This is a genomic window from Roseimicrobium gellanilyticum (assembly GCF_003315205.1).
Classification (GTDB): Bacteria; Verrucomicrobiota; Verrucomicrobiia; order Verrucomicrobiales; family Verrucomicrobiaceae; genus Roseimicrobium; species Roseimicrobium gellanilyticum.
The window spans coordinates 1-57,671 of record NZ_QNRR01000003.1 but is presented as its reverse complement, the minus strand read 5'-3'; the positions used below and the strand labels follow the sequence as shown (position 1 = coordinate 57,671).

The following is a 57,671-nucleotide window of genomic DNA, read 5'->3' as shown; positions in this document are numbered from 1 at the left end:
GATTGCCGCGGGACGTCTGGACCTGACGGGGGTTATCTCCGGCGCTGGCGGACTCACCAAGACCGGCAACGGCAGTCTCTTTGTTTCAGGCGCCAATACTTACACGGGGAATACGACGCTGAGTGCCGGCACGATTTTGTTGGGTTCCAGCACCGTGGGCGGCCTGGCCGGTTCCACCATCACTTCTGGCCCCCTTGGGAGGGGCACGGTCACCATCAATTCGGTGGGACCTGTGGTGCTCCAGTCGGATTCCGCGGCGACCCGTACCCTGAGCAACGCCATCACAGTCGGTGGAAACTTCACCCTCGGGGCGTCGGGAACCGGCTCCGTCATGCTGGGTGGCACGGTGAACCTGGGTGGAGCGAACAGGACCATCACTGCGGTGGGGAACCAGTTCATCACCGGTGTGGTCTCCAATGGTGGCCTCGTGCTGTCCAGCCCCGGCACACTGCACCTTCGCGGGGCGAATACCTATGCGGGGGGCACCAATCTCAGCGGTGGCATCACGGTCGTCGCGGGAGCCAATGCTGCGCTGGGCACAAGCACCGTGACCGTGGGTGCTGGCGGTGTCACCCTGGCGTCAGACACGGCGCGTACCTTGAGCAATGGTTTCACGCTTAATGGAAATCTGACAATCGGTGGCAATGCCCTGACTGGGAGCTACGACGGTCTGACTACCATCAGCGGCACGTTCAACCTGGGAGGCGGCGCCCGCACCATCACGGTGAACAACAGCATGCCGACCACGCTGATCAACGCCAATGCCGACGCCATTACCGGCGTCATCTCCAACGGCTCTTTCATCAAAGAAGGCAATGGCCGTCTTTCCATCGGCTCCGGAACCACGGCGAATACCACCGTCACCGGCTGGACAATCAATAACGGCGTCCTTCAGTTCAACATGACGGCAGCCACGAATGAGAACGTGTTTGGCACGGCACCCGTAGCGTTCAATGCGAGCTTCCTCACGCTGTCGGGCGGCACCTTGGCCATCAATGCGACGGTCCAGACCCCGTTGGCTGCGAATCGTGGTGTCACTCTCACAGCAGGGACCACGTCTACCCTCGACATCATGCAGAATCAGATCTTCCAGATCGGTGCTGGAACGACTCTCGCACAGAGCGCACTTTCGGGTTCTGGCGACTTGATTAAAGTGGGCATTGGATCGGTATTTATTCAGGGCAATCACACCTCCACTTGGAGTGGCAACCTCTCGATCGTGCAGGGCCTGTTCGCGGCCGGTACCGCTGCATCCGCTGGCAATGGCGAGGTGCTGGCTGCGGTGAGTTCCATCACCATTCATAGTGGAGCGTCATTCAGGATCGCCAATGGTGATGCCACCGCGAACAGCTCCACCAGGGTGAATGATGCTGCGACCATCACCATGAATGGAGCCATCCTCGATTTCGACAACGGCGCCACTGCAGACCTGGTCTATGCGGAAGCATTGGGAACCGTAAGCCTCAACCGCGGTGCCAACACCATCCTCACCGACGTGGCTGTAGGCATCGGCACTTCGACCCTTACCATCGACAACTTGACGCGGTCCGCCGGCGCCACGGTCAACTTCACCGGTACAAACGTGGGCAATGACGCCCTGAACCGCCTGGTGTTGACCAATGTCAACGGCGCGGCCCCGACCACGCTCCCGGCGGTCTCTCTCAACGGCGCGCCCATTGCCAATCGCTACTTCATCGGCGGATGGGCCATCGCTGGCAATGAATTCGCCATTTATGACACCGGCGCCACGGCAGGCTCCGTGCGCGCCATGCAGGCGGCGGATTATGAGACGAGCACCTCAGACATCAACTGGAGTTCGGATGAAAACCTCAAGTTGACCACAGGCACGGCGAACATGTCCGTCAGCCGCACGGTAAACTCCGTCAATATTCAGCAGAACGCCGCCCCGGCGACACTGAACATTGGAACAGGGAATACCCTTCGCGTGGGAAGCGGCGGCATCCTCGTGAGCGGAAGTCAAAGTGGCAGCATTACGGGAGGCACGTTGGTGGCGGGCGCCGCAGCTGATTCGCCAGCCGAGTTGATTGTCACCATCAACTCCCCGGCAGCAAATCCGCTGACCATTAGTTCGAACATCACCAACAACGGCACCGGAGCCCTCTCCCTGGTGAAATCCGGCATTGGTGTGCTCAATCTCACTGGAACCAACAGTTTCACTGGCGGCGTTTACCTCAACCAGGGCACCATCCGCCTCACTCCCGGCCTGAACGGCACCTCGCTGAGCCTGCCTTCGTCCAACAACATCTCCGTCGTGAATGGCACGCTCGCCAGCACGGGCGCCACTGCCCTGGTCATCCAGAACAACATCACCATCTACGACACCCTGACCCTCGGTGACGCCACCGGCACCGGGCGCCATATCCTGACGGGAAACATCACTCTCAATGCACCCACGGGGGGCATTGCTTCCATCGTTGCCGCCAGCACGGTCAGCACGGGCGCGACGGCTCAAATCATGGGGAATATTTCGGGTGGCAGCCTTCGTATCGCGCACGCCAGTTCTGCCGGCACGGGTCGTGTGGCGCTCATGGGCAACAATACCTTTGCCGCGACGGATCGCATTCAGGTGGACTCTGGGTTCCTCACCGTGGGCAGTGCTGGAGCATTGGGCAGCGCCAAGATTGTGATGAACGGCGGCGGCCTGGAAACTGGCTTTGGATTTCGTGGCGCGATTTCCAATGATGTTCTGCTGACGGCCAACTCCACCATCGGCGGCGCGGTGCACGGCCATCCGCTGATTCTCTCTGGTACCATCGATTTGGGCGGCACCACGCGCACCGTCACCAGTGACGGCAATGGAGTATTCACGGAGTTCGCCGGAGTCATCACCAATGGTGGATACACCAAAGCCGGCAATGGCATTGCGATCTTTACCAATGCCAACAACAACTACATGGGTGGCACGGTCATCAATGACGGCTACATCCACCTGAAGGGCAATGGTGTGGCGGGCGCCAACGTCGTTGGCAACGATATCTCGTTCAGTTCTACAGTAACCGCCGACAGCGGAATCAAGCTGGATGGACCTTCGAATCTCGGGTCAAACCAGGTCCTCAATTTCAACCTTCCCGTTCACACTACAGGAACGCAGTCACTGTCTTTGGGCACCGGCTTTAGTGGCAACAGCAACAGCAACCGCATGCTGGGCTTCAGCACCACGGGGACAGGCATCATGAACATCCGCCTCGCCAACACCGCGGGAGGCAAGTTCCTCATTTCGCTGGATGGCCTGACGCTGAATCAGGATCTCATCGGAGGGGTGGGCGGTACGAATGCCGCCGCTGGTAACGTGCGCGTATGGATTGGTGCATCGGCCGCTGGCGGCACGATTGCGGGACCAATTAGCGCAGGGTTTGGTGGAAACTACCGCCTCGGCGGTGGTCTCGACGCCGGCGCAGCTGCCAACAACTTGGCAGGCACGCTCAGGGTGAATGAAAACGTGCTTTCCGGTTCCGGTATTTTGTACATCGGCGCGGAGGACAACGCTGCTCTCTCCAATATCGGAAACAACTCCGTGGTCTGGATGACGGGCGACCAGGACGGTTTCTCAGGCACGGTGAGCATCGGTGCGGGTGGCATCCTCAACGTCGCAGAGGGTTCGTACCTGGGCACCGGAACGAACATCACCTTCCGTGGAGGCACACTCCGCATCCTGAATGAAAGCGGTCTGGCCGGATTTGATGACGAACACATCAACGACAGCTTTGCCACCAAGAACATCAATGTCGGCGTGGGTGGCGGCACGCTGCGGCATGACAGCGGCACGGGTAACTTCAGCAACCAGTTCGTGCAATTTGGCGCGCTGAGCATGGATGCCACCGCAGGAGCCGTTACCCTGGCCATTGCCGATGGTGGGGTGAACAACGGCGGCATGCTGTTCTCCAGTCTCACCACGACTGGTGCCAACCAGGCGATCATCAATGTGAGCGGGAATTTCGCGCGCATCACGGGCGCAGTAAGCGTTGCTGCTGGCCTGCAGAAGGCAGGAGCGGGCACTCTGATCTTTGACACTCCCGACAGCACCACACTTGGGGGAACGTTGGAACTGAACGGTGGCTCCCTTGTGCTGACCAATCCATCCAATTTCACCGCACCTGCCACCACTGTCACGACCGCAACGACGGTGATGGCGCGCTCGAATGCCAACGCCTACTCACTCAATCTCGGCCCCGTGGCCCTGAGCGGGGGCAACTTGACGCTGGTGTTCGGAAATCTGAATAACAGTGGAGCCGCTTCTTCCACGGTTACCTTTGGCAGCGCCATCAATCCCACGGTCGCATCTCGCGTCCTCTCTGTGCGCGCCTTTGACAACACCACGGTGAATGGCACGGGAGCTGTCACTCTGGCGAACGGATTCAATCTCAGCTACGATATTCAGGCCGGATACTACAATCAAAGCGGCGTCATCGGTGGCGGGAACACCAGTTCTGCCATCATCAAGACCGGTCGTGGCGTGCTGGAACTCTCGGGAGCCAACACCTTCCAGGGTGGCTTGCAGGCACAAATCGGGACTTTGCTGCTTACGAATAACAGCGCAGCCGGTACGGGAGGCATCTCCTTCACCGGTGGTTCCGGATCGCTCCTCTTGGGCTCAGGCATCACGGTGAGCAATGCGCTGTCCATCACGACAGGTGCGGTCAATACCAACGTCATCGGCGGTCTCAGCGGAAACTCCACGTTCAGTGGCAACTTCAATCTCGCTGCAGTCGGAGGACTTACGGTGACCCCATTCCTTGCTAACTTCGACGCTGCGGGTACCACCACCTTCTCCGGGATCATCAGCCAGGGTAATGCGGGTGTGAATAGCATCCAGAAAATAGGCAGTGGCAGAGTGGTGTTCAACAACGTCAATACCTACGGCTCGGCCGCGGCAGTAACCAATACCGTGCAACGCGGTATTTTTGAGGGTGTGGCGCAAGCTTCAGGCTCTCCCTTTGGCCACGCCCAGAACAATTTTGTGATTGGTGGTGGAACTCTCAAGCTTACCGGCCTCGCCTCCGCCACGGCCACAACGCATACGGGATCGCTGGTGGTTGGAGGCAATAACTACGGGGGACGCTTGGTTATTGATGCCACGGCGGGGGGCGCCACGGAGTTCACGGTTGGCTCGCTGGGCGCACGCTCGGGACGCGGCACGTTGGTGGTTGTCCCACAAGTCGGCGATTTCGGCGGGGGGGAGGTCCTTAGAATTACCAACGCACCGTCCGGGGCCAACTTTGGCAATGGTATCATAGCACCTTACATCATCCTGCAAAGCAGCGGCACCGACACCGCGGGCAACTTTATGTCCGTGATCGCCGGCAACATAGTGGGGGCGACCTACGCCGCCGGTATTACCCAGGGCGATTTCGCTACCCTTTCTACCATCTCAACCACGGTGTTTGCCAACAACCCGAATACCACGCTCACGGGCTCGAAGGATGTTTACTCCCTGCTCACGTTCGGCGACATCGACCTAGGTGGCTTTAGGGTGAACATCGGTGACCAGGCTGTCACTACCAATCTGGTCAGCGGCCTGATCTTGAACAGTGGCGCGGACATCACTGGCACTGGCAACAGCGAACTGCACATGGGCAGCTCGGAAATGAATGTCTTCGTCGGCGGTGGGAACACCTCCACGATCTCCGCACGCATCGCCAGCATCGACAGCACCAACTCCGCTGCGACACTCACCAACACCGGCCTGACGAAGTCGGGTGACGGTACATTGATTCTGAGCGGGGCCAATCGTTACACCGGCCTTACCACGGTGGCGGGCGGCACCCTCCAGGCAGGGGCGGCCAACATCCTTGGCCAGTTCTCCATCAACCTGAAAAACCAGGCAAGCGGCCTGCAGATTGCCGCAGGCGCCACCTTCGACATGAGCACCGCAGGCTACGACCAGATCATTGGTTCACTGGCCGGCCAAGGCACGATCGACATCGGTGCCAACAGGCTCATTGTTGGAAACGACAACAGCAGCACCGTATTCTCCGGACAGTTGGTCGCCGACGCAAATTCCACGTTGTTGAAAACCGGTACTGGAGTTCTTGAACTGACCAACCTGCTGACGGGCTCCTTGGGGAACGACACCCCCACGAACATCTTTGTGGATCAGGGCACCCTGAGGGTTCATGCGTCTGATGGTGCGGCAATGGTCTTGCCCAGTGGCGATACCTTCGCCGTGCAGACCCAGAGCGCCCTGGCAAGTGGCACTACCTTCAACATCCGGGGCGGTACCCTGGACTTGCGCTACAACACTGGAGATGTGTCGAGCAATGCTCACACCCTTCGCACCGGTTATAACATCAACAATGTGCTTTCAGGCACCATCAACACCGATGGCGGTCTCCTGGGGGGGACCAACTACACCAACAAGACGGTCAGCGTCAACAATGTGTCGGTCAACCGCTTCACCCTGACCACCGGCAGCGGCAACACCATCGTGCTCCAGGTCGACGGCGTGCTCACGATGACAGAGAATGCCAACCTGAACATTGGCAGCGACCTGGCCATCGGTACAGGTGCCAATATCTCGGACGGCGGGAACTACAACACCCTCAATAAGCAGGGCGGTGCCGGCCTCAATGTCAATGCAAACACCACGTTCGCGGGTGGCACGGTGGCCTCCTTGGGCAGCATCCGGTTTGGACAGCGCGGCCAGTGGTCAAACAGCTACGAGGAAACCCCTTCTGCCGCTACATTCACCTACAACAGCACGGCGAAGCTGGGCACGGGTGATATCTGGATGAACTCGTTCAACAACGCCAACGCCATCAACACCATTCGCCTTGCTGAGACCAACCTGAATGCAGGCCAGCTCCTCTTCGTGCGGTCTGCCGGCATGGGAGGCCACCAGACCCAGGTGGAGGTCATGCATGACGCAGCGCTTTCCAGCTATAATCTTCGCTCGACCACCGGGGGCTCACTGGCGTTCCTCCTTGGTCCTACGACCAACAATACCAACGTCGGTCGTTGGACGAATGAGATCAATCTCCAGCAGCTCGGTAGTGGTACGTGGGGTCTCTCCGCCGTGACTGACGCCGTCTATGACAACCCGGTGCTCGGTGCTGGTATTGGTGAGATGTACCGATTCTACGGAACCAATGCCGGTTCTTTGATCTTCAACCGCACCAATACCCTCACTGGCGACAATCGCCTCCAGATTGGCCAGAGCGGTGCACAGTTCGGAGCCACCAACAGCATCAACAGCAATGCCATCGTGCTTCTCGATGCTGACCAAAACTATACCGGAGCCACCACGATTTTCCGTGGAGCTCCGCAAAACTCCAACTATCGCCAGACGCCAGCCAATATCCTGCGGGTCTATGGCGACCTCGCTACCAGCGGCATTGAGAACTACGGCCGCCTGGAGTTCATTGGAGCCGGTCGGGCTACCGACGACGCTGGCGTTAATGTGGTGCCGATCACGCTCCGCATTGGTTCCTACCTGAGCTTTGACTACATCTCCGGCTTCACCAGCCAGGTGAATACCGCCGGCAACTATCTTGCCGACACCTCCACTGGCACTGGCATCAACCCGGCCAATCTCACTAATAAGTTCCAGGATAATGCGATGCTCATCCTTCCCGGGTCCACGCTTGACTTGAGGAGCTTCAACCAACGCGATACCCACGAAGTGATCGGTGGCCTTACGATTCTGGGTCTGTCGGACATCGTCCTCACTCCAAACACCAATGCTGCCGTTATCCTGGAAATTGGCTCCTCCGGCATTGTCTTCAACAGCGCCAGCGACACGCTGCGCATCACCGGCGCTGCTTTGGGAACGGCGCAACCTACCGGCGGCTCCGGCACTGCTCACACCCGGTTTGTCTTCACCAATCTGGCCAATGCACCGGCTAGCGTGGGAACCCTGACAAATGGAGTTTCCATGGTGTCGCCTCGCTACTTCTACAGCAACAGCAACACATTCCTCACCTACACGCACGGGCTGGGCTTCATTCCGGTTGCCCCGAATGTCACCAGCACCACGGCCTCATGGACCACGGGTACCTCCACAGATTTCGTGGACCTCACGACAAATGCGGTGACCTCGGTGGGTGTTTCGAATGTGTTTGCCCTGCGCGCGGGAGTAGGCATGTCTTCTGGAGGCGCCTATACCCTCAACATTGGCAGCGGAGGTGTGATCTTCAACAACGGTGCGAACGCCACCTTCACTGGATTCCAGAGTACCACCCAGGGTAGTGCTGCCGCTGGAACGTTTGCCTTCACTGGAGATGCCTACATCTGGGCGGTTGGCGGGTTCCAGCAGTGGATCCGCAACAACATCACGACCGGTGGCGTGCTTTCGATCAATGGTGTGTCAGGCTCGCAGGTCGTTTTGTCCGGCAACAATACCATCAACGGTGACATCGTCCTCAACGGCGGCACCTTGAACATCTATAACTCCGCTGGTGATGGTACCAATTTCTGGAACTCGGGTGCGGTCAATCCCACGGGCGGATCGGGCACGAACATCGTGTTGCTCGGCACGAACAACAACAATGCGGCCAACGTTCTGCCACGACTGGAACTCCGTACGGTAGGCACCGCTACGGTCACTTCACGCAACATTGTCATCGGAACTTCCACCCAGGCGGTTCCGTACGTGGAAATCAGCACGGACCGCGCAAACGGAACCAGCTCTGCCTCGATGGTGACCATTGGCGGTGGGCTGACCGTGCAGGGAGCTGGAAGTGAGGGGACCATCATCCAGTTCACCCATGGCAATGACTACGATCTCACCATCTCTGGTCCGATTGCGCTGAACACAAAGACCACCAACTTCAATGTCAACAATGGCACCAATATTGTTCATGACGTCATCCTCGCAGGGGTAGTCTCGGGCAGCTCAAGTCTGGTGAAGACCGGTGGTGGCCCGCTTTGGCTGAGTAATGCCGGCAACACCTATTCCGGTGGCACCTATCTCAATGCGGGCACGCTTCGACTGAATGGCACCGGTAGCGCTACAGCCACCTTCCTGGGCAGTGGCTCACTGGAGGTGAACGGCGGCACGCTGCTCATCAATGGCGCCAACACAGATACGCTGAACTACGCCTCCGGCACTGGCAACCACATCGTCGTCCGTGGCAACTCGACTTTCAGTGTGCAAGGGGCCACGCGGTTGATGCGACTGGGTGCGGTGAGCACGATCTTCCAGACGCAGAACAGCGCCGTCATCACCTTCAACAGCCCGGCAAACAGCGCGAACATGCAGTGGATGGGTGGCCTTGCCATCTATGACAATGCCAACTTCTTCGTGAACAATGATCAGGGCACCACGATTCGCGGTGGTTTGGTCATCGGCAGCGCCAATGCAGCCAACGTGTTTACGGGAAGCGGCAACCTCCACAAGACCGGCTTCGGCAACCTCACCTTCAACCGCGGCACTGCTGCCAACACGTTCACTGGTGATATCAACGTCTATCAGGGCGGCCTTCGTGCGGAGACGGCCACGGACACCTACTCAAATGGGGGTGAAATCCGCGTCATGCCCGGTGCCTGGATTGTGGCCCGCGCCAATGGAAACGCGACGTACAACCCGAACCAGTTGGTGTACTTCATGTCCAACAGCACGGCACAGGCAGGCATTGTGCTGCGAGGCACCTCCGGCACGGATGCCTTCAGCAATCACCTGAATGCGGCGAGCATCTTCACGGGCAATGCCGATGGCAGCGCCGTGGGTGGGGCAGGCACTGGAACGAATGGAGGCAACCTTGGACTGGAAGGCACGTACGGTGGCGCCCTCATCAACATGGCCAACGTGTTTGGTGGCTACTGGTACTTGGGCGGTGGTCAGATCAGTGGCACTTACAATCTGGCTTCACTCGGTGCGGGTGCTGCGGACACGACTCTCTATGGTGCTTCCAACACCGGTGTTTATCGCCTCGGCGGTGGGGACGGTACTCTCACGCTGAGCACCGCAAACTTGCTGACGGGCGTTAATGCCGCCGTGCAAGTCGGCAAGCCATGGACCGTCAACGGCCGTGGTGCCGTGGAAATTGCCGCGAGCAACAACTACGGCGGCGGTACCGTGGTGGCCATTGGACGTGACCGCGCTGGCGCTCCCACGCTGAATGGCCTGCAGACCACGGTTGGTGGTGGCGCCTCGGCTGGCACGATTACTCCCTTCGGCACGGGACAAGTGGACGTCTATGGTCGCGTTCAGTTCCGTGGAAGCTTGGGTTCGGCTGTTGGATCGTCGGTGGACACAAATGACAACGTCTATGTATTCCATCCCGGTTCCCGATTGGTATTCGACTTCAACAATGGAAACACGCTGACTCAAGCTCAGGGCGGCAAGTGGGGTGACACGACGGCCATCAACATGAATGGCTCCACGGTCGAAGTCTCGGGCTTGGACAACAGCAACAGCTTGAATAACATGGAGCTGGTAGGCGCCATCAATTTTGACCGCATGAATGAAATCCGTGTGGTGCGCAACAACACCAACGGCAATGCACTTCTCGAAGCAGCAAGCCTGAACCGCATTGCGACCAACTATGGAATGGTGCGCTTCACCCACAACGCCAACAACCTTGGTGCTGCGGCTCAAACTCGTGTTTCGAACGTTGCGGGGGCTGAAACCTTCATCGTCACGGCCGGAGTCGGCACCGCAGGAAATGGCAACTGGGGGGCGCCAAGTGGCACGGGTCACTACTCCCTGACAAATGATGCGGTGATGCTCAACCCCTACCTGGTGAGCGCCAGTGACAACCAGTGGATGCGCTACAGCTCGACCAATGGAATGCAGACGTTGTTCACCAATGGAACCACGTTTGGAACCACCTATCAGCGCCTCACGTCGGGAAGCACGATTGGTGCGGGTGCGACGAACACCGCCAGTGGCATCACAGTCATTACGGGTGGCGCAGTGACTTTTGGCACGAACTCTCCCTTCCTGAACAATGGGACGGAGATTCTCGACATCAGCCAGAACGCCGTGATGACTCTCACGAGCAACCTGGACATTCTCGCATTGCGATTCGGTGGTGCGGGTACCACGACTGCCTTGGTGCAAGATGCTACAAACACCTTCACCACTATTCAAATCCGCTCTGGAGGTCTCATCCTCAATACCAGCAACAACGAAAACGCCATTCGCGCCAATTTGGTGTTCGGAACCGCGAACACACCGGGTGTGGCTTATGTGTATTCCGTGCAGAGCGTCACGAACCTGGATGGCCAGATCACTGCGACGGACTTCGTGAAGTCTGGCGGTGGCTCAGTGCGCATCGCCCAGGACCAGCGCTCCTTCGCGGGCAAGTGGATCGTCAATCAGGGCACCTTGGAATTCGATACGGTGTATGGCGCGGGCATCAATGGAACCAACCAGATCATTCTCAATGGTGGATTCCAGGGGGCTTCGGATACGCTGGGTCTTCCGACAGTTTCCTTTGCCACCCAGAACGGCAGTCAAAACCTCTCCGGGGACACCACGCTCTCGACCTTCAGTCATGGGACCATTACCGTGGTGGATGCCGGTCACCTGCGCTTCTTCGCCCCGAGCGACCGCCAGATCCAGATTGGCAATGTGCTGCTTACCACCACGGGGACTACCAAGCGTCTCCAGCCGGGTTTCCTGCAGGTTACCAATGAGAACAGCCGCACCATCAGCAACATTGGCAACGTCACCCTTGATGATGACTTCATCTTCAAGATTGAGGCCAACAACTTCGGCAGCACCACCACTCTCGGCATGGGCTCGACCGTGGGTGCCCGCTTCAACAACCTGAACAACCAGGGTCTCTACAGCATCACCAAAATCGGTGATGGTGTGATGTACCTGGGTGACATTTCAAGTTCGTTCACGGGTGCCCGTACCTTCACGGTGAACGAGGGTGCCGTTCGCGCTGAGCACGCCACAGGTTCTCTCGGGGCCTCGACGGTGAACTTCATCGTCGACAATGGAGGTGCCCTGGATATCGCCGTTGCGGGTTTCAATCCGCTGGCCAATCTGATCCAGCGCAATGGTTCCATCGAACGCTGGTCGGTGAATGGCGCGCGCGGTGGTGCGAGCTACACGCTTGGAGCGGGAGTTCACCTCCAGATCAACCAGAGCCAAATTGGTACCCAGACCATCAATCTCAACGGTGGCTCCCTCATGGGGTATCTCGCCGCTGACCTGGATGCCCTGGCCGTCATCCGTACTCTGGATACCGGCATCACGGTCAATCTTCAGGCAGACAGCTATCTCGGCCAGATCTATCCCTTCAGCGGCACGCTGGCCTACGACATGGGCAAGCAGAATGGCTATGTGGCAGATCCCTTTAACCCGCGCCTCCTGGGAGCCCTGCTGGATATCAAGGGCCAAATCACAGGTGCCTTCAACCTCACCAAGGTGGGCACGGACGTGATTCAGCTCAGCAACGCCAACAACACCTACAACAACACCATCATCGAGGGTGGGGTGCTCATGATGGGCGTGAACAACGCGCTGCCGACGACCAAGAATGTCACGATGAAGGCAAACGGGGTGCTGGACCTGAATGGCTTCACCACCACCACGGGTAGCATCACTGGCACCACGGGCACCATCACCAGCGGCGCCACCACTGCCACCAACTTCAATGTGGGAGCGGACAACACGGACTTCAGCTACACTGGTGTGGTCGCACAAGGCGTGCGCATCGTGAAGCAGGGTACGGGTGAGTTCACACTTGGCTCCGGAGGACAGGCTGCGACCATTACGGCAGGCAGCAAGTCGGTGACGGTCGCCAGCACGGCTGGCTGGTACGTCGGCATGTCGGTCTCCGGCCCGGGCATTCCTTCAGGTACCACCATCGCTGCGATCACCAGCGGCACCACCATCCTGCTTTCCACGGAAGCGGTTGCTGCCGGCACCCGCATCGCTCCTGCCAATATCCATTGGGGTGGCATGGAACTGGTGGCGGGTCGTGTGAAGGTGTCTGATGACGCTGCCCTTGGCCTCGCACCGACCTCAGAGGCGACTGGTGCGAACAACATCACCTTCTCCGGTGGTATCCTGCATGTTGCAGATACGTTCGCCACGGCTGCCACACGTGGTCTGCTGGTGAATGCGGCGGGTGGCTTCATCGAGGTGGATGCCTCCAAGACCTTCACGGTGGGCGGCAAGACGGTGCTGAATGGGCGTATGACGGCCGGCGGAGCGGGTAACTCGGTCTTCAATGGTGTGATCAGTGGTTCTGGACCCTTTGTGAAGACGGGAGCTGGTACCACGACCTTCAACGGAGTGAACACCCAGACGGGCAAGGTTCAGGTCGACCAGGGAACCCTGGCTTTGGGAGCGACAGGTTCCATCGCCGATGCAACTTGGGTTGAAGTGAAATCCGGAGCGACCTTTGATGCCACCGCAGTCACGGGTGGCGCCCAGATTGATGGTGTGGTGAGCGGTCAGGGAAATATCACGGGCACCGTGGTCATCACCAGCAACAAGGGTGCAGTGAGCAATGTGGGCGTGGTGATGCCCGGATCCTCCACGGTCGATATCATCAGCAGCGCAGGCGACCAGAACGGCACGCTCACGTTCCAGAACCTCACGCTGGCCGGCTCTGCCACTCCTGTGACTCGCGCCCTGCTCACGGTCACCTCGTCCACGCTCAACGATGCGCTGAACATCAAGACCAACATCGACAATGGCACTCTCCTCGCCTACCTCAACTCCCAGGAAAACGGATGGAACGGGGCAGCCATTGGCGATCATGACTCCATCGTTGTCAGCGGCACTCTGACGCTTGGAAAGGGCGGGCAGATTGTGGTGGAAGGATGGACGCCAGCCTTTGGCGACGTGCTGGACCTCTTTGACTGGACCAGCGTGTTGATCAATGACTTCAACAATGGCGCGGCTCTCTCTGGGAATTCCCGCCAAGGTGGTTTGATTGGTGACCTCGCCCTGCCGACGCTTGGCGCCGGTCTTTCCTACGACCTGACGCTCTTCAACACCAGCGGCTTGCTTGTGGTGGTGCCGGAGCCTGGCAAGGCTTTCTTGCTGTTCTTCGGCCTCGCCGCATTCTGCCTGCGCCGCCGCCGTCCGCGTGCTGGTACCAACGGAGTGGAAGGCTGAGCCGGGTGCTTCAGGGTGCCTGTGGCCCCTTGCGTTCTGAAGAAACGCAAGGCAAGGGGGGGCCTATGGCTACCAGCACCTGAGCCCTGCATCATCTACCGTCCATCGCCTGGCTGGGGGGTTCTGGTCAAATTTCACCTGCGTGCTGCAGGGATTGGACGTTCGGGGTATGGGGAAAATTATCCTCGATACATTTGCGATTGGAGGACCGAGTTCGGCACCTTGTGGACTGGTGGGTTTGGCTCGGTTGGAGATTGCGCCCGTGGAAGAAACCTTCATGGCGTCATTCTCCCCTGGACTGATCGCAGAGCCATGGAGCTAACCCACGTGGGGGCATCTGAAATATCTGCAACAAGGTTTCCAATTGCTCTGAATTTGCGCGATCCGATGGCGGTCTCGTAAAATCCTCCTTGGGAATGCGGACGCACAAACCGGGCGGGCGAACCCCATTTTCATCGGGGTTTGGCGTGTGGAAACAAGCGTCGACCGGCGTTTTTCCAAGTGATGTTGTTCGTTGAATATGAATAAATTACGTAGGGACTCGAGTCTTGACTCAGGCGTCGGAATCTTGTGGAATGGAGACGCTCACGGGAGCCGGATGTAATTATGACGAAATTTGAACAATACCTTACAGCATAAGACTTGTTATAGTTCTTATAATTACTACACTTTATTCGAAACCGCCATACCTCCCATGAAACTAGCTGATCTAGACCATCCCATTCACACTAAGAAGATTCTTGTGGCTGATGATGAACCTGCTATGCGGGAACTCCTCGGTGAAATGTTTCGGACCGCCGGCTTCGAACATCTCATTTTCGCCTCCAATGGGAGTGCGGTACTGGATCTGGCGGTTGCAGAAAATCCGCAACTCATCGTGCTGGATGTCATGATGCCCCGTGGGAATGGCCTCCGAGCTTTGCGGAGTCTCCGGGAGCATCCCAAGACGTCAGGTATCCCTGTCATCATGATGAGCGGATTTGGTTTGGGTGCCCTGACAAACGCGGCTGGGGAATTCACGTCCCATTTCCTGGCGAAACCATTTACGTGCAATGAGCTGATCGATCGCGCCAGCGGGTTGCTGTCCGAGCGTCTCACGGGGACGAGCCGCATGCCCTACGGTGATCCTGCGGCATTTGTGTGATTGATATTTTGGGGAAGGGGAATGCTGCGCCAACCCGGGTTGGTTAGCGGTGGTCTCAGGCCCACTCTGGCAAAAAGGCACCAGGCGTGAAGGGAATAGTCCTTTGTGTTCTGGAGCGACAAAACGTCAAGAAGTGTCAGGCGTCATGACACGCCAGGAACGCGCATCCCCTGAGCAGGAGGGTGACTCTGCATCGAGAAACTTGAAAGCGTGTCACGCCGTGCTACGCTGAGGCTTCCCTCATTCATCCTGACCCCGTGCTACAATTCCTGATGTTGCTGCCTGCATAAGCAAAGGCGGCGCATCCCAGCGCTCCTCCAGAGTGGAGTGACGCGCATTTCTTTTTCCCAAGGCCCGGCCCTGCCGTGGTCATCACCTATCATGATCAATTACGTTCAACTGTTTGAAACCATCACCCAAGATCCCCGCTACCTCGCAAATCTCGATTGGGGCAAGGCGAGGCCGGGTCATCCGGAAGGCACCGTACGTGCCCACATCGCCGAAGTGGAAGGCAATTTGGCCCGGCTCAAATCGCGTGTCTCCGAGGAAGAGTACTGGCGCTTGCGGGTGCTGGTGCACACGCATGACACCTTCAAAGCGGAAGCCGTGAAGGGGGTGTCCATCCTTGATCCGCGCAGCCATGCGTCACTCGCCTGCGCATTCCTTGCGGAGTTCTGCAATGATGTCGACATGCTTGCCATCGTGCAGTTTCACGATGTGCCCTTTGCCCTCTGGCGGCAAGTGGATGAGAGAGGGCCCTATGATGAAGAGAGGTTTGCGCGACTGTTGAAAGACATCCGCGACTGGGATCTGTTCCTCGCATTCTGCCTCATCGATGGCTGTACTGAGGGCAAGGGGCGCGAACCATTGCTCTGGCTTTTCGAGACGGCGGCGCTACACGGTGTGCAGTCGCGGTTCAGTGCGGAAGATGTGATGTAAGTCCAGGTGGTCCGCCCACTCCGTGTGCGGTCATGACGTCATGAGCCTGTAGTGCCTTGTAATCCCCCCAAGGCACCATCAGGCACCACACAACCGTGCACTACATGTGCGGACTACCATCCACATCGGCCACTCAACTCTTTTTCTCTTTCCGCTCGAAGCGGTTCTCCGTGCCGGCGAGCATACGGGAGATATTGGACCGGTGACGCACCAGCACGAGGACGGCGATCACGATGCCAAAGGCGAGGAGCACATAGTTCCACGTGCCATTGATGGTCATGAGGATCGCCGCGGCAGTGGGCAGTGTGAAGCCTGCGAGAATGGATGCCAGAGCCACATAGCGTGTGGTGTAGAAGGCGATCACCCACACGATGATCGCAATCAGCAAGACCAGTGGTGCGAGTCCCAGCATGGCACCTGCGGTGGTGGCCACGCCTTTCCCGCCTTTGAACCCGAGCCAGAAGGTGAACATGTGACCCAGCACGGAGGCTGCGGCACAAAGTGCGGCGACCAAGGTGGCAGTATTGATGTCCGTGCCTTCGCGATGCTGCATCCACCAGGAGGCGACGAATACAGGGACGAAGCCCTTGAGCGCATCCAGCACAAAGACGGGGAGGCCAATCTTCTTGCCGAGCACGCGGATCACATTGGTGGCGCCGATGTTCCCACTGCCATGCTTGCGAATGTCGATGCCCTTAAGCCGGCCTGCCCAATAGCCAAACGGTAGCGACCCGCAGAACCAGGCGAGTGCGACGAGGCAGAAGGTGGGAAGCAGTGGAGGCATCAGGGGATGTAGCGTGGAGGCTGAGGGATGGGCAAGGCAAAAGCGACCCCAATAGTGGTCGCGCGTTCAAAATAATACCCTTCTTCTTCCGGTCCACGAGCATTGCGTGCGGTAGTTAGGCTGGTATCCTTTCCTTATCATGAGTGCTCGCAGGCATATCGCGCCCGCGGAAGCTCTTCGCGAGCTGGGCCGGCACGTCCTACTGGACGGGTTCGGCATGGTGTTGGACCTCGAGAGGAGCAAGGGCTGCCAGGCTGTGGATGCCGCCACGGGGCGGACCATCCTGGATCTGTACGGATGTTTTGGTTCGCTGCCCATTGGCTTCAATCACCCCTGGATGCATCGCCCGGAGGTGGAGCGCGACCTTCTCGTGGCTGCCAGGGCAAAGGCAGCCAATTCAGATGTGTATTCCACGCTGTATGCGGAGTTCGTTCGCACCTTCCATGAGGTGGCCGGACTGCCTCCATTGGAGCGGTACTTTTTCATCGAGGGTGGCGCCCTGGCCGTGGAGAACACCCTGAAGGCGGCCATGGACTGGAAGGTGCGGAAGAATCTCGCTGCCGGACGCGGTGAGAAAGGCACTGCGATCCTGCATTTCGAGCAGGCGTTTCATGGCCGCAGTGGCTACACATTGAGTCTCACGAATACGGATCCAGTGAAGACGGCGCACTTTGCGAAGTTCCCCTGGCCACGGGTGGCGGCCCCCGCGCTGGACTTCACCCTGGAGGAGGCTGAGCGGGAGAAAGATGCGGCACGCAAGGAGGCGCAATGTGAGGCGGTGCTGCGCGACATTGTGGAGCGGGGCCACGAGGACATTGCTGCAATCATCATTGAGCCGATTCAAGGAGAAGGGGGTGATCGTCACTTCCGCGCCTCCTGGCTGCGGCTCCTGCGTGAGGTGTGTGATGCGTATGACATCCTGCTGATCTTTGATGAAGTACAAACGGGCGGAGGCACCACCGGGCGGATGTGGTGCTGCGAGCATTTCGGTGTGCTGCCGGATCTACTGGCTTTTGGCAAGAAGGCGCAGGCCTGTGGTGTGATGGCCGGGCCGCGCCTGGACGAAGTGCCGGACAATGTTTTCCGTGTGTCTGGCCGCATCAATTCCACGTGGGGAGGCAGCCTGGTGGACATGGTGCGTGCCACCCATGTGCTCAGGCTCATCGAGCAGGAGCGGATGCTGGAGCATGCAGCCTTTGTCGGAGACAAATTCCTGGATGCCCTGCGTATCTTCGCCGGCGTGCACCCTATCATCACCGCAGTGCGTGGCCGGGGTTTGATGATTGCCTTCGACCTGCCCACGCGGCGCTTGCGGGATGAGTTCTATCGCGGCCTGTTTGATCTTGGGCTGCTGGCTTTGCGCTCGGGGGAGCGCTCCATCCGTTTCCGTCCGGCACTTGATCTGCCGGAGAGTGCCATCATTCAGACCATCGACATCCTCGAAAAGCAATGCCAGCGCATGCCACAGGCGGTGGTGTGATTGTGGATGTGATCTCTCATTGTGCCCCTGTGTGCCATGGATTCCTGTCTCCAGCGTCTTGGCTTGTCCGCGTTGAACGGCGGCGCCTTTGATGGCGCCTGGAGCGGGAATGGCGACGTGGTGGAAAGCATTTCACCGATCAACGGTCAGGTCATTGCCCGGGTGAAACAGGCAGATGCTGGAGACTGTGAGCGGGGCATTGCGCGTGCGCAGGAGGCATTTCTCAAGTGGCGCGTGACGCCAGCGCCCGTACGTGGTGAAACTGTGCGCCGCCTTGGCAACGCCTTTCGCGTGCATAAGGCGGACTTGGGAAGACTGGTGACTCTGGAGATGGGCAAGATCCTTGCGGAGGGTGAGGGCGAGGTGCAGGAAATGATCGACATCTGCGACTTCGCCGTCGGACTGTCACGCCAGCTCCATGGGTTGACGATCGCCTCGGAGCGACCGAACCACCGGCTCATGGAGCAATGGCATCCGCTGGGCATCATCGGCGTGATCACGGCATTCAATTTCCCCGTGGCTGTCTGGTCATGGAATGCGGCGCTGGCTGCGGTGTGTGGTGACTCGGTGATCTGGAAACCCTCCAGTCACACACCGTTGTGCGCGATCGCCGTGACGCGGATCGCGGAGCAGGTGTGTCGTGAGACGGGAGTGGATCCCGCCATCTTCACCCTCCTGTGCGGCAGTGTGGAGGACGTGGGCTCCCGCATGGTGGAGGACCGCCGGCTGCCGCTCATTTCTGCCACGGGTTCTTGTGCCATGGGGCACAAGCTGGCGCAGCAGGTGCATGCGCGGCTCGGCCGCACACTGCTGGAACTCGGCGGCAACAATGCAGTGATCGTCACACCAAGCGCGGATCTCGAGCTCGCGGTGCGAGCGATCTTCTTCGGCGCGGTGGGCACAGCAGGGCAGCGCTGCACTTCCACCCGGCGGGTGATCGTGCATGAGTCCGTGGCAGATGCGCTGCGGGAGCGACTGGTCCGTGCCTATCATGATTTGCGCATCGGGGACCCACTGGATCCTGCGACGCTCATGGGCCCGCTCATCAATCGTCAGGCCGTCGCCACCATGATTCACGCCATCCGCCGATTGAAGCGCGAGGGAGGCACGGTGCTGAGTGGAGGCAAAATCTTGCACAGCGATATCGCCACCGTCCTTGCCATCGAACATCTGGCGGATGAGGGAGGTCCCTTCCTCCCTGAGGATGATGAACTCCTTCGCGAGGATGCGTTTCCGGGCGGGTGCTATGTGACGCCGTGTCTTGCCTCTGTGACGGCGGGCTTGTCCGTTGTGCGCGAGGAGACCTTTGCGCCGATCCTGTACCTGATGAAGTACCGGGACTTCAACGAGGCGCTTGCCATGCACAATGACGTGCCGCAGGGGCTAAGCTCGGCCATCTTCACCAATGACTTCCGGGAAGCGGAGCTATTCCTCAGTGCGGTGGGGAGCGACTGTGGCATTGCAAATGTGAATGCCGGCACCAGTGGTGCTGAGATTGGTGGAGCCTTTGGTGGTGAGAAGGACACCGGTGGGGGGCGGGAAAGTGGCTCCGATGCGTGGAAGAACTACATGAGACGCCAGACCAACACCATCAACTATGGCAAGGACATGCCGCTCGCACAGGGCATTCACTTTGGTGAGGACCCCGCAAAATAGTCTGCAACAAAGGGTTGAATGCATCTTCAAATCATAGGATTTCGTACTATTATTGAATACATCAATACTTAGGAGTGGAACGGTAAGGTTGAAACGGGTAGCCTCATTCACGTTTCATTCGAGCAAATCTCCACCCATGGAGCGATGATTGCCGCACCGGATATCTCCAAGGAAACACGGTTTGACTGGCCGCTTTGCCAGGAGGCTGAGGATGCAGTTCTCGGAGTGCTGCGCGCGTGTTCTGAAAAGTCTCCTTTTCTGGCAACGCTTGAGCAGCGCATGCGTGACGAGACCGGCACGCTGCTGATTGACTGGGTGGATCATCTGGTGGTGCCGGAGAGTGACGTTCGCGAATTCCGCCATGCGGGCTACACGCTGGATCGTCTGGGTGACACACCTGAAGGCACACCGGCTCTCTGGCATCCGGAGGCGATGCTCCCTCGCGTGCTACTGGCAGATCGTGGGGAGCCTGTGACGGTGGCGATTCGGGCGGAGAGCATTGCGGACTTTCTTGCAGCGCACGGGATCAGTTCGAATCTGCATGGCTCGCCGCTTACCCGTTATCGCACCGCGGTGGTTTCTGAAGAGAATGATGTGCGCCTCCTCGTGGTCGAACGGCGTGGCTACCGAGGGTATGTCCCGGCTACCCTGGTACCGGGGCAAGCTGCAACGACTTTGATCGCGCACGAGACGTGGAGAACGCGACCGCGCAATTTTGATGACGATGCCATCGGTTGGAGCCGCACCCAGACCTGGCTGAACCGCGTGATCGCTCTGGCGGGACGTGACATCGCCTGTGCGGCCATCTTCACGGAGGAGCGTACCTTCTGGCAGGGGCGCAACCGGGCCGCGCAGATCCAGAAGGTGCGGCAGGATCGTCTGGGGCTTGGGTGGGCAAATCACGATCACCACACCTTCCGCTCCTCACGGGAGCATTTCGTACAGCTCATGCAGGCGCTGGAGAAGCTCGGCTTTGAGCGTCGCGAGCGCTACTACGCCGGAGCGCAGGCCGGGTGGGGTGCGCAGATTCTGGAACAGCCGGTGGAAGGGCTCGTGGCATTCTGTGATGTGGACCTGGAGCCGGAGGAAACGGAGATCGATTTTTCACGCGTGCCGCTGCCGCGATCGGCCAAGCTGGGGACCATTGGTCTTTGGGTCGGGCTGCATGGCGAAAGTTTCCTCCAAGCGGGCATGCATCATCTGGAGTGCCGTTTTGATCACGCACTGCTGAAGGACCAGCTGGAGCGTGAGGGCGTGCAGACCATGAAGCCGTTCTCTGATTTGCCGTTCCTCAAGCAAGCCTTCACCGAGGGCGAGCGCTGGAAGGTGCGACCGGAGCGCGCACAAAAGCTGCTCAATGAGGGGCTCATCACCCAGCAGCAGTACGACACCTTCGTGCGCGACGGAGCCATCGGCAGTCACCTTGAGAATCTGCAACGCAAGGGGGGCTTCAAAGGATTCAATCAGAAATCCGTGAGTGCCATCATTGCTGCGGTGGATCCGCGTATGCAACTGGTGCATTGAGGCAATGCGCGGGCGCTTTGACGGGTGAGTATACCGCGAATGATGCACGAACAGGCACTCATGGATTGCGGGAATCGATTGAAGACAGTTCCTCATGTGCCAGTTCAAGGAATCCAGCTTCTCCCCGCATGACGCGATGAGACACCCTTCCTGTCGCATCCTTATCGATGCGAATAGAACAGCTCCAAAGTGGCTTCGGCTTCAGCCGAAATCAGGAGAAGATGGAATCCTGTAGCTCCGGGACGCGAAGGCGTCCCTCGCGGGCAGGTGCGAACGTCACGTCGTGAAGTTCGCCACACGTGGAGAGACGAGGCGTTCGAAGTCGCGGTAGAGCATCTTGATGATTTCCGTGTGTGAGCCCGCGTTGAACGCGATCTCAGTCTCCTCCGCGAGCAGCGGGGATACATAAACGGACATGTCATACAAGTTCCCGAAGGGCGGCATGGCGCCGGCTTCACAATCCGGGAAGAAGCTCTTGAACTCATCTTCGCGCGCGAGGCGCACATCTTCCGTGCCGGTGATGTCGCGCAGGTCATCGAGCATCACGCGATGGTTTGCCGGCAGCACTGCCATGGCGAGGACGTCATCAATGATGACCATCACGGTTTTGGCCATGACGCGGCCTGGTACGTGCGCGGATTGGGCCACCTCCTGCGTGGTGAACGCTGGCGAGTGGGCGATGGTGACATACTTCACCTTCTTCTGATCGAGGAAATCTTTGAGTTTCTGAGCAAGCATGGGGAAAGCCTTTCTGTGAGTTCTGCCCAGCCGGGGCGCATGCATGGCCGCAGGCCGGGACGGTATTGGCAAACGTTCGCATGCCCTTGATTCGGGATGCGGGCGCTCAGTTTGAGATTCGCAGCGGACTTTTCCCGCCTCATGGCAGGGCCGTTTGCGATGGATTCAATGAGGTCTGTAAGTGAAGCGGCCTGTCATTGGCACCTCCTTTCCTCTTCAGAACACAAGGCAGTATACCTCTCCATGGGGCGGAGAGTCAAACGGGAAGCATCGCATGCATGGGCTTTTCGAGGTGTCCCGATAAAGGGCTATCACTCCAGTACCAGAGCGAGGCATTTGCACGCGCCACCCGCCTTGATGAACTCGCTCATGGGCAGAGGGTGCACTGCATAGTCTCTGCCCTCCAGCATGGCTGACGCCTTCGGGCATCCGTCTGGCATCACTACATGGGAGTCGGAAATGATCGCATTGCAGGCAAAGCGGCGTGCTTCGTCCAAGGTGACTTCGATAAGCTCCCGCGAGATCGCGCGAATTGCATCCTGCCCGATTGCATCAAACGCTGCGGGATACCACATGGCGAGACCATCCCGTAGTGGGCAGAAGCAGGTATCGAGATGGTAGAAGTGAGAATCCACAAGCCGCACGCTCACCATCGGTTCATGTGTCCAGTCTCCCACCCAGCGATGGGCTTCTTCATCCGTGCGAAAGCCGTGGCCACAAATCCAGACGTCACCGCATTTCAAGGCATCTCCTTCGCCCTCAAAGGCCAGATGGCGGGGCAGTCTGGAGATTTCGTAGTCCTGCTCCTCAAACCATTGGGCATGCCACGGGGATTCGCCGGCGCGTTCTTCATGGCGAAAATTGCTCAGCAGGACACGGCGTTCTCGCACTACACCGGCATTCGCGGTGAAGACCATGTCCGGCCATCCCGGTCGTGGCATCAAAAGTTCCACCTTACAACCCATGTCTTGCAAGGTGTCATACAGACCCTGCCACTGTCGCACTGCTACCGCGTGATCAGGCGCCTGAGCCACGCTCATCCAAGGATTGATCTCGTAGCGGACCTCATAGAAATCCGGAGGACAAAGGAGCATCCGGTTCATGATGATAGTCTAGCACATCCACCGCGCATGATGTCAGCGCCATGGAGAGATTTTTTGTCCGGAGGGGTGTGCCTGGAAAAATAACATGCACGCAAGCACCATGTTTCTCGCGAATTCACCGCCGAAAGGAAGATGCGAATGTCATGACTGAGATGCAGACGGAGACCTGTGTGCTGGGCATTTGCCGGGCGGTGGGAGGAGAGCGTTTTACACTGCGGCAGGTGGTTCGACGGGTGGCCGATGATCACCCGGAAATCATCCAGGAACTCCCCGCCGTATGGGCCAGGCTTATGGAATCCCATCGGGTGCAGGCCATGCACGAAAGTCTTGGGGGCCTGTATCGCGTTGTACGATGACGCGGGTGCGTGTGCGCTTCCTGGCGGCTCGCTTCATTCACTTCCTCTCGTACACCAGCTTCCCACCGAGCCAGGTCTTGAGCACTGAGGCTTGAGGCAGATCGTCCATGGGGCAGGTGAGCGGATCGCGATCCACCAGGATGAGGTCCGCGGCCTTACCTTTCTCAAGGCTGCCGGCCGTTTGCTCCAGGAAGAGGATCTTCGCGTTGTTGATGGTGTAGAAGCGAATGGCCTGCTCGCGAGTCAGCGCTTCTTCGGGGTGCATGGGTGCATCAAGGTGTTTTGCTTTCCGCGTGATGGCGACCCACATGCCGAGCCATGGGTTGTAGGGATTCACGGAGCGGAAGGAGCCAATCTTCTGCATATGGTCGCTGCCACCTCCCACGATGCCACCTGTTTCAAAGATGGTCTTCAACGGCTGGAACCAACGCGTGCGATCCTGGCCGAACTGCGCGAGCAGCGTACGCGAGTCCAGATGCAACCAGATGGGCTGGATGTCCATCATCACACCCAGCTTCGCAGCGCGCTCGACGGCCTCCTTGCTCATGAAGTTGCTATGTGTGATGCATGAGCGGGTGTCGCGAATGGAGCGCTTCGCATTGACTTCCTCATAGGCGTCGAGCAGTTCATGCACAGCACCATCACCCACGCTGTGTGCGGTGAACTGCAGGCCGGCGCCGGTGACCTTGTCCACCATCTGTCGCAGCTTGTCCGGTGGCACATTCAGCGTGCCCTTGAAGGCGGGATCGCTGATGCCATAAATCTGGCTCACGCCCCACGGCTGCCGCATGTAGGCGCTGCCGGTGAGCATGCCGCCATCCAGCCAAATCTTGGTGCCGATGATGCGCAGCATGTCGTCACCCTTCGTCAGTGGATGCTCGATTACCTTGTCGATGCTTTGCTCAACCGTGCGCCACATGCCACCAGTGCCGAAAGTGTGGGAGCAGCGCATGCGCACCGTGAGGTCACCCTTCTTCAGCATGGATTCGTACCGGGCAATCGAGTCAGGGCTGGCGCCGCGATCGCACACAGAAGTGAGGCCCACGCTGTTGTAGTCGCGAAAGAGCTCCTTGGTGCGAGCATAGGTTTCTTCCGGGGTTGGCGCTGCCTTGGAGACTTGCTTCACCTTGACGAAGCGGCCCATCTCCCGCAGCAGGCCGGTGGGCTCGCCGGATTTGGGATCGAATTCCACTTTTCCGGGGCCACCATCGGTGATCTTGAAGTCTTTGGTGATGCCATTCATCTGCAGCGCCAGTGAGTTCAGCATGGCATCCGGTCCCGTGGAGAAGCTCACCGGATGCTTCGGCGCCACGGAGTCCAGCTCTGCGCGGGTGGGATAGCGCTGCTCCTTCAAGCGCGTGATGAACACCTGGCTGACCACAATGCCGGAGCCTTCGGGCGTGGCTTTTACCCGGGTGGCGATGTAGTCCAGCACATCCTGGATGGTCTCCATGACCGGAATCTCATGGTCAAACTCCGTCATCGCCGCACGGGGGTGGACATGCGAGTCCATGAGCCCGGGCATGACGGTCTTGCCTTCCAGATTGATGACCTGTGTGTCCGGCCCTTTGAGAGCCGTGACCTCGGCGTCGCTGCCGATAGCGAGGATTTTTCCATCCTCCACCGCGAGGGCCTGGTGGATGGAGAACTTCTCATCTACCGTGATCACCTTGCCGCCGTGGAGGATCAGCGACGGTGCGGCGCTGAGCGCGGAAGGGAGGAGTGGAAAAATCGCGGAAGCCAGCGTGAAGAGATGCGGACGCATGGCTCATGTACGCGAAATGCGGAGGGAAGTTTCTGGGAGTTGTACCCCATGCGGATCTGCAAAGCGCCACCCCAACGATCGCAAAGCCATGAGGCTGCCAAAGTAGAAGGCTTCTCCAGAAGCCTTTGCTCCATGCAGCAACCCCTCCCAAGGAGATGCAGCCGCAGCAGACTTCTTTCCGGAACAGGAATGGATGCCTTAGCGGCGCTCATGCGAACAAGGCTTCTGGAGAAGCCTTCTACTTTCCGCTGCCGCCGCCACCGCCACCGCCACCTGGTTTCACATCATCTTCGATATTCCTACCTCGCCACCCACCGATACGCCTCCTCCGAGTTTCGGTAGAAGTACTTTTTTGCCGCATCTTCACCCTTCGAGGTGAAGTACTCCTTCACAATACGGAAGACCACATCATAGCCCGCGCCCTTGTCGCTCACCGGCCAGTTGCTGCCATAGATGAGACGATCCTCGCCGAAGCATTCCCACAGGTGATCCAGAATGGGAAGGTAGTAGGCGGTATCCGTGGGAGCTTTGCCGTATTCCGTTTTCGTCTGTTCCACGAGGGCGCTCACCTTGCAGTACACATTTTGATTTTCTGAAGCGCGCTTGATGCCTTCTTTCCATCCCGGGCGCAGCGACTGAGGGTCGCCCGAAGCACCGAGGTGATTGATGACCAGTCGGAGGTCCGGGATTGCTTCGGCAAGCTTGGCGGTCGCTTCGCCTTGCTTGTCCATGGGGCCATTCACGTCGAGCTCCAGTCCCTTCTCCGCCATGAGTTGCATCGATTTCATGAACTCCGGTTTGCTGACCAAATCTGGCAATTCCGCGTTCGGGCGGCGATTGCGAATGCCGCAGAAGAGGGGATTGGCCACGAAGCGCTTGAGGTGGGCGCTGAAATCCGGAGCCATGGGATCGAGGTTGCCCACGAGACCAATAATGCGTTTGTCATTCGCGGCGATGTCGAGAATCCACTGGTTGTCTTCCACGAGCGGGCTGGCCTCCACCACCACGGTGGCTGTCACGCCGAGTGGTGCAGCGAGCTTGGCCCAGTCATCCGGCAGCACGGTGCGGTACAGGGGTGAGTTCTGCGGTGGCCACGGCACGCCCCCTGGGCGCTTCGGATTATAGAAATGCACATGCGTATCGATGATGGGATACGACTCGGCAGCTGAGGCGGAGGAGGGGAGTGCGGCCTGCGACGCCGCGAGGCCAGCGGTGGCGAGGGAGGTGTTGCGGAGGAATTGACGGCGGTTCATGCGGAATGTGGATGGGCGTGACATCACAAACGCTCTCCACGAGACGGCTCATGCAGGCGTCTGATATCTGTGTTGCATGTTTGTGCGTCGGCTGGCTTGATGTGACCGTTAACCCTTTGCATGAACCGTCGCGCCTTTCCGGAGTTTGGGATGAGTGAGTCCCAGCATGAGGACTTGCGCCAGCAGGGCATTGTGGTGATTCCCTTCATGGATTCTCTGGCGCAGGATCCGCAGCGCATCCGGCCACACTACCATGACTTCTTCCAAATCTTCATCCTCGTGGGGAAGGCGGAGGTCATGCATGACTTCCAGGAGTTCACTGCGAGCGGGACCACGGTGGTCTTCATGACTCCGGGACAGGTGCACACGGCCCGTCCGGCAAAGGGCATGCGGGGGACCACGGTTTCATTTACCCAAGAGTTCTTCGATGGCGGCACGCCACCGCCCAGCAGGCTCTTTGATTATCCCTTCTTTTTCCCCGCAGAAGCGAAGCCCTGGCTCACGGTTCCGCATCGCGAGGCGGCTCCCATCCTGGAAATGTTTGCGGAGCTGCAGCGCGAATTCAATGCGGGACAAACGGGCGCGGTTGAGGTACTACGCGCACTGCTTCACATCCTGCTGGTGCGAATGGACCGGCTCTATGAGCGGCTGCATCCGCGGCGTCATGTCTCGCGTGCCAGCATGCTCGCGCGACAGTTCCACCTCTACGTGGAGCAGCACTTCCGCACGCTGCATGAGGTGTCCGACTATGCACGCCTTCTCAATGTGACGACCAACCATCTCCATGACGTGGTGCGCGAGGAGAATGGAGTCACCGCGGGACACATCATCCGTGATCGGCGGCTGCTGGATGCGAAGCGGCAGCTTTCCCATTCCGAGCTCGACGTGTCCGAGATTGCATATGATCTCGGCTTCAAGGATCCCTCCTACTTCTCGCGCTTCTTTCGCAGGGAAACAAAACGCACCCCGGCCCAGTTCCGCGAGGAAATCCGAGAAAAGTACCAGCGATAGCCGCGCCTTCACCAGTCGTGGCCTTTGAGGGTTCTGGGAAAATGGGAATCCTATGCGGGCTATGTCTTCCTCAACCCTCAGTGAAGCACCCGCGCCTGAAAAGACCGCAACTTCGTCCGCGGAACAGACGGTGTTTGCGGTGCTGTTCGCCATCAGTTTCTCGCACCTGCTGAATGATACCATCCAGGCGCTCATTCCTTCGCTCTACCCTCTTTTGAAAGAGAGCCAGGGCCTGACGTTTGGCCAGTTGGGCATGGTCACGCTCACCTTCCAGTGCACGGCATCATTGTTGCAGCCGCTGGTTGGCCTGTACACGGACAAGCGACCTCTGCCGTACTCGCTGGCGGTGGGCATGGGGCTCACGCTGGTGGGGCTGCTGATGCTTTCCCAAGCACACAACTACCCGATGATCATCGTGTCTGCCGCATTGGTGGGCATGGGTTCTGCGGTGTTCCACCCCGAGGCTTCACGCGTGGCGCACATGGCCGCGGGACGCAGCCGTGGTCTGGCGCAGTCGCTGTTTCAAGTGGGTGGCAATGCTGGCAGTGCGCTGGGACCTCTGCTGGCGGCGCTCTTCATCGTGCCGAACGGTCAGGGACACGTGGCGTGGTTCTCCTTGGTGGCGGGCTTGGGCATGTTCGTGCTGTGGCACATCGGTACCTGGGTGTCCCGGCGCCTACAGCATCAGAGTCGCAGTGCTTCGACGTCGAGCCTGAAGCCGCTCAAGTTGCTGCCCACGAAGGTGATTGTGTACTCGCTGCTGGTACTCGTGGCGCTGACCTTCTCCAAGTATGTGTATCTGGTCAGTCTCACGAACTACTACACCTTCTACCTCATGGAGCGCTTCCACGTGTCCGTGCAGGCTTCGCAGATCTACCTGTTCGCGTTCCTCTTTGCCGTGGCAGTGGGCACCATTGCGGGTGGTCCCATCGGTGACCGCATCGGGAGGAAGCGTGTGATCTGGGTTTCCATTCTGGGGGTGGCGCCCTTCTCTCTATGGCTGCCATATGCGAGCCTGCCGGTGACAGTGGTGCTCACGGTGGTCATCGGCCTCGTGCTGGCATCAGCGTTCTCTGCCATCCTCGTGTATGCGCAGGAGTTGCTGCCGGGGAAGGTGGGTCTCATCGCTGGACTGTTCTTCGGGCTCGCCTTCGGCATTGCTGGCATTGGTGCTGCGGTGCTGGGCAAGGTGGCTGACCATGTGGGCATCATCGATGTCTTCCACGGGTGCGCCTGGCTGCCACTGATTGGCATGCTGACCATTCTCCTGCCTGACATTGAAGGCAGCAGGAAGAAGTAAAGACCGACTCTCAACTCTTTATCCCCAAGACCAAGACCAAGTCCCCGTCCAAAGGCATCAGTGCCGCCGGCGGGGGCTTTTTTTGTTGACGTGAATTGTGAATTCGATGATTGTCGAAATATCGAACTGCGATGACTGCTCTCTTCCAGGCGCTGAATGATGACACCCGGCGGGCGATTCTCGACCTGCTGCGGGAGGGTGACCTTTCCGCCGGCGCGATTGCGGAGCACTTCAAGCTGGGCAAGCCCACAGTCTCTCATCATCTCGACCTGCTGAAGCGCGCCGGGCTGGTGACCTCGGAGAAGCAGGGGCAGTTCGTCATCTACTCTCTCTCGACCAGTGTGCTGGAGGATGCGCTTCGCTGGATTCTCACGCTGACCAGGGGTGCTCCGGCATCCACTGCATCACCCGCCAAGGGTGTCCGGGAGGCAGGTTCTGATTCTTCAAAGACAACCCAGATACGACGCCATGAAAACGATGCTCAAAAGGAATTGGCTGCTGCTCCTCGCGCTCGCGGCTCCGTTCGTGTTTCTCGCCGCCGTCTGGCCGCAGATTCCTGAGCGCATCCCGATTCACTTCAACGCTTCCTTCACGCCGGATGGCTGGATGAACAAGCCATGGGGAGCGCTCCTGCTGCCGCTCACGAGTCCCCTGGTGGTGACCATCACGCTGGTGTGGTTTCGTTTTGATCCGAAGATGGCGAAGTGCGATCCGGAGACCCGTGAACACGTGGGGAAGGTGCTGCGCCAGGTGTTGCTGGCCCTCACGGTCTTGTTCGGTGGCATGAGTGTCGCCGTGATCTGGGCCGCTTGGGGGGACCTGTCGCCCATCACGAAGGTGGTCTACTATGGGGTGCCATTCCTGTACGTCGTGCTCGGCAATGGCATGAGCAAGCTCCGGCCAAACTACACCATCGGCATCCGTGTGCCATGGACCTTGGAGTCACCAACCGTGTGGATGAAGACACACCGCCTGGGTGGTCGCCTGCTGGTGACCGTGGGCCTTGCGCTCATGCTGGCCGTCGCGCTGGGCGTGGAGAAGGTGCCGTATGTCATCGCGCTGCTGGCCACCCTCGGAACGTGGGCTCTCGTGGTGATCACGTATGCCTTCGTGCTGTCTCGCAAGGAGACGCATGTCGCTGCGTGATCGTGTCTGCTGCCCTGAAGTGGCGTCAGGCGAGGTCCTTCAGATACTCGCGGAGCTGCTCTGCCATGTCTGGCCTGCGCAGGCCCCACCAGAGATTCGCCTTCACGAAGTCGAGCTTGTTGCCGATGTCGTGACGACGACCCTGGTACTTCACACCGAAGAGAGGCTCGCGCTGCATGAGTGCCGCCATGGCGTCCGTGAGCTGGATTTCGCCGCCCTTGCCGGGCTTGGTGGTTTCCAGCTCATCGAAAATGGAAGAGGAAAGGATGTAGCGCGCGCTGACGGCGAGGCGTGAGGGGGCTTCCTCCGGCTTGGGTTTCTCCACGAACTTGTCTGCACGAATGACGCCGCTCTCCACTTCCGCGCCACCCATGATGCCGTAGCGGCTCACTTTTTCCTGGGGTACTTCTTCGAGTGCCACCACGGAGCCGCCATGCTTTTCATGCACGTCCATGAGCTGGCGCAGCACGGGCTTCGCGCGTTCAGCGTTGGATACGAGGGCATCGCCCAGCAGCACGGCGAAGGGTTCGCCATTCACATGTTCCCGGGCGCAGCGGATGGCATCACCCAGACCGCCCATCTTGGGTTGGAAGACAAAGTGGATGCGGGCGAGGCCCTGCAGTTTGCGGAGTTCTTCGAGCGGTTCGGTTTTGCCTTTGGCTTCCAGATCCGCTTCGAGTTCGGGATTGGCGATGAAATGCTCCTCAATCGCGCGCTTGCCGCGGCTGATGATGAGAAGGATGTCAGTGATGCCACTGGCCACGGCTTCCTCCACCACATATTGGATCACCGGCTTGTCCACCACAGGCAACATCTCCTTGGGCACGGCCTTGGCGATGGGGAGGAAGCGGGTGCCGTAGCCGGCGGCAGGAATGACAGCTTTGCGAATGGTCATGAAATGAAGTCAGGGGAGTCGAAGGAGGATGGGATGGCGCTGAACTACGCACGCATGATTTGTGGCTTGATGACCGCGACTCCCAGTTCGCCAAAGGCGGCCTCGAGTTTCTTGTACATGGCCTCGTCCTCGTAGGTGCCCACGATGGCGCCACCACTCCCGGTGAACTTCGCGCTGGCTCCCACGGAGCGGGCGGCTTCCACCATGTCGATGTTGCCCTTGCTGATCTTGTAGAGGCGGCGGCGCAGGTCGAAGTTTTCATTCAACAGCGGACCGATGTCGCGACCGCGGCCGCTGAGCAGCATTTCCTTCACGCGCTCCGCAAGTCCAGCCCAGTGGTACATGGCGCTGACGATCTCTCGCTCGCCGCGGTTCCAGCGGGAGCGGATGTCATTGTGGAATACCTCCGTGCCTTCACTGAGCTGGCGGGTGTATGCCACATAAAGGGGCGGAAGCAGTGAGGGATCAATGACCTCATAGTTCCCGTAGCCGCGCTCCTCCATGAGACCACGGTTGAAGTCCATGAATACGACACCCTCATACACCTGGATGACACGGTCCTGGAGGCCGGCGGGAATGCCGAGCTCATCATTCTCCACGCTCAGCACCAGATTTGGCTGGATGTGCAGAGGCACCTCCACCTGGTAGAAGTCCATCAGGGCGCGCAAGCCTGCGCAGATGATGGCGCTGCTGCCGGCCATGCCTACTTGAGGAGGAACATTGCTCTCGTAGCGCAGCGTGAAATTGCGATCGTGCAGCGGGATGCCTTCCTTCGCGCAGTAGTCCGCGAAACGCTTCACGGTGGCCTTCAGCAGACGGATACCACCGTAGTAACCGAACTGGCGTACATCCCTGGCCAGGTGATTGATGTTCTCGAATACCGAGTGATCACGGTCATTGGGCTCGATGCGCAGTTCGGGAGTCTCATAGAGCACCACTTCCGCGCCGAAGTTCCGGATGACGAACGAAATGGTCTTTCCGAAGTAGCCGTCGGAAGGGTTGCCGACGAGGCCGGCGCGGGCATGAGCGTGCTTGCGGATAACCATGGAAAAGGATGAGGGCGGGAACGCTACGTGGCCTGCCTTTACTGGCAACGGAAATGAGCTGACGAAGCTGGAATGTGCAACGGGTCGCAGCCTGAGAGTTGGTCGACGGTTGCGGGGACCCAGGGCAAGGGATGTTTGATCTCCCGGCGCGCGTCGGTTGGCGGCTTTGGCCCCTTGTCTGGGAGCAGCAACCAGCTGCTCCCTCACACAAAAGCGATTGACCAATGGCTGACTTTGTAATACAAAGTGGACCATGGCCGCATCCGACCTACCTCACGACACGGCACTGGAGCATCTCCGCATCATCCGAACGCTCATGGAGCGGGCGAATATCTACCGGGCGGTGTCCGCCACGGCAGCCCTCTGTGGCGGTGTACTGGGGTTGGGCGTGGCTGCATGGGGGCTGATGATGCCTCCGTCCCCCCAAATGTTCCTGGCGGCGTGGATTGGAGTGCTTTGTCTGTCCGGCCTGGCGAATCTCTTCCTGCTGATGCGTGAATCCCAGGACAAGGGGCAGCCTTTCATCACGGATGGACTCCGCATGGCCCTTCGCGCCGTGGTGCCCCCGCTGCTTACGGGTGGTGTGGTGGGAGTCTGCCTCATCGTCTTCCGCCAGCAGATGGAGCTGGCTTCGCTCATCTGGATTCTCTGCTATGGTTTGGCGCTCCAGGGGACGGTGAGCTTCGCGCCGCGCTCCATCATCCATCTCGCGCGTGCCTTTCTGATTGCAGGGCAGATCCTCACCGTGCTCTGGCTCTGGAAGGGCTGGCCGGACATGATTTCACCGCCCGTGGCGGTGGCCTCGCTGTATATGGGCGGCACGTTCGGCCTGTTTCACATCGTGTACGGCGTAGCCGTGTTTCTCAGTCAGCCCAAGGAACTGGTCACGAGCCATTCCTGATGCCAGGAGCGCTGTTGTCACCTTTAGTCCCCGACGCACTCGCCATTCCACTTGATGATTGATTTCTCCCAGCTCGATCGCGTGATTCATGAGAAGAGCCGCCTCTCCATCATGACCCTGCTCGCGAGCCGCAGCCCGTGGAGTTTTCAGGAACTGAAGACGGAACTTTCCATGAGTGATGGAAATCTCATCACCCACCTCCGCACCCTGACCAAGGAAGGATATGTGCGTGAGCTGAAGACCACGGCAGGCGACAGCGGCCGGCCCATGACGCAGTACGAAATCACCGGAGCGGGGAACAGCGCCTTCCGGGCCTACGTGAAGGTGCTGGAAGCCATTGTGCAGCAAAGTCGCCCCAAGTAGTCCCCCCTCTTTTATTTTGCCCATTAACTTTGTCGCACAAAGTTCACCTTGGACATTCACCACCCAAATCCCACTCCATCCCATCTGCCATGACCATCCAACTCGCCAAACATCACGGTATGTGCTTCGGCGTCCGCGACGCCCTGCGCGCCACCCACACGGCTGCCAGAAGTGGTCCCGTGACCATCCTCGGCCAGCTCGTACACAATCCTCTGGTCGACTCCCATCTACGCACTTTGGGCGTGGAGATCGGAACCCTGAGCGATACGCCCTCTGCTCCCACACCTGGCGTGGTGATCACTGCCCATGGCGCTTCTGACAATCAACGCGCCGCCTGGGTCGGGGCAGGCTATCGCGTCACCGACACTACATGTCCGCTGGTGCGCAAAGCACATGATGCTCTCGGTGCCTTGGTACGTGAGGGGTACTTCCCGGTGGTCATTGGACAAGCATCTCACGTGGAGGTGCGTGGACTGACCGGTGATTTCCCCGAGGCCATCGTGCTGCTGGTGGAAGAGGAGACCGCGGAGGTGCCCTTCCGTCCGAAGTTCGGAGTCATCAGTCAGACGACCCAGCCGATCACCCATGTACTCCAAGTGGTGGATGCGCTGAAGCGTCGCCATCCCGGTGCGGAGGTACGCTTTGTCGATACCGTTTGCAATCCCACGAAGCAGCGCCAGTCCGCGCTGGTCGAGCTCTGTGCGGATTGCGACACAGTCGTTGTCATTGGCGGAAGGAACAGCAACAACACCCGCCAGCTTGTGGAGTCGGCCAGACGCTTGGGCTGCATTGCGCATCAAGTCGAGCGGGCGGAGGATCTGGATCCGGCATGGTTTGAGAAGGCCCAGCACGTGGGTGTGACCGCGGGTACCAGCACGCTCGATGAAACCGTGCGCGCGGTGATGGATCGCCTGCAGGTGATTGCTGCCGAACAGAACAGCGGCAGTGGCAGTCAACTGGCCGGACTGCTGAAGCTCGCCCTTGGGCAGGGAACCGCGACCCCACTCTCATAACCCCAACCCGCAACCGCATTTCCTCTTTCCATGAATACCTATCTTTGGACCCAGCATTTCCATGCCAATCAGCACCGCTTCACCGAGCCGGATCTGCCGGCGGGAGACTGTGCTTTGCCGATGGCCATCGCACTGCCGCTGCGGGAGTCACTCGCGGTGTTTCAGCTCGGCGAGAGTGGGGGAGGGACGCGGCTCATGAAGTATGTGAGGCTGGTGGTGAGTGCGGACCGTCTTGCAGGATATGAGGAGGCCGTGGGACTGTTCATCGCAGAGGAGCAATACCACGCCCGACTACTGGCGAAGTCAGTGCACTATCTTGGCGGGACCTGCCTTGAGAAGCAGTGGAGCAATTCCGTCTTCCGCTGGCTGCGCAATCATTTCGGTGTGGAATTCAACATCCAGATTCTGCTCACCGCAGAACTGATTGCGGAGGTGTACTTCGGCATTCTCTACCGGAAATGCAACGACCCCGCCTTGCGCCGCGTCTGCCACAAGCTCCTGTCCGATGAAATGCGGCATATTGCATTTCACACTGAGTTCCTCCGGGAGCGGCTGGGTGCCATGCCCGCATGGAGGCGCTGGCTCTGGAGAGGGCAGTTCCGAGTCATCCAGCGTGTCACCGCAGTGGCGGTGGCGTGGGACCATCGCCGGTGCTTTGCAGCTCTCGGCGTGAGGCCTTGGGAGGTGGCGGGCATGGCTTTCAAAACGGGTGAGCGGTTCCTCAGGCGTCTGGGAGGAATCCAACGGCTTTGGGGCGTGAGACCCGTGCAGGCCGCGCTGGCTCCCTGAGCAAGGGGAATCGGGGGCGTGGAAAATGGTGCAACCAGCGCTGGCTTGCTAAGTTTCAATCCGGTCTGGACGTTCCAGAACTGCCCCCGCTTCTCCTCATGAAACGACTCCTCTACCCGCTCATGTTGTGCGCGCCTGTGTGTCTCCTGTCCCAGACGCCGGCTCCTGCTCCCGCTCCCTCAACCCCGCCGACGCTCACCTCTGAGCAGACTGCAAATATCATGAAGCAGCTCGAGCAGCTCGAGGCGCAGATCACGAAAGGGCGCGGCGACCTGTTCGGTATGGCACTATCCAAGTGCCGTGCCGGTGCCGCGAGCGAAGCGGCGGCGCTGTCCCTGTATCTGGACTGCTACAAGGTGGAACACTTCGACAAGCGCAACCTGAAGACCACTGACTTCCAGGCGTGGAAGGACGGCAACGAAGGCCGTCTCAAGGACGAGGAATTCACGAAGGGACTGGTCCTGCAGCTCGAATACCTCGTGCTCAGCATCCAGGCCCAGGACGCGGACGAGCCCAAGGAAATGGCTCCGCTGGTTGCCGCCTTGCAGGCCTACCTTCCGCGTGCCGTCGCCGCGGTGCAGGACTCCATGAAACACACGGCATCCGGTGCGGTGGAGGAGAAGGACAAGGGCGGACGCAATGGTGGTGGCAGGGGACCTGGTGGCGGCGGCCGAGGCCCCGGTGGTGGTGGCCAGCTGGCAGGGATCCTGCGTGAATCTGTGAAGGCCACGGAATTCGCGAGAGCATTGCAACTCGACGAATACATGCGCAACAACGAATGGGAGTACTCCCCCCTGGGTATCGATGGCATCTATGAGCGGGTCATTCTTCCCTACTATCTCGAAACCAAACGCGAAGACGTGGGAACCCAATGGGATGCCCGCATCAATGCCGAGCTCGCCCTCCGAAAGAGCGGTTTGAGCGAGGCGCAGTATGCCGAGTTCTACAAGGAAAGGCTCCCTGTGCTGCAGTGGAACAAGGCCAGCTACATGCTGCAGAACAAGGTCAATCCGATCATGGCTCTCGCTGACATGCTGAAGATTGTGCGGGAAAATCCCGCCCATGCGAATGCCGCGCAGTGGCTGAAGGACCTCCGCAGATCAGTGAATGAATCCCAGGCTCCCGTGGTTTCGCCAGGCGCGGATCCTGCGGTGACCACACCCGCTCCCGCTCCCGCGAGCACCTGATAGACATTGGCACTATATTAGAGACTGTGAAACGGGAGGGCGCGCAGCCTTCCCGTTTTCGTTTAGCGGAGGGACTGCACCGCATTCTTCACCACCCAGTCGTGCTCTTCCAGAGCCGCGCGGGTGACTTCCTCATCCTTGCCCGTGAGTTCGCGCACGAGGCGCACGGCGCGGTCACGTAGCTTCACATTGCTGGGGTTCATGTCCACCATCAGGTTGCTAAGCACCTTGCCGGTATGCACCATCGCCAGTGTGGTGAGGGTGTTGAGTACCACCTTGGTGGCTGTGCCCGACTTCATGCGCGTGCTGCCGGTGAGTGGCTCCGGTCCCACGTCGATGAGGATGAGTTTGTCCGGCGCCCATTCGGGAGAGACGTCGAGATGTGGGTTGAAAGCCAGCAGCGCCGTGGTCGCACCTGCGATCTTTGCTTCGCGCAGGGCGCCCCACACATACGGCGTGCGGCCACTCGCGGCGATGCCCACGAGCACATCGCCTTTCTTGATTCCACGATGACGTGCGGCACTGGCGCCGCCTTCGGTATTATCCTCAGCGCCTTCCACCGCACTCCATAGCGCGCGCTGACCTCCGGCAATGATGCCCTGCACCTGCTCCGGCGGTGCACGGAAGGTGGGGGGGCACTCACTGGCATCCAGCACGCCGAGACGTCCGCTGGTGCCTGCGCCGACATAAAAGAGACGTCCACCACTCTGGAACGCGGCCACGGTCTTTTCGATGAGCCAGTGGATCTTGTCCTTCTCTTGCAGCACGGCATGCACAGCGACTTCGTTCTCTTCCACCAGCAGTTCGATGGCCTCATCGAGCGGCATGGTGTCGAGTTGCATCGTCTTGGGATTGCGCAGCTCGGTGGGGGACTTGGCCAGGGATTCTAGCGGAACCGGAGTGGCATCTGCTGGCCCCTTTGCTCCGCCTGCTGTAGGCAGAGATGCGGATGCACCTTGATGCGCTGGAAGCAGGCTCTTTGCCAGGGTGATGGCACCCCAAATGCTCTCCCGTTTCAACTTCTCCACGCGACAGTCATTCCACCGAGCGTGCAGACGCTTGCTCACGGAGTTCGCAAACACCGCCTGCTTCAGCAGTGTGCCTCCCGCGAGAATGAATTGCACGCGGGCGCCTTCGTTGACGAGATGGGTCGCGCAATTGGCCGCCATGTCCGCCAGACGGTCTGCCGCTTCGCGCAAGACATTGCGAGCCAGGGTGTCGCCTTTCTCCGCCTCCTGAAATACCGTGACGGCAAGTTGTGCGATATCCCCCTTGGGAGCTTCCTGTGTCCAGGGAATGAGATCATCGGGATTATTCAACTGAAGCGCGCGCAGAATGGCCTGGCCCAGTGCAGGGAATTGAGCCTTGAGATCCTGCTGGTACACAATCGCGCGCAACGCTTGCAGGGCGATATCGATGGCGCTGCCGCGATCTCCCAAGATGTGTCCGCGCCCGCCAAATTTCACGGTGCGTCCTTCGGTGTTGCGCCCGTACGCGCAGGAGCCGGTACCGCTCAGGAGCAGCACGCGTGCCTCCGCCTTGTCCGGCCACTGGCCTGCAGCCTCCAATGCTGTCTCCAGATCGTTGGTGGCATGAAACGGAATGCCCGGCCACTCGTGCATGGCGAGATCCAGCACACGTTTCTCATCCGCTTCATTGCGCAGACCTGCCATGCCCGCAGCCACGGCAGAAGGCTCCCCGGTACGGCGCTTGATCTCGCGGAAGACCTTTGCGATTTCCACATTCGTCAGCAGGCGTACGTTGGCGGGGCCGAGATCGAAGCGCTGCAAGACAGTGTCTGCGTCATCGACCAGCAGCACCGTGGTGTGCGTGGCGCCGGTTTCTATTCCGAGGAACGTGCGTGAATGCTCAGGCGGTGACTTCGACATGTGGGTGATACCATGGAACTGACAGGAAAGCGGTGTCAGCGTTCGCTATTTTCAGAAGGGCTTCCGGAATCAGGGGTTCTTGATAGGTTCGCCGCTGGGTTTGAAATTGTCCGGCTGATCATTGGTCAACAATCCGCGCACATCGCCCGCGTCATGATATTGCCACACGCGAATCCGGCCAAAGCTGGCGCGGGATTCCTGCCACGGAGCAGGACCTGCCCAGTCTGGTAGCCAGATCCCCAGACTGAGTTGGGCGGCGATGGCAGGTACATCCGCCGTGTTCTCCCCAATGAGTTTCCCATCGATCCAATGGGTGGCGCTCACGCCATGATATACCGCGTAGCGATCTTTTCCCAATCGCTTCACGGGATTGCCCCAGTATCTGTCGAAAGGGAAGTTCAATTCGCGGATCCACCAGTACCCCTTGTGCTCGATGACCTGAACGTCCTGTAATCCTTCGAGTTCCCTCAGTGCCGTGCGCCACTCGGTGGTATAGACGTGATACTTCCCATCTGCCACCTGTACTGGCAGCGTCTTGCTGTGGATGCGCGAGTGATTGAAGGTGTTGTACAGCGCATGGTCGAAGTCGCCCTTCTTCCCCAGTTCGGGGAAGTCGATTTCCGAAGTGTAGAAGGCGTTGCCCTTGCCCCACTTCTGGAGGTAGGGGTGGTAGAGCGGCGCTTCCTTCACGAAGCCACCCGCGAGAGATTCCATCACGCGGACATTCCATCCCGCGTAGATCCAGATAGCGGGTATGGCTCCGTTGGGTCTTGTGGGATCTTCTGGACCTCCGGGAAGTTTTTCAGTGCCACCCACCCGCATCTCCACCTCGAAGCGGCCGGAGGCAAAGAATGCCTTGCTGGCAATGATGCCGCCCACGCGATCCGGCTTGTTCCACAGTCCTCGCACCGGGCCTGTGTATTGGTCGCCATGAGCGTGGCAGACCAGCACGTGCCGCTTGGAACCATCCGCTGCTGCTTCCTCTTCAATACGCACGTTCTCCGGGACATTGCCATGGTTGCCTCCATCCCAGTTCCGTCGCATCAGATACCAGCGGGATGGATCGATCAAGCCGGTGGACCAGGTCTCTTCCAATTCCAGCTTCGCATTCTCCGGGGGCGGGGGTATTTCCGCTGGCGCGATGACTGGGAGCAACGCCAGCAATGCGCAGAGCAGGGGGCGACCGACGGTCATGGGTGTCAGATAACAGATCCCACAATCATTGTCACCGCGCCATGCACAGTTTTCTCTGAGCGGTTTCGGAGCGTGGGGTCCTGCTGGATCGTGGGTCAATCCCTGCCAATATATCAAGGAGTCGTCTGCCCCCTTGAAACTTCGAACCCTTTCATCACAGGAATCTGCTGCGGTGCCCGTCCATGCAGACATCACCCGCAATGGTCGGGGCACCAAAGAAATGATTCTGGAGGCTTCCTCCTGCCCGGCCTTGGGAGCCCACCGCATTTCGCGCGTGGGCATCGAGTGGGCTACACCCGGATTTCAGCGCGTAAGACTGCGACCGTCCGGCAGTTTCATCATGGCAGTGTGTGAGGGCAGCGGGCGAATCTTGCTGGATGGCACCTGGCAGACCATCCGTGCTGGCACTGTGTGCATGGCGCCACCGCGCATCCTGAATGCCTTTGAAGCGAGCCGGGAGGGCAAGTGGGTGATTGCCTGGGTGCGCTACGATGAGCCTCCACCCGTGCATCCGCTCGTGGGGTCCGCTTCACCACAAAAGATGAAGTTCGACGGCGAGGTGTTGCGTCGGGCCATTGAAGGATTGATTTCTGAATGGGAAACGGCGCGAGACTCGCGGGTGGTCTATCACTGGGTGGAAATTGTGCACAGCCTGGCTCGGCGCATCGCCCAGCCGGCGAAGGTGGATGAAAAGCTGGTGGCCCTGTGGGAGGATGTGGCGGCGCATCTCTCGGATGACTGGCAACTGGGCAGCCTGGCGGCGCGTTTCCATTCCAGTCGCGAGCACTTGCGCCGTGCCTGCCTGAAGCACTTCGGCCGCAGCCCCATGCAGCAGCTCACCTACATGCGCATGCAGCAGGCTCGCCATCTGCTGGAGGAGACAAATGACAAGCTGGAGTCCATCGCTGCCGCTGTGGGTTATGAGAGCGGCCTGGTGCTGGCGCGCGCCTTCCGCCGCTGGGTGGGTTGCACGCCGACGGAGTACCGCAGGGGATAGTCCTCTCTCTTTTTTCAGGGCTGCTTCTCCAGGGGAGGCGGCACTGCACGGAAACTGATGGAAAAACGATTCCATCCATTGATGGCCACGACCGCCAGCGTGAGGTTGGTCAGCTCAGTTTCGGAGAACTCCTGGCTGACCTGGGCGTAGACATCATCCGGCACATGGTTTTCGGAGATGAGTGTGAGCGATTCGGTCCAGGCCAGTGCGGCGCGCTCGCGTGGAGAGAAGAAACTGGGCACCTCACGCCAGACGGAGAGCAGATGGAGACGACGCTCGTCCTCGCCCTTCTTCCGTGCATCGCTGGAGTGCATGTCCACGCAGAAGGCGCAGCCGTTGATTTGGGAGGCGCGCAGCTTCACAAGCTCCAGCAGCGAAGGCTCCAGGCCTGCCTTCCGCACGGAGGTTTCAAGGGCAATCATGGCATTGTAAGCGGCAGGGCTGGCGTCGCGGTAGCTGAGGCGTGGAACGGCAGATGTTGCAGAGTCTGAGGACATGGTGGGGAAGGGCTAAGGGTGATCCAACTCGTGAGGGGCATGGCTGCTTAAAGTGCAGTACGTTGCATTTTCGTCTCCAGCCGGTGGAGATTTGTCCTTTAGAAACGGAGGGCTTTTCCGTAGTCTAGCCTGCTCCATGCGGTGTCATTGAACTCGACGACCGCCTTTTCGCACGTTCTCCACCTACTTCGTTTCTTCTCATGCCTATCATTGCTGTACTGGGAACCCTTGATACCAAGGGCGCTGAGCACGCCTTCATCGCGGAAGCCATCCGTGCCCGCGGGCACGAGGCCTTGCTTATTCATGTGGGCTGCTTGGAGGAGCCCTCCATCACGCCGGACGTCCCTGTCGAAGAAGTGGCCGCTGCGAGCGGCGAGGACTGGAAGGGTATCTTTGCGAAGAAGGACCGCGGCGAATCGGTCGCCCTCATGGCCCGAGCCTCGGCCGCCTATGTGGCCCGGCTCGCGGAACAGGAGAAGATTCACGGCATCATCTCGCTTGGGGGCGGGGGAGGCACGGCCATTGCGACTGCAGCGATGCGCGCCCTTCCCGTGGGTTTTCCCAAGCTCATGGTCACTACGCTCGCGAGCGGAAACACAGCTCCGTATGTGGGTACGAAGGACATCGTGATGATGCCTGCGATTGTGGACGTGTCAGGTATCAACCGCATTTCACGCACCATTTTCGAGAACGCGGCCGGAGCCATCTGCGGCATGGTGGAGGAGGCAGCGGCACGGCTTGCGCGTCCGGCAGAGGACCGGCCGCTGATTGTGGCCAGCATGTTCGGCAACACGACAGCCTGCGTGGACAAAGCAAAGACGCTGCTGGAACAATCTGGCTATGAAGTGCTGGTCTTCCACGCCACCGGCACGGGGGGGCGCACTCTGGAGAGCCTTGTGGAGAGCGGCATGGTGGCGGGCGTGCTGGACATCACCACCACGGAATGGGCGGATGAGCTTGCAGGAGGCATTCTCAGCGCAGGGCCCACACGATTGGAGGCCGCGGGCAGGGCGGACGTGTCTGCCGTCGTCACTCCCGGGTGCTTGGATATGGTGAACTTTGGCGAACCTCATACCGTGCCCGCGAAGTACGCAGGTCGCACCTTTTACCACCACAATCCGCAGGTGACCCTCATGCGCACGAATGCTGACGAGTGCGCAGAGCTTGGCCGCATTCTCGCTGAGAAAGTGAATGCCTACACCGCGCCCGTCTCCGTGCTGCTGCCAAAGAAGGCCATCAGCATCATCAGCGCGGAAGGAAAGCCGTTTTATGATCCTGCTGCAGATGAAGCCCTCTTCTCCTCCATCAAGAAGCACCTGCGCGCCGGCATTCCATTGATGGAGTTCGAACTGGAAATCAATGACCCTGCCTTCGCCGCTGCCTGTGCCACTGCATTGCTGGAAAATATTGCCGCTCACCACGCTCCCTGAAATGAAAACAAAATCACTCACCCGCCGGCTGCTCACCATGCTGGTGGCGACCGCTGCTGCCTTTCAGACACTGCCTGCCCAACCTGCCGGACCAGTGTCTCTGTTCGACGGCAAGTCCCTGGACCAGTTTGAGGGCGATACGAAAATCTGGCGTGTGGAGGATGGCCTCATCACGGGAGGTTCACTCACGGAGCAGATCACGAAGAACCACTTCCTCGCCACGAAGAAGTCGTATCACAACTTCGTGCTGAAGCTGAAGATCAAGATCGCGGGCACGGGTTTTGTGAACAGCGGTGTCCAGATTCGATCTGTACGTGTACCGAACAACACCGAGATGAGTGGCTATCAGGTGGATGCTGGCGCCGGATGGTGGGGTAAACTTTATGACGAATCCCGGCGCAACAAGGTCATCGGCGAAGCAAAGGATCTTGCTGCGGTGAACGCCTCCATCAAGGCGAACGATTGGAACGAATATCAAATCCGCGCTGAAGGGCCACGCATCCAGTCGTGGGTGAATGGCGTCGCGGCGCTCGACTACACTGAGCAGGATACGAATATCGCGCAAGATGGTCATATCGCCGTGCAGGTGCATTCTGGTGGCAAGCTCATCGTGCAGGTGAAGGACATCACCATCGAAGAGCTGCCTCCCACGCCGAATGCTCCCACATGGGACAAGGTGGGACGACCGGGTGAAAAGAAGCAGGCTGCCGCTGGTGCAAGCGCCATGAAGATGGGCAATGCTCCCGGATCCGCCGCTCTCACGCCGGAGCAGGAGCGAGCCAGCTTCAAAGTGCCGGATGGCTTCACCGTGGAGCTCGTAGCGGCGGAGACCGAGGACATTGGCAAATTCATCGCTGTGGCATGGGATCACGCAGGGCGCATGTGGACCATGACCGCACTGGACTATCCCGTGGATGCCAATGAGAACAAAGCTGAAGCCGAATCGCTCTATGCAAAAGGCGGACGGGACAAGATCCTTGTGTACGATCAACCCTACGGCCCTGGTCCGCACCAACCGCGTGTGTTTGCCGATGGGCTGGCCATTCCGTTGGGCATCCTCCCGGCAAAGGATGGCTGTTATGCACAGTACGGTCACGACATCCGTCTCTACAAGGACACCAATGGCGACGGCAAGGCGGACAAGCACGAGGCGGTGCTCACCGGATTCGGCATTGATGACTCACACCTCTTCCCGCATCAGTTCACCCAAGGGCCGGGGAACTGGATCTACCTCGCACAGGGCGCCTTTAATCACGGCGATGTGAAGCGCCCGGACGGCAATCCGCTTGCCACGGGCAGCATGTTCTCCATCAGACCCCAGCCGAGTGCTCCGTTCCATTTCTGCAAGCTGGCGCGCATGCGTCCGGATGGCAGTGATTTCCAGCTGCTCTCCAGTGGTCCGAATAACATCTGGGGGCTCGTGCTGGATCGCGCTGGTGGCTGGTTCATCCAGGAAGCGAATGACATGGGCTATCCTGTGGTACCCTTCATGCCCGGAACGCATGTCCCGGGAGTGGGAAATGAGAAGCTCAAGCCGTATGCACCCGTACGTCCACCATCCCTCACACCTCCACAGATGGGGGGCACCGGATTGTCCGGCCTCGCGTTGAAGGAAGAGCCCGGCTGGCCCGAGGTTTTCACGGGGAAAGGTGACAAGCGCCTCTTCTACATCGCCAATCCCATCACCAGCCGTGTGCAGGTCGTGCAGGCGACGCATGATGAGAATGGATACACCTTCGAAAAGAAGGAGGACTTCCTGACCTCCACGGATCCGTGGTTCCGTCCCATTGCCATCGCCTTCGGCCCCGATGGCTGCCTCTACGTCACGGATTGGTACAACCGCATCATCAGCCACAACGAAGTTCCGCGCGCGCACCCGGATCGCGACAAAACCCGTGGCCGTATCTGGCGCATCCGCCACAAGGACCAGCCCAAACCTGAAGTGCCGGACATGACCAAGGTGGCCACGGAAGATCTGCTTCTCTACCTTGAAAGCACCAGTCAGTGGGCCCAGCGCACGGCCTCGGAACAGTTGATCCAGCGCGGGGCAAAGGACCTTGCAGACACGCTGCTGACGCTCAGTACCGATGAAAACAAGGATGCCGCCACCCATGTGCATGCCCTCTGGGTATGTGAAGGCCTTGGCATCTATGACGAGGCGACGATGGCAAAGCTGCTGGCTTCGAAAGACCGCAATGAGCGCCGCGAGACCGCACGTGCGCTGGCTTCTTTCAATCTGAGCGCGGAGGCACTGGCAAAACTCTTCGCCCCTCTGCGGGATGAGAAAGACACTGACGTTCGCAGTGCCATCATCCAGACACTGGCCACCGTGAAGGCATCGAGCCCGGTGTTGGTGGAGACACTGGTGCATTTCTTTGCCCCTTCTCTCCCTGCGGGCAGTGACAAGATGCAGGCTTATGAGCGGGAGTTTGAGCGGTACTTGGTGCGTGCGGCGTTGGAGAATCACGGCCCAGCTCTGGTTGCCTTCCTGAGGAGCAAAGCCGCGCGCGCGCTTCCCGTGGAAAACCGTATTTCTGCGTGCCTTGCTCTCCCGAAAAGTGAGCCTCCCTTCGCGTTCATCGAGGCGCTCCGGGACGCCAATCGCCCTCCGGGTGACGAAGAGGTGGTCACGCTCCTGAGCTCTCCGATGCCTCTGAAAACGGGTGATGTGAGCAGTGGGCGCTACCTCCAAACCATTCCAAGCGCATGGCTGAATGAAGTCGCGGGCTTCATCAATCGTCCTGAGAACTGTCTTCCGGTCCTGGAGGCAGTGGTGCGCCAGCGCGACCGCCTGGAGCGTGACTACACCACGGCCATGCTGAACAACATGGATCTGGAAGCGGTTCTGCGCGGCAGTTCCAAGAACGCGCCCAATCCGCTCGCGGTGCCTCTGGCTGCGGCGTTTCCTGTTCGCGGGGTGGAAACGGTCGTTGCCGAAATCGCACTGGCTGCAAGCACGCCGCAAGAGGTGCGACTGCTTGCCATCGATACACTGCCCAAGCTTTCCGAAAAAGAAGCGTCGCGTCTTGAGCCCCTTGCTACGGGCGAAAGTACACCGCCGGGAGTTCGCGCTGCCGCCATCGCTGCGCTCGCCTCCATGAAGCCGGACCTCACCTCCGCGCAATTCGGCAATCTCTGGCCCAAGCTGAATCCTCTGGAGCGCAGCACCCTCGCAGCCAAGCTCGCCTCTTCCAAGACCAGCGGGAAGGTTCTCCTGGGCGCCATTTCCGCGGGCACACTGAAGGACGCCGATCTCGATGCGTCCATGCTGGAGCGCTTGCATTCCCTCTACCCAGAAGATCCAGCCATGAAGTCCCTGTGGGATCGCGTGGCGAAGAAGTTCGTCCGTGTACTGAAGATGACAGGCAACAAGGATGGCTATGTGGACAGCAATCTCACCCTGCAAGGTCCCTTCACCGTGGAGTCCTGGGTGCGATTGGATGATGGCATCGACAATGGGGATGGACTGCTCGGCAATGGGAAGACCCTGGGTCCGAACTTCTATGGGAAGAAATTCCGCGTGTATGTAGGAGGCGATCTCCACGATGTCGCCGTGGCCACCAAGGACATGGTGCCCGGAGCATGGACACACGTCGCTTTCACCCGCGATGACAAGGGCGTCTTCCGCATCTACCTGAACGGTGAACTGGATGCCACCGGCAGCAAGACCACCATGGCCAGCTTCGAAGGCTGTGACATCGGGCGCAGTCCGGTGGGGAACAAAGGCACGGCGGGTGAATTTGCCGAGTACCGTGTCTGGAATGTCTGCCGCACGCCGGAGGAGATCCGTTCGAATTTCGACCGCACCTTCGCCGGTGAGCAGAAGCCGGAGCATCTCACGGTGTATCACTCCCCGATGTCCGACTGGCAGGGCATCACGAAGCAGGCATCCGTCGCCCCACTGCTGAATGGCCCGCACCTGCTCAGCGCCACCGAGGCCAAGGCCCAAGCGGAGAAGCTCGCCAAATACAAAGTCCTCGCTGCAAAGCCGGGTGATGCCAAGGCTGGGCAGGCCGTTTTCACCAGCATCTGCCTGAGCTGTCATACGGTGGCAGGGAAGGGGGCGAATCTGGCGCCTGCCTTGGACGGCTCCGCGCATCGAGATCTCGATGGCCTGCTGCGCGCGCTCCTCACGCCCAATGCTGCCGTGGAGGGTGGCTATCGCGCGTTCCGCGTGGAGACCAAGGATGGCCGGCTCGTGGAAGGCTTCCTCGCTTCACGTGATAAGGACGGTCTCACCCTGCGCATGATGGGAGGTCTGGAACAGCGCGTGAATCAAGCCGACGTCGCAAAGGCGGACTTCACCGAGCGCTCACTCATGATTGAGGGACTCGTGGATGCGCTCAACGAGCAACAGGTGGCGGATCTCTTCAGCTACATTCGCACGTTGAAGTGATTTCTGGTGCTTCGGTCACGGCACAATCCGGTAGGGCTGGCCCGCTTCATACTGCTTCAACCGCTTCTCCATCCGGGTCTTGCGCCCCGGAGGCAGGTCCTTGACCGTATCCATGGCCTGCTTCGCGTACTTCACCGCATTCGCGAAGTCACCAACCTCTGCATAGGCGGCGGCGAGCACGTCCACGCTTTCGCTGCTCCACTTCTGTGTCTCGCAGAGCTGGAGTGCCAGTTCCACCGCCTTCCTGCCATCCCGGGCTGCGGCATCGGGAGCACTCGATAGCAAACGTAACCGCCACAACTGACTCTCCGTATCACTGGGATTCAGCTCGGCGACCCGTCCGAAGGCGGTGATCGCAGCCGCCCATTCACCCATGTTGGCATGGATGATGGCGCGGCCTTTTTGGAAGTTGGCGTTTCTGGGTTGCAGGCGCAGGGCTTCATCGAGACTTGCGATGGCCTTTTCCATCTCTCCCCGCGTGTTGTAGAAGCTGGCGAGTCCGGCATGGGCGACTGCATCCCGTGGATCCAGTTGAATGGCTTTGTTGAAATCTGCGAGAGCTTTGTCCCATTGTTCCTTCTTCAGATACACGGAACCACGTCCACTGTAGGACTCGGCAGAGTTCGGGGCGAGTTGCATCGCCATGTCTCGATCCTGCATGGCAGCATCGATGTCTCCTTTGCCTTCGTAGAGGCCGCCGCGTACATGGTAGTTTTCCGCGCTCTTGGGTTGCAGCCGGATGGCTTCATTCAGATCCTGCAGCGCTTTGTCCCAATCCTTGTTCCTTTCATGAGTCATACCGCGATTGCGGAGGTAGGTCAGGTTGGTGGGTTCCAGCCGCACAGCTTCGTTCATGTCAGCGAGTTCCTTGTCTGTTTGTCGCATCTCACGGTAGGTGAGGGCCCGGAAGTTGTGGAGGCTTGCATTGGGGCCGATGAGACGCAGGCCCTCGGTGGAAACTTCCAGAGCACCCTTCAAGTCGCCCTTGCGCCGCAGGACCTCGGATTTCCCATTGATGGCGGCGACATCCTTGGGGTCGCACTTCAGAGCTTTTTTGTAGTCCTCCAGAGCTTCGTCCAGTTTGCCCAGGTTTTTGTAGACATTGCCCCGGTTGTTCCAGAGGGCGCCGTACGCTGGTTCAAGGTCGAGACCATCGCTGTAGTCACGCAATGCCTCCTCGGGACGGCCCAGCTTTTCCAAAGCCATGGCACGCGCTCCGAGCGCCTCCACATTTGAAGGGTCAGCCTTGAGCGCGGCGGTGCTGTCAGCGATGCAGTCCGTCCATTCTCCCAACTTGGTATCCACCAGGGCTCGATTGCCAAGCACGATGGACTTCAGGCGAGGGGGCAACTTCTCCTTAAGAGCCTCATCATAGGCCGCAATGGCCTCCGCATACTTTTCCTCCATGTGCGCCTTGTATCCCTTCATGATGTGTTTCAGCGCGGTGGCGCTGGTCACGCCTCCCAAAGCATTCACTCCAACAGTGTTGGGGCTTATCTCCATGGCTTTTTCGAAATCCGCTACCATCTGGTTCAGCGAACCGCGCACCATGTGGGTGCAGGCCCTTGCAACATAAGCTTTGGCCTCACGAGGATCGAGACGGACGCTCTCATCAGCGTCCTTCAGGGCCTGCTTCAGGTCGCCTTTTTGCCGGTATGCCTCGGACCGGTGCCTGTAGGCTATTCCAGCCTTTGGGTCGAGGGCAATGGCTGCGTCGAGATCGGCGATGGCTTTATCGGGTTGCTCGAGACCGCTGTACGCGGCGCCCCTTCCGGCCAGTGCATCAAAGGACTTTGGATTCACCTCCAAGGCCAGGCTGAGGTCCCTCGCAGCGTTGTTGTAGTCTTCCTTTGCGAGATAGGCCAGTCCGCGGTTGCCTCGAACTGTCGCCTGCAGTTCCTTGGTGAGCCCGATGGACAGCGCTGCCGTATAGCTGGCAACAGCTTCGTCGTACGCATTTTTCTTCAGCGCTTCGTTACCCTTCGTGATGATTTCGATGGCGTCATCACTGTAAGCCATGGAGCACCACGACAGAGAAGCGATCAGGACAAGCGGGAGGCAGCGCATGAACGCATGCTCTCAAATCGCCGGATGGCGGGCAAGAGCAAACGCGCCGGGGAATCGTGCTACAGTTTTTCTGTAGGGCTTCCTAAATCAGCTCAGAATTCTTCTGTCTCTTCCTCCAGTTCCTCTTCTTCATCCAGATCACGCAATTCCTCATCGGCTTCATTGACACCTTTGCCCACGAGCAGTTCGGCGGCGCTGGTTTCATCCTCAAGGGGAACTTTGCTCGCGCGATGCCCCGGCTCACCCATGGGCTCATCCCATCGACCGGACTGGCTTTCGGGATCCACAATGGTTTCCATTTCGGGAATCACGTCAGACGCGTTGCCGCTGGGCAGGACATCCTGCTGGCTGAGATCTTCCACCACGCTCTCCACAGACAGGGGGACGGGGGTGTCTTCTGACGGGCGTTTTGTTTTCATATCACCACCCGAATCGCTGCTCCTCAGCAGGTCGCGTGTTTGCCGGCATGAGGGCTACAGGGCATCCGCCGCCGTTTCCGCCAGGTGGTCGACACCATCCGTGGGAGGTGGAGATCTGCGCTCCTTGCTGGTGCGGAAGTCCTTGAGGAACAAGCGCTGCTCCAGTTCGCGAACTGCCGCAGGATGGGAGTAGGCGATATTGACCTCGTCATTCACGCGCAGGCTCAAGCGGTCATAGTTGGCGGAGCCAATGAAGGCCCAGTCATCAAACAGGCCCGCCTTCACATGCGTCATGCGTGGGTACACGAAGATGCGGATGCCATGCGCGAACATCACCGCAGCGGTGGCCTCGTTATTTTTGCTCAGCACCTTCGCATTGGCATCGATCGGCAGCACAATGCGCACATCCACACCGCGGCGGCGGGCTTCGATGAGCTTCCTTACAATGGTGTCATCGGTGAAGTAGGGGTTCTCAATCCACACACGCTGTCTGGCATTGTCGATGGCCAGGTGGATGGCTTCTTGGATTTCATAGTCAAAAGGCTTGGTGCGAAAAACGCGGATGTCGTAGGTGCCTTCCACAGACGGGGGTGCTGACACTCGTGAGCGGTGGTCATTCCTTCTGAAGGGCCAGAGGTGCTGCCAGTCTCCCACAGGGGAAGCCCGCTTCCAGGAGTGGTCGACCTCCGCCTGCAGCAACTCAACAACCGGGCCCTGTACTTCCGCCATCAGGTCATGCCATTCGGAAAGGTATTCCCTTCCGATGTTCATGCCGCCGATGTGGGCCAGCGAAGCACTGAATGTGATGATCTTCGTGTGCGTGGAAGTCAGGGCTACATTGTGCAGCTTGCGCACGCGGATGCTGGAATCCTTCTTCAAGTATCGGGCGATGTCCTCTGGTGGCTCGAATTCCGCAGGAGGAGGTGTTTCGGGGGCGGTATACCCGGCTTGCAGACTGCCGAGGTCATCGTAGAGCACGCGCACCGGCGCATGCTGGGATGTCTGCTTAAGAGCATCTGCCATCTGCACGGCAAAATCATCGCGGTCGAAAATGTACAACTGCACATCCACCGGATCACGCGCCTCACGGAAAAGCTGGCCAAGCCGCGAGAAGTATTCCGGTCCATCAATCAAAAGGCTCACTTTGCCCGTGGCGCGCTGAGGTTTGATCTGGCGATCGAGGAGTGTTTCGAAAACGGCCACATCCATGCCAACGTGCGTTCCGGCAGGAGGGAGGTGTTCGCGGTGGTTACCCTTTGCGAGCCCCCCCATCCCGGGATTCAGCCAGGAACCTACGAGGGTGGTACCCTGCTGTGCGGCCCGTATGCTACCAGAGACTGGATAGCGGACGATGCTGGTCCCGAGTCCCTTCACCCCTGCTACGTGGATCGTTTGCATCGTTCTCTTCACGCCGCCTGACCCCGTGAAGGCCTTGGGGGAATTGCATCCTGTGCCCGAGCACAGGCAGACCATGACAACACCCTTGAGCAGGTAGGTGAGGGTACCAATCTCTTTCATAGGCCTGAATGCCTGACCAGCCGCAAAGCCCACAGCCGGTCAGGAGGGGCAGTAATCAAAGCGGAAGCAAAGGACTGCAACGCTCAGTAGTTGATATTGCCAGCGAGGCCGCCAATCGGCGTGTTGATTCCTGCTCCGGTGCGGCTGCTGCTCACTCCGGCTCGTGCGGAGCAGTTGGAGAGTAGCAGCGAGCAGGCTGCCAGAGCGACCAAGGTAAGGGTGAGGGGGATTGTTTTCATAGAACCCTGAATCGACCCTCTAGGTTGGGCTGTGCGTAGCTCGGTCGCAATTTTGGGCAAGGAAATGGCGGGGGGCGCCTTTCGGCTTGCCATTGTGAGTCTGGGTGATTACTGTTCTTGTGAACAGTAATCATGTCTGCTCCCGCCCCCAACATTCTGGACATTCGCGAGCATTTGCAAGCCCGCTTCCCGGAGGCTCAGGCCATCCGGCAGATGGGTAGTGCTGTGCTTACGGGCATCCCTTGTGTGGATGCTGCGGGAATCACTCCGGGGCAGATTACGGAGTTCGTATCTTCTTGTGGCAGTGCGGGTTCCGGACTTGTCCTTGCCGCACTCATTGAGGCGGAGGAAGAGACCTTGCGCGAGCAGGTGGCGTTGGTGGATGGGGCAGATGCCTTTGACCCCCGCGCTCTCTCGCCGCAAGCCCTTGGGCGGCTCCTCTGGTTACGCTGCCGACAGGTGCAGAAGGCGGTGCGTGCCACGGACCTGCTGCTGCGGGATGGGAATATCCCCCGCGTACTACTGGACCTCCAGCTCTGTCCAGAGCGGGAGGTCAGGCAGATTCCTTCCCAAGCCTGGCATCGACTGCGGCTGCTCGCGGAGCGGGGTGGGGCAGCCTTGTGTGTCTTCACTCCATTTCAGGCCGTCCCTTGCGCCCGATCCCGGCTGCTGTTGGATCGGCAGTTGCCGCTGGACACACTGGATGAGGAACGGTCCACCCTGCTCACCTCGTTGAATGGGAAAGTCATCCGTCGCGGTGCCGCCCTTGAGCCGCTGCCCATGCCAACCGGTATGCTTCGCCCCAGAGCGATACCGCCTCAATTGCCGGTGGCCCTGGCGGTCTAGTCGCCAGGACTCATCCTGCATGCATGCCTCCTGCTCATGTCCGTTTCCCACACCTCCATCTACGCCGCTCTGTGGCTGCCGCGCTTCCAGTTGCAGGCAGCGTTGCGCGCGTGGCCGGACACACCACGCGTACCGCTCGCGGTACTGGATAGTGATTTGACCCAGTCCCCAGCCGAGGCTGAAAAAAAGGGGCACGTGCTCCATGCCAATCCCCAGGCGGAGCGTGCGGGCATCACTGCTGGTATGACTCCCTCCCAGGCACTCGCGCGCTGCCATGGATTGATCCTGCGACATCGACATCCGGAGGAGGAAATGCGCGCCCATGCGGACCTGTTACGCTGTGCCTCCCACTGGACACCACACTACGAATCCACTGCGCCAGGCCTCTGCGTCATGGAAGTTTCCCGGGTGCGGAACATGCGGGGCCGTCTGGAAGCCAGCGGTGCGAACATGCGGCAGTGGCTGGTACAATGTGGGCTGCAGGCACAGGTGGGTTTCGCAGGGAATCTCGACATGGCCTGTCTCGCTGCACGCGCTGCCAAGGACGTCCTTGTTTTGCAGGAGCACGAGGGATGCGAGCGCACTCTGCTGCACCAGCTGCCTCTCGCGGTGCTGCAACCCTCTGCCAATGTCACAGAAGTGCTTCAGCTCTGGGGCATACGCACCCTGGCGGAGCTCATCAAGCTGCCGCGCGCAGACATCACCGCACGCCTGGGCATGGAGGGCGCAACGCTGTGGGACATGGCTGCAGGTGGACGCGAGAGGTTGCTGCGTCTTGTACGACCTGAGGTGGCCTATCGCGAAGTCATGGAGCTGGAGCATCCCGTGGAATCTCTGGAGCCGTTGCTCTTCCTGCTGCGGCGCATGCTGGACTCCATCTGCGGCCGGCTGGCAGAGGTGTGGCTTGTCGCTTCCGAAGAGAGACTCACGTTGAGGTTCGAAAATGACGAGGTGCACGAGCGCAGTATCCAGCTCGCGGAACCCTCGCGTCATGCCGGGCTTCTTCTGCGTGTGCTGCACACACATCTGGATGGACTTACCACCGCGTCGCCCATCCGCGTGGTCATCCTGGAGCTCACCGCCTCCGCGCCGGATGCACGGCAGAGCCAGCTCTTCCAGCGAGGCTTGCGCAATCCCAACCGCTTCGCGGAAACTCTTGCGCAGCTCGAAGCCCTACTCGGCGCGGGGAATGTAGGGCGCCCTGTCCTGCTGCCCAGCCGACGGCCTGGTGCCTTTGCCTTGAAAAATCAAGTGGAGGCACTGGCGGTAACATCAGGGGTGCTATCCAAAGATGATACACCATCGCCCGAGGAGGGCATCGCCCATGGTCTGCCTCTGCGCTGGCGGCGTCCGCCGTGCCAGATCCGCGTGCAGATGCATGAGGGGCGCCCGGCCGCGATGAACATTCCGGAAGGCTGGCTCGAGATTGTGCAGGCGAATCCGTGCAGCCTTCTCTCCGGTGACTGGTGGGATTGTCACGCCTGGCAGCGCGAGATTTGGGAGGTGGCCGCGAGTGATGGTGCGCTCTACCAGATCGCGCGTGAGAAGCAGGGCTGGATGCTGGACGGCATGTTCGGTTGAAAAGGAGAGGGGACACGCGTCATGCCTTTCGTGGAACTTCATGCCCGCAGTGCCTTCAGCTTCCTTCGCGGAAGCTCGCATCCCGAGGCTCTGGTAGCACGCGCTCAGGAACTCGGCATGGACAGCATCGCGGTCACCGATCGCGATGGCCTGTACGGCACCGCGCGAGTGCATCACAAAGCGGAAGAGTTGGGCATCAAAGGCATCGTGGGTGCGGAGATCACTCTGGAGGATGAAAGCGTGCTGCCCTTGCTGGTCAGTTCCCGTGATGGCTATCAGAACCTCTGCCGCATGCTCACGCGCGCCAAGCTGCGTGCCCCCAAGGGCCAGAGTCGAGTGACTTGGGCCGAACTGGAGGAGCATTCCGCGGACCTCATCGCGCTCACCGGCGAGGCGGAGGGGCCGCTCGTACGTGCGATCGAGAGCAGTGATCGTCATGCACCTCTGGAGGTGCTCAAGCGTCTACAGCACATCTTCGGTGGTGAGGGTCGTCTTGCCATCGAAGTGCAGCGTCATCGCCTGCGCAAGGACCAGCGGCGCATCAAGGCCTTGCAGGAGTTGGCGGGCCTCAGCGGACTCCCTCTCGTGGCGACCAATGGCGTGCTGTATGCCCACATGGAGGGTCGGCTGTTGCATGACGCCTTCACCGCCTTGCGTCACCACACCACGCTCGATGATGCCGGTCTAAGGCTGGCAGCGAATTCCCAGCGCTACCTGAAGAGCGAAAAGGAAATGCGTGAGCTCTTCGCGGACATGCCGGAGGCGGTGGATGCTGCAGCACACATCGCGGAGAAGGCGCTGTCAGGCTTCACCTTGCAGGATCTCGGGTACAAGTTCCCTGAGTATCCTGTGGAGGATGGACATTCTCAGGAGTCTTTCTTGAAGGAGAGGGCCTATGAGGGTGCCCGTGAGCGCCTCGGCTCTCTTTCTCAAAAAACACCCAACGGCGTCACCATCCGCCAGCAGATCGAGGATGAGCTCAGCCTCATCAGCGAGCTGGGGTTCAGTGGTTATTTCCTCGTGGTGTGGGGCATCGTGAGGTTTTGTAGAGAGAACAACATCACCGTGCAGGGGCGCGGCAGTGCGGCGAACAGCGTAGTCTGCTTTTCCCTCGGCATCACCAATGCCAACCCCACGGAGCACAAACTCCTCTTCTCGCGTTTCCTGAGCCGGCGGCAGAAGAGCTGGCCGGACATCGACCTGGATCTGCCCAGCGGAGATCGCCGCGAGAGCGTCATCCAGGAAATGTACCGGCAATTCGCACCACACGGCGCGGCCATGACGGCGAATGTCATCACCTATCGCGGACGCAGCGCTATGCGTGAGATGGGCAAAGTCATCGGCCTTTCTGAGGATGTCATCTCACGTTACTCGGACTATTTCGCCAATGGCGACTTCCATCACACCATGGGTGTGCGCGAGCAGATTCGGAACGCAGGCCTCCCTGAGAGTCATCCACGCCTTCCTGCGCTCCTGCGTTTGTATCACGCCGCCTACGGCCTGCCTCGCCACCTGGGCCAGCACAGCGGAGGCATGGTGCTATGTACAAATGGTCTGGATACCATCGTGCCGCTTGAGCCCGCCAGCATGCCGGGGCGTGTAGTGGTGCAGTGGGACAAGGATGACTGTGAAGACCTCGGTCTTGTGAAGGTGGATCTGCTGGGGCTCGGCATGATGGCCGTATTGGAGGACACCATGAACATGTGCCGGGAGCGAGGCGTGGAGCGAGCGATGGAACTTCATCGCGTGCCTCAAGGTGATCCGGCAACCTATGCGATGATCCAGAAGGCGGACACGGTTGGCGTGTTCCAGATCGAGAGCCGCGCTCAGATGGCCACGCTGCCACGTTTGAAGCCGAAGAACTTTTATGACCTCGTCATCGAAGTCGCCATCATCCGGCCCGGACCCATTGTAGGAAAGATGGTGCACCCGTATCTACAGCGGCGCGCAGGGAGAGAGAAAGTGGACTGCATCCATGAGAAGTTGGAGCCTGTCCTGCTGCGCACACTGGGAGTGCCGCTCTTCCAGGAACAAGTGCTGGAGATGTCGATGAAGATTGCGGGCTTCGATGGTGCTCAGGCAGAGGAACTGCGTCGTGCGCTGAGCTTTCACCGCTCTGAAGAGCGCATGGCAAAGGTCATGAAGAAGCTGTATGCTGGCATGGAAGAGCGAGAGGTGGAGCAGTCTGTGCAGGAGCGTGTGGCCGCCTCCATCCGCTCCTTCGCGCTGTACGGATTTCCAGAGTCCCACGCCATCAGCTTCGCCCTGCTTGCGTATGCCAGTGCGTGGTTCCGCGTGCATCGACTGCCGGAAATGACCGCGGCGCTCCTCAACAACCAGCCGATGGGCTTTTACTCGTCCTCTACACTGGTGCGCGATGCCAAGCTCCACGGACTGCGTGTGCTGCCAGCGTGCGTGACGCACTCTGAAGTTGTGTGCACGGTCATTGATGACAGCGCCATCCGGCTTGGGCTGAATCAGCTTCGCGGCGTGAGCAGAGGGGCCGCAGAGAAGATCGTTACGGAACGTCAACGCAAGCCTTGGGAGAGCATCGAGGACTTCCTGCTGCGCTGTCACCTCTCGCGTGATGAGCGTCGGGTGCTGGCCAAGTCTGGTGCGCTGAACACACTCACCCCACATCGACGTTCTGCCTTGTGGGAAGTGGAGCGGGAGAGGGAGCACGACCTCTTTTCGTACAGTGCGAAGCTTCGTGAAGAAGCCGCAGGCTATGCCAATACCCATACCAGTGACTCACCGCTGCTCCTCATGAATCCCGTGGAGCGGTTGGAGGCAGACTACAGCGCCACTGGATTGACCGTGGGCCCGCACCCCATGGCGATGCTTCGTCAGAAGGTGCCGGAGGTGATGCTGGCGAAGGAACTTCCTCACGGCACGCACGGCCAGCGTGTCATCATTGGAGGCATGGTTATCTGCCGTCAGAGACCTGGCACTGCGAAGGGGCATGTCTTTGTGAGCCTCGAAGATGAAACCGGTATCGCCAATGCCTTCGTCCCTTCGCCGCTCTTTGAGGCGCGTCGCTTGGTGATTACCCAGGAGCCTTACCTGCGCATCATCGGGAGGCTGCAGATCGTCGATGACGTCACTTCTGTATACGCCTTGCAAGTAGAGCCACTGGTATTCCCTACCACTGCAGGGCCGAAGTCACATGACTTCCATTAAGAAAGTAGTCCGCCGAGCCTCGGCGGTCAGTGGGTGTGTACTGCGCCCTCGGTATGGCGGCACTTAAGCAGCCTCGTTCGCGCAAGTCGAAAACATGGCCCGTACTCGATTACGCATCGCCCTGACCGCCGAAGGCTCGGTGGGCTACTTTCCTACCCATGTGTACGTGCGTTGCTGTTGTTCCATCGTTCTCTCGCCACACCTTCAGCACGCAGGCGACGCAGGCGGCCCCACCGCTGGGCGAGACCCAGATGCTGCTCAAACAACTCCGGGTTCCCAATAAGATTGGAGAACTCCAGGCAACTGGGGTGCCGCCTGTTCCCACGGATCTCATGATTCAACCAGGCAATGACAAGGCAGAGATCCGTCATCGTGAAGGCAAAGGGTGATCTCCAGGCAAGCCACTGCCACCAGGAGGTATGCACTTCATCCGTGAAGGGGATCTTCGACTCCGTTCGCTCGCAATACTCTGCGTGCAGATACGCATGACCGACGCTCGAGGCGTTCATAAGGGGCCGTTGGTTTAAGTGGCCACTGATAGATTCGTTTCTCCACCCACACTTGGACGATGCGAAGTCATGTCCTCACACGAGACGCGGCACAGGGGAGGATGGGGAAAGTGTTGTCGATCAGGTGTCTAGGCGGCTTCCGTGGAAAGGTCTGTCAAACGTTTGTTCTCGAAAACTAAAGAGGCTCCGTTTTCGAAAATGTTTAAAAAAGTGTGATGAGGAAGTTGACGAAAAGGGGATGCCGAGTAGTATCTACATCCCGACAGAAAACGACGGGCTGCCAAACGAAGAACAGACTGCAAAGTAAGTTCTTCAGACTGAAGCAGAAACGGATCTTTACACAGACTACGGTTGGAGGATTTGCGAGAGCGAATTTGCCACCAAAAACAGAGGTTAAACAATGCACTGCATGGTTGCACATAGCAGTGGACAAAAAGTTAAGTAATAAAGTCAGTGTCTCTTTTTAAAATGA

At 59.5% G+C, this 57,671-nt stretch carries 36 protein-coding genes (1 of these 36 running past the window's edge); 21 read left to right on the top strand and 15 right to left on the bottom strand.

Annotated features, from left to right (window positions below):
* The 3 genes from DES53_RS10305 to DES53_RS10295 form a co-directional block, all read left to right on the top strand.
* Positions 1-14,044, top strand: partial view of a beta strand repeat-containing protein gene (locus tag DES53_RS10305; protein ID WP_170157000.1) — the 3' portion only. The gene continues 446 nt to the left of window position 1, outside the view; only the last 14,044 of its 14,490 coding nucleotides appear in the window; the start codon falls outside the window, past its left edge; it ends in the stop codon at positions 14,042-14,044.
* A gap of 694 nt (positions 14,045-14,738) precedes the next feature.
* Positions 14,739-15,188 (top strand): response regulator, encoded by a 450-nt coding sequence (locus DES53_RS10300; RefSeq protein ID WP_113958186.1) that lies wholly within the window; start codon positions 14,739-14,741, stop codon positions 15,186-15,188.
* Positions 15,189-15,569: 381 nt separating this feature from the next.
* Positions 15,570-16,127 (top strand): hypothetical protein, encoded by a 558-nt coding sequence (locus DES53_RS10295; RefSeq protein ID WP_113958185.1) that lies wholly within the window; start codon positions 15,570-15,572, stop codon positions 16,125-16,127.
* A 133-nt stretch (positions 16,128-16,260) separates the two neighbouring features.
* Here DES53_RS10295 and plsY read toward each other — a convergent pair whose 3' ends face one another.
* Positions 16,261-16,911 carry a glycerol-3-phosphate 1-O-acyltransferase PlsY gene (gene plsY / locus DES53_RS10290; RefSeq protein ID WP_113958184.1) on the bottom strand — a complete coding sequence of 217 codons (651 nt, stop codon included), beginning with the start codon at positions 16,909-16,911 and terminating at the stop codon, positions 16,261-16,263.
* A gap of 139 nt (positions 16,912-17,050) precedes the next feature.
* Between plsY and lat the strand changes: the two genes are divergently transcribed.
* The 3 genes from lat to DES53_RS10275 all read left to right on the top strand — a co-directional run bounded on the left by lat (position 17,051) and on the right by DES53_RS10275 (position 21,571).
* Entirely contained in the window at positions 17,051-18,391 is a 1,341-nt protein-coding gene (lat, locus tag DES53_RS10285) for an L-lysine 6-transaminase (RefSeq protein WP_113958183.1), read from the top strand.
* Positions 18,392-18,427: 36 nt separating this feature from the next.
* The gene (locus DES53_RS10280; RefSeq protein WP_113958182.1) at positions 18,428-20,047 is read left to right on the top strand and encodes an aldehyde dehydrogenase family protein; all 1,620 of its coding nucleotides are present in this window, start codon (positions 18,428-18,430) and stop codon (positions 20,045-20,047) included.
* 279 nt (positions 20,048-20,326) lie between these two features.
* Complete coding sequence (locus DES53_RS10275; protein WP_211325512.1) at positions 20,327-21,571, top strand: hypothetical protein; 1,245 nt, start codon at positions 20,327-20,329, stop codon at positions 21,569-21,571.
* Positions 21,572-21,847: 276 nt separating this feature from the next.
* Here DES53_RS10275 and DES53_RS10270 read toward each other — a convergent pair whose 3' ends face one another.
* The 4 genes from DES53_RS10270 to DES53_RS10250 form a co-directional block, all read right to left on the bottom strand.
* A complete protein-coding gene (locus tag DES53_RS10270) occupies positions 21,848-22,309 on the bottom strand; it encodes an aminoacyl-tRNA deacylase (RefSeq protein WP_113958180.1) in 462 nt (153 codons plus the stop codon).
* Positions 22,310-22,620: 311 nt separating this feature from the next.
* Positions 22,621-23,412, bottom strand: coding sequence for a dimethylarginine dimethylaminohydrolase family protein (locus tag DES53_RS10265; protein WP_113958179.1), 792 nt, complete (start codon positions 23,410-23,412; stop codon positions 22,621-22,623).
* A 393-nt stretch (positions 23,413-23,805) separates the two neighbouring features.
* Positions 23,806-25,533 (bottom strand): amidohydrolase, encoded by a 1,728-nt coding sequence (locus DES53_RS10255; protein WP_113958177.1) that lies wholly within the window; start codon positions 25,531-25,533, stop codon positions 23,806-23,808.
* A gap of 299 nt (positions 25,534-25,832) precedes the next feature.
* Positions 25,833-26,786: an amidohydrolase family protein gene (locus DES53_RS10250; protein WP_113958176.1), complete on the bottom strand. Its 954-nt coding sequence runs from the start codon at positions 26,784-26,786 to the stop codon at positions 25,833-25,835.
* Positions 26,787-26,906: 120 nt separating this feature from the next.
* On the opposite strand from DES53_RS10250, the gene DES53_RS10245 reads away from it, so the two are divergent.
* The 4 genes from DES53_RS10245 to DES53_RS10230 all read left to right on the top strand — a co-directional run bounded on the left by DES53_RS10245 (position 26,907) and on the right by DES53_RS10230 (position 30,243).
* Entirely contained in the window at positions 26,907-27,797 is an 891-nt protein-coding gene (locus DES53_RS10245) for a helix-turn-helix domain-containing protein (RefSeq protein ID WP_113958175.1), read from the top strand.
* Between the two features lie 61 nt (positions 27,798-27,858).
* Complete coding sequence (locus tag DES53_RS10240) at positions 27,859-29,097, top strand: MFS transporter (RefSeq protein WP_113958174.1); 1,239 nt, start codon at positions 27,859-27,861, stop codon at positions 29,095-29,097.
* A 131-nt stretch (positions 29,098-29,228) separates the two neighbouring features.
* Positions 29,229-29,657, top strand: coding sequence for an autorepressor SdpR family transcription factor (locus DES53_RS10235; protein ID WP_113958173.1), 429 nt, complete (start codon positions 29,229-29,231; stop codon positions 29,655-29,657).
* Positions 29,566-30,243 (top strand): SdpI family protein, encoded by a 678-nt coding sequence (locus DES53_RS10230; protein WP_113958172.1) that lies wholly within the window; start codon positions 29,566-29,568, stop codon positions 30,241-30,243. Before DES53_RS10235 ends, DES53_RS10230 begins: the two co-directional genes overlap by 92 nt.
* Before the next feature lie 25 nt (positions 30,244-30,268).
* Here the strand turns inward: DES53_RS10230 and galU are convergent, their stop codons facing one another.
* Positions 30,269-31,138, bottom strand: coding sequence for a UTP--glucose-1-phosphate uridylyltransferase GalU (galU, locus tag DES53_RS10225; protein WP_113958171.1), 870 nt, complete (start codon positions 31,136-31,138; stop codon positions 30,269-30,271).
* Between the two features lie 44 nt (positions 31,139-31,182).
* A complete protein-coding gene (locus DES53_RS10220) occupies positions 31,183-32,184 on the bottom strand; it encodes a mevalonate kinase family protein (protein WP_113958170.1) in 1,002 nt (333 codons plus the stop codon).
* Positions 32,185-32,437: 253 nt separating this feature from the next.
* Between DES53_RS10220 and DES53_RS10215 the strand changes: the two genes are divergently transcribed.
* The 5 genes from DES53_RS10215 (at position 32,438) to DES53_RS33455 (ending at position 36,437) form a co-directional block, all read left to right on the top strand.
* On the top strand, positions 32,438-33,085 hold the full coding sequence (locus tag DES53_RS10215; protein ID WP_113958169.1) for a hypothetical protein: 648 nt from the start codon (positions 32,438-32,440) through the stop codon (positions 33,083-33,085).
* A 54-nt stretch (positions 33,086-33,139) separates the two neighbouring features.
* Complete coding sequence (locus tag DES53_RS10210) at positions 33,140-33,448, top strand: transcriptional regulator (protein WP_113958168.1); 309 nt, start codon at positions 33,140-33,142, stop codon at positions 33,446-33,448.
* An 89-nt stretch (positions 33,449-33,537) separates the two neighbouring features.
* Positions 33,538-34,461 (top strand): 4-hydroxy-3-methylbut-2-enyl diphosphate reductase, encoded by a 924-nt coding sequence (gene ispH / locus DES53_RS10205; RefSeq protein WP_113958167.1) that lies wholly within the window; start codon positions 33,538-33,540, stop codon positions 34,459-34,461.
* Between the two features lie 30 nt (positions 34,462-34,491).
* The gene (locus DES53_RS10200) at positions 34,492-35,250 is read left to right on the top strand and encodes a ferritin-like domain-containing protein (RefSeq protein WP_113958166.1); all 759 of its coding nucleotides are present in this window, start codon (positions 34,492-34,494) and stop codon (positions 35,248-35,250) included.
* Between the two features lie 98 nt (positions 35,251-35,348).
* On the top strand, positions 35,349-36,437 hold the full coding sequence (locus tag DES53_RS33455; protein WP_211325530.1) for a hypothetical protein: 1,089 nt from the start codon (positions 35,349-35,351) through the stop codon (positions 36,435-36,437).
* 62 nt (positions 36,438-36,499) lie between these two features.
* On the opposite strand, the gene DES53_RS10190 is transcribed toward DES53_RS33455, so the two are convergent.
* On the bottom strand, positions 36,500-38,326 hold the full coding sequence (locus DES53_RS10190) for an N-acetylmuramic acid 6-phosphate etherase (protein ID WP_113958165.1): 1,827 nt from the start codon (positions 38,324-38,326) through the stop codon (positions 36,500-36,502).
* A 69-nt stretch (positions 38,327-38,395) separates the two neighbouring features.
* On the bottom strand, positions 38,396-39,520 hold the full coding sequence (locus DES53_RS10185; protein WP_113958164.1) for a LamG domain-containing protein: 1,125 nt from the start codon (positions 39,518-39,520) through the stop codon (positions 38,396-38,398).
* A 133-nt stretch (positions 39,521-39,653) separates the two neighbouring features.
* Between DES53_RS10185 and DES53_RS10180 the strand changes: the two genes are divergently transcribed.
* A complete protein-coding gene (locus DES53_RS10180; protein ID WP_245958132.1) occupies positions 39,654-40,517 on the top strand; it encodes a helix-turn-helix transcriptional regulator in 864 nt (287 codons plus the stop codon).
* A gap of 14 nt (positions 40,518-40,531) precedes the next feature.
* Here the strand turns inward: DES53_RS10180 and DES53_RS10175 are convergent, their stop codons facing one another.
* Positions 40,532-41,014, bottom strand: coding sequence for a carboxymuconolactone decarboxylase family protein (locus DES53_RS10175; RefSeq protein WP_113958163.1), 483 nt, complete (start codon positions 41,012-41,014; stop codon positions 40,532-40,534).
* A gap of 200 nt (positions 41,015-41,214) precedes the next feature.
* On the opposite strand from DES53_RS10175, the gene DES53_RS10170 reads away from it, so the two are divergent.
* Both DES53_RS10170 and DES53_RS10165 read left to right on the top strand, forming a co-directional pair.
* The gene (locus tag DES53_RS10170) at positions 41,215-42,444 is read left to right on the top strand and encodes a Tm-1-like ATP-binding domain-containing protein (protein ID WP_113958162.1); all 1,230 of its coding nucleotides are present in this window, start codon (positions 41,215-41,217) and stop codon (positions 42,442-42,444) included.
* 1 nt (position 42,445) lies between these two features.
* Positions 42,446-46,840 (top strand): PVC-type heme-binding CxxCH protein, encoded by a 4,395-nt coding sequence (locus tag DES53_RS10165; protein WP_113958161.1) that lies wholly within the window; start codon positions 42,446-42,448, stop codon positions 46,838-46,840.
* Positions 46,841-46,855: 15 nt separating this feature from the next.
* Here the strand turns inward: DES53_RS10165 and DES53_RS10160 are convergent, their stop codons facing one another.
* The 4 genes from DES53_RS10160 to DES53_RS32910 form a co-directional block, all read right to left on the bottom strand.
* Positions 46,856-48,859 carry a tetratricopeptide repeat protein gene (locus DES53_RS10160; protein WP_170156999.1) on the bottom strand — a complete coding sequence of 668 codons (2,004 nt, stop codon included), beginning with the start codon at positions 48,857-48,859 and terminating at the stop codon, positions 46,856-46,858.
* A gap of 140 nt (positions 48,860-48,999) precedes the next feature.
* On the bottom strand, positions 49,000-49,326 hold the full coding sequence (locus DES53_RS10155) for a hypothetical protein (RefSeq protein ID WP_113958159.1): 327 nt from the start codon (positions 49,324-49,326) through the stop codon (positions 49,000-49,002).
* Positions 49,327-49,380: 54 nt separating this feature from the next.
* A complete protein-coding gene (locus DES53_RS10150) occupies positions 49,381-50,844 on the bottom strand; it encodes a phospholipase D-like domain-containing protein (RefSeq protein WP_113958158.1) in 1,464 nt (487 codons plus the stop codon).
* An 83-nt stretch (positions 50,845-50,927) separates the two neighbouring features.
* Positions 50,928-51,083, bottom strand: a complete 156-nt coding sequence (locus DES53_RS32910; protein WP_170156998.1) for a hypothetical protein — start codon at positions 51,081-51,083, stop codon at positions 50,928-50,930.
* Between the two features lie 132 nt (positions 51,084-51,215).
* Here DES53_RS32910 and DES53_RS10145 point away from each other — a divergent pair, with 132 nt between their 5' ends.
* The 3 genes from DES53_RS10145 to DES53_RS10135 are packed head-to-tail and all read left to right on the top strand — an operon-like array spanning position 51,216 to position 56,690.
* Positions 51,216-51,929, top strand: a complete 714-nt coding sequence (locus DES53_RS10145; RefSeq protein WP_113958157.1) for a hypothetical protein — start codon at positions 51,216-51,218, stop codon at positions 51,927-51,929.
* Positions 51,930-51,965: 36 nt separating this feature from the next.
* Entirely contained in the window at positions 51,966-53,510 is a 1,545-nt protein-coding gene (locus DES53_RS10140) for a DNA polymerase Y family protein (protein WP_113958156.1), read from the top strand.
* A 21-nt stretch (positions 53,511-53,531) separates the two neighbouring features.
* The gene (locus tag DES53_RS10135; RefSeq protein WP_113958155.1) at positions 53,532-56,690 is read left to right on the top strand and encodes a DNA polymerase III subunit alpha; all 3,159 of its coding nucleotides are present in this window, start codon (positions 53,532-53,534) and stop codon (positions 56,688-56,690) included.
* A gap of 152 nt (positions 56,691-56,842) precedes the next feature.
* On the opposite strand, the gene DES53_RS10130 is transcribed toward DES53_RS10135, so the two are convergent.
* Positions 56,843-57,199 (bottom strand): hypothetical protein, encoded by a 357-nt coding sequence (locus DES53_RS10130; RefSeq protein ID WP_113958154.1) that lies wholly within the window; start codon positions 57,197-57,199, stop codon positions 56,843-56,845.
* Between the last annotated feature and the right edge of the window lie 472 nt (positions 57,200-57,671).

Bases quoted from the DNA above. Each gene is read 5' to 3' on its own strand.
- DES53_RS10300 (WP_113958186.1), top strand. From the start codon at position 14,739: ATGAAACTAGCTGATCTAGACCATCCCATTCACACTAAGAAGATTCTT.
- DES53_RS10295 (WP_113958185.1), top strand. From the start codon at position 15,570: ATGATCAATTACGTTCAACTGTTTGAAACCATCACCCAAGATCCCCGC.
- plsY (WP_113958184.1), bottom strand. From the start codon at position 16,911: ATGCCTCCACTGCTTCCCACCTTCTGCCTCGTCGCACTCGCCTGGTTC.
- lat (WP_113958183.1), top strand. From the start codon at position 17,051: ATGAGTGCTCGCAGGCATATCGCGCCCGCGGAAGCTCTTCGCGAGCTG.
- DES53_RS10280 (WP_113958182.1), top strand. From the start codon at position 18,428: ATGGATTCCTGTCTCCAGCGTCTTGGCTTGTCCGCGTTGAACGGCGGC.
- DES53_RS10275 (WP_211325512.1), top strand. From the start codon at position 20,327: ATGCGTGACGAGACCGGCACGCTGCTGATTGACTGGGTGGATCATCTG.
- DES53_RS10270 (WP_113958180.1), bottom strand. From the start codon at position 22,309: ATGCTTGCTCAGAAACTCAAAGATTTCCTCGATCAGAAGAAGGTGAAG.
- DES53_RS10265 (WP_113958179.1), bottom strand. From the start codon at position 23,412: ATGAACCGGATGCTCCTTTGTCCTCCGGATTTCTATGAGGTCCGCTAC.
- DES53_RS10255 (WP_113958177.1), bottom strand. From the start codon at position 25,533: ATGCGTCCGCATCTCTTCACGCTGGCTTCCGCGATTTTTCCACTCCTC.
- DES53_RS10250 (WP_113958176.1), bottom strand. From the start codon at position 26,786: ATGAACCGCCGTCAATTCCTCCGCAACACCTCCCTCGCCACCGCTGGC.
- DES53_RS10245 (WP_113958175.1), top strand. From the start codon at position 26,907: ATGAACCGTCGCGCCTTTCCGGAGTTTGGGATGAGTGAGTCCCAGCAT.
- DES53_RS10240 (WP_113958174.1), top strand. From the start codon at position 27,859: ATGTCTTCCTCAACCCTCAGTGAAGCACCCGCGCCTGAAAAGACCGCA.
- DES53_RS10235 (WP_113958173.1), top strand. From the start codon at position 29,229: ATGACTGCTCTCTTCCAGGCGCTGAATGATGACACCCGGCGGGCGATT.
- DES53_RS10230 (WP_113958172.1), top strand. From the start codon at position 29,566: ATGAAAACGATGCTCAAAAGGAATTGGCTGCTGCTCCTCGCGCTCGCG.
- galU (WP_113958171.1), bottom strand. From the start codon at position 31,138: ATGACCATTCGCAAAGCTGTCATTCCTGCCGCCGGCTACGGCACCCGC.
- DES53_RS10220 (WP_113958170.1), bottom strand. From the start codon at position 32,184: ATGGTTATCCGCAAGCACGCTCATGCCCGCGCCGGCCTCGTCGGCAAC.
- DES53_RS10215 (WP_113958169.1), top strand. From the start codon at position 32,438: ATGGCCGCATCCGACCTACCTCACGACACGGCACTGGAGCATCTCCGC.
- DES53_RS10210 (WP_113958168.1), top strand. From the start codon at position 33,140: ATGATTGATTTCTCCCAGCTCGATCGCGTGATTCATGAGAAGAGCCGC.
- ispH (WP_113958167.1), top strand. From the start codon at position 33,538: ATGACCATCCAACTCGCCAAACATCACGGTATGTGCTTCGGCGTCCGC.
- DES53_RS10200 (WP_113958166.1), top strand. From the start codon at position 34,492: ATGAATACCTATCTTTGGACCCAGCATTTCCATGCCAATCAGCACCGC.
- DES53_RS33455 (WP_211325530.1), top strand. From the start codon at position 35,349: ATGAAACGACTCCTCTACCCGCTCATGTTGTGCGCGCCTGTGTGTCTC.
- DES53_RS10190 (WP_113958165.1), bottom strand. From the start codon at position 38,326: ATGTCGAAGTCACCGCCTGAGCATTCACGCACGTTCCTCGGAATAGAA.
- DES53_RS10185 (WP_113958164.1), bottom strand. From the start codon at position 39,520: ATGACCGTCGGTCGCCCCCTGCTCTGCGCATTGCTGGCGTTGCTCCCA.
- DES53_RS10175 (WP_113958163.1), bottom strand. From the start codon at position 41,014: ATGTCCTCAGACTCTGCAACATCTGCCGTTCCACGCCTCAGCTACCGC.
- DES53_RS10170 (WP_113958162.1), top strand. From the start codon at position 41,215: ATGCCTATCATTGCTGTACTGGGAACCCTTGATACCAAGGGCGCTGAG.
- DES53_RS10165 (WP_113958161.1), top strand. From the start codon at position 42,446: ATGAAAACAAAATCACTCACCCGCCGGCTGCTCACCATGCTGGTGGCG.
- DES53_RS10160 (WP_170156999.1), bottom strand. From the start codon at position 48,859: ATGGCTTACAGTGATGACGCCATCGAAATCATCACGAAGGGTAACGAA.
- DES53_RS10155 (WP_113958159.1), bottom strand. From the start codon at position 49,326: ATGAAAACAAAACGCCCGTCAGAAGACACCCCCGTCCCCCTGTCTGTG.
- DES53_RS10150 (WP_113958158.1), bottom strand. From the start codon at position 50,844: ATGAAAGAGATTGGTACCCTCACCTACCTGCTCAAGGGTGTTGTCATG.
- DES53_RS32910 (WP_170156998.1), bottom strand. From the start codon at position 51,083: ATGAAAACAATCCCCCTCACCCTTACCTTGGTCGCTCTGGCAGCCTGC.
- DES53_RS10145 (WP_113958157.1), top strand. From the start codon at position 51,216: ATGTCTGCTCCCGCCCCCAACATTCTGGACATTCGCGAGCATTTGCAA.
- DES53_RS10140 (WP_113958156.1), top strand. From the start codon at position 51,966: ATGTCCGTTTCCCACACCTCCATCTACGCCGCTCTGTGGCTGCCGCGC.
- DES53_RS10135 (WP_113958155.1), top strand. From the start codon at position 53,532: ATGCCTTTCGTGGAACTTCATGCCCGCAGTGCCTTCAGCTTCCTTCGC.
- DES53_RS10130 (WP_113958154.1), bottom strand. From the start codon at position 57,199: ATGAACGCCTCGAGCGTCGGTCATGCGTATCTGCACGCAGAGTATTGC.